Annotated in this window: 39 protein-coding genes (2 of these 39 cut by a window edge); 10 read left to right on the top strand and 29 right to left on the bottom strand. The window is 63.2% G+C overall.

Annotated features, from left to right (window positions below; all coding sequences use genetic code 11):
* Both GTP27_RS18155 and hmpA read left to right on the top strand, forming a co-directional pair.
* Positions 1–719 carry the 3' portion of a polysaccharide deacetylase family protein gene (locus GTP27_RS18155; protein ID WP_229634161.1) on the top strand. The gene continues 223 nt to the left of window position 1, outside the view, so the window shows 719 of its 942 coding nt (coding positions 224–942); its start codon lies off the left edge, out of view; the stop codon is at positions 717–719.
* 129 nt (positions 720–848) lie between these two features.
* The gene (gene hmpA / locus GTP27_RS18150) at positions 849–2,024 is read left to right on the top strand and encodes an NO-inducible flavohemoprotein (protein ID WP_161040566.1); all 1,176 of its coding nucleotides are present in this window, start codon (positions 849–851) and stop codon (positions 2,022–2,024) included.
* A gap of 110 nt (positions 2,025–2,134) precedes the next feature.
* On the opposite strand, the gene GTP27_RS18145 is transcribed toward hmpA, so the two are convergent.
* From GTP27_RS18145 to GTP27_RS18130, 4 genes are all read right to left on the bottom strand, one after another.
* Positions 2,135–3,736, bottom strand: a complete 1,602-nt coding sequence (locus GTP27_RS18145) for an outer membrane protein assembly factor BamB family protein (protein ID WP_161040565.1) — start codon at positions 3,734–3,736, stop codon at positions 2,135–2,137.
* Positions 3,737–3,896: 160 nt separating this feature from the next.
* Complete coding sequence (locus GTP27_RS18140; protein WP_161040564.1) at positions 3,897–5,222, bottom strand: MFS transporter; 1,326 nt, start codon at positions 5,220–5,222, stop codon at positions 3,897–3,899.
* 42 nt (positions 5,223–5,264) lie between these two features.
* The gene (locus tag GTP27_RS18135; protein ID WP_161040563.1) at positions 5,265–6,047 is read right to left on the bottom strand and encodes a substrate-binding domain-containing protein; all 783 of its coding nucleotides are present in this window, start codon (positions 6,045–6,047) and stop codon (positions 5,265–5,267) included.
* A gap of 26 nt (positions 6,048–6,073) precedes the next feature.
* Positions 6,074–7,171: a porin gene (locus tag GTP27_RS18130; RefSeq protein ID WP_161040562.1), complete on the bottom strand. Its 1,098-nt coding sequence runs from the start codon at positions 7,169–7,171 to the stop codon at positions 6,074–6,076.
* Between the two features lie 110 nt (positions 7,172–7,281).
* Here GTP27_RS18130 and GTP27_RS18125 point away from each other — a divergent pair, with 110 nt between their 5' ends.
* Positions 7,282–8,205: a LysR family transcriptional regulator gene (locus tag GTP27_RS18125; protein ID WP_161040561.1), complete on the top strand. Its 924-nt coding sequence runs from the start codon at positions 7,282–7,284 to the stop codon at positions 8,203–8,205.
* Positions 8,206–8,212: 7 nt separating this feature from the next.
* On the opposite strand, the gene GTP27_RS18120 is transcribed toward GTP27_RS18125, so the two are convergent.
* Complete coding sequence (locus tag GTP27_RS18120; protein WP_161040560.1) at positions 8,213–8,776, bottom strand: TMEM175 family protein; 564 nt, start codon at positions 8,774–8,776, stop codon at positions 8,213–8,215.
* A gap of 43 nt (positions 8,777–8,819) precedes the next feature.
* Positions 8,820–9,644 carry a helix-turn-helix transcriptional regulator gene (locus GTP27_RS18115; RefSeq protein WP_161040559.1) on the bottom strand — a complete coding sequence of 275 codons (825 nt, stop codon included), beginning with the start codon at positions 9,642–9,644 and terminating at the stop codon, positions 8,820–8,822.
* Positions 9,645–9,743: 99 nt separating this feature from the next.
* Here GTP27_RS18115 and GTP27_RS18110 point away from each other — a divergent pair, with 99 nt between their 5' ends.
* The gene (locus tag GTP27_RS18110) at positions 9,744–10,622 is read left to right on the top strand and encodes an SDR family oxidoreductase (RefSeq protein ID WP_161040558.1); all 879 of its coding nucleotides are present in this window, start codon (positions 9,744–9,746) and stop codon (positions 10,620–10,622) included.
* A 9-nt stretch (positions 10,623–10,631) separates the two neighbouring features.
* Here GTP27_RS18110 and GTP27_RS18105 read toward each other — a convergent pair whose 3' ends face one another.
* Positions 10,632–11,291 carry an O-methyltransferase gene (locus GTP27_RS18105; RefSeq protein WP_371865946.1) on the bottom strand — a complete coding sequence of 220 codons (660 nt, stop codon included), beginning with the start codon at positions 11,289–11,291 and terminating at the stop codon, positions 10,632–10,634.
* Between the two features lie 115 nt (positions 11,292–11,406).
* On the opposite strand from GTP27_RS18105, the gene GTP27_RS18100 reads away from it, so the two are divergent.
* Positions 11,407–12,063: a TetR/AcrR family transcriptional regulator gene (locus GTP27_RS18100; RefSeq protein WP_161040556.1), complete on the top strand. Its 657-nt coding sequence runs from the start codon at positions 11,407–11,409 to the stop codon at positions 12,061–12,063.
* Between the two features lie 45 nt (positions 12,064–12,108).
* On the opposite strand, the gene vioA is transcribed toward GTP27_RS18100, so the two are convergent.
* From vioA to GTP27_RS18045, 11 genes are all read right to left on the bottom strand, one after another.
* Positions 12,109–13,224 (bottom strand): dTDP-4-amino-4,6-dideoxy-D-glucose aminotransferase VioA, encoded by a 1,116-nt coding sequence (vioA, locus tag GTP27_RS18095; protein WP_161040576.1) that lies wholly within the window; start codon positions 13,222–13,224, stop codon positions 12,109–12,111.
* A gap of 190 nt (positions 13,225–13,414) precedes the next feature.
* Complete coding sequence (locus GTP27_RS18090) at positions 13,415–14,008, bottom strand: alpha/beta fold hydrolase (protein WP_161040555.1); 594 nt, start codon at positions 14,006–14,008, stop codon at positions 13,415–13,417.
* A gap of 7 nt (positions 14,009–14,015) precedes the next feature.
* Positions 14,016–15,383: a class I adenylate-forming enzyme family protein gene (locus GTP27_RS18085; protein WP_202416912.1), complete on the bottom strand. Its 1,368-nt coding sequence runs from the start codon at positions 15,381–15,383 to the stop codon at positions 14,016–14,018.
* Positions 15,380–16,081 carry an SDR family NAD(P)-dependent oxidoreductase gene (locus tag GTP27_RS18080; RefSeq protein WP_161040554.1) on the bottom strand — a complete coding sequence of 234 codons (702 nt, stop codon included), beginning with the start codon at positions 16,079–16,081 and terminating at the stop codon, positions 15,380–15,382. Before GTP27_RS18080 ends, GTP27_RS18085 begins: the two co-directional genes overlap by 4 nt.
* The gene (locus tag GTP27_RS18075) at positions 16,074–16,382 is read right to left on the bottom strand and encodes an acyl carrier protein (protein ID WP_161040553.1); all 309 of its coding nucleotides are present in this window, start codon (positions 16,380–16,382) and stop codon (positions 16,074–16,076) included. Before GTP27_RS18075 ends, GTP27_RS18080 begins: the two co-directional genes overlap by 8 nt.
* A 24-nt stretch (positions 16,383–16,406) precedes the next feature.
* Positions 16,407–17,465 carry a 3-oxoacyl-ACP synthase III family protein gene (locus GTP27_RS18070; protein WP_161040552.1) on the bottom strand — a complete coding sequence of 353 codons (1,059 nt, stop codon included), beginning with the start codon at positions 17,463–17,465 and terminating at the stop codon, positions 16,407–16,409.
* Positions 17,462–18,475: an aromatic ring-hydroxylating oxygenase subunit alpha gene (locus GTP27_RS18065; RefSeq protein WP_161040551.1), complete on the bottom strand. Its 1,014-nt coding sequence runs from the start codon at positions 18,473–18,475 to the stop codon at positions 17,462–17,464. The genes GTP27_RS18070 and GTP27_RS18065 overlap by 4 nt, the downstream gene beginning before the upstream one ends.
* Positions 18,472–19,113: an acetyltransferase gene (locus GTP27_RS18060; protein WP_161040550.1), complete on the bottom strand. Its 642-nt coding sequence runs from the start codon at positions 19,111–19,113 to the stop codon at positions 18,472–18,474. Before GTP27_RS18060 ends, GTP27_RS18065 begins: the two co-directional genes overlap by 4 nt.
* Positions 19,114–19,122: 9 nt before the next feature.
* Positions 19,123–19,881 carry an SDR family NAD(P)-dependent oxidoreductase gene (locus GTP27_RS18055; protein WP_161040549.1) on the bottom strand — a complete coding sequence of 253 codons (759 nt, stop codon included), beginning with the start codon at positions 19,879–19,881 and terminating at the stop codon, positions 19,123–19,125.
* 4 nt (positions 19,882–19,885) lie between these two features.
* Positions 19,886–20,944 carry a 3-oxoacyl-ACP synthase III family protein gene (locus GTP27_RS18050; protein WP_161040548.1) on the bottom strand — a complete coding sequence of 353 codons (1,059 nt, stop codon included), beginning with the start codon at positions 20,942–20,944 and terminating at the stop codon, positions 19,886–19,888.
* Between the two features lie 2 nt (positions 20,945–20,946).
* Positions 20,947–21,171: an acyl carrier protein gene (locus tag GTP27_RS18045; RefSeq protein ID WP_161040547.1), complete on the bottom strand. Its 225-nt coding sequence runs from the start codon at positions 21,169–21,171 to the stop codon at positions 20,947–20,949.
* An 884-nt stretch (positions 21,172–22,055) separates the two neighbouring features.
* On the opposite strand from GTP27_RS18045, the gene GTP27_RS18040 reads away from it, so the two are divergent.
* From GTP27_RS18040 to GTP27_RS18020, 5 genes are all read left to right on the top strand, one after another.
* Entirely contained in the window at positions 22,056–29,294 is a 7,239-nt protein-coding gene (locus tag GTP27_RS18040) for a beta strand repeat-containing protein (RefSeq protein WP_229634156.1), read from the top strand.
* Between the two features lie 307 nt (positions 29,295–29,601).
* Entirely contained in the window at positions 29,602–36,885 is a 7,284-nt protein-coding gene (locus GTP27_RS23665; protein ID WP_229634154.1) for an SPM autocatalytic domain-containing protein, read from the top strand.
* A 315-nt stretch (positions 36,886–37,200) separates the two neighbouring features.
* Positions 37,201–39,351 (top strand): peptidase domain-containing ABC transporter, encoded by a 2,151-nt coding sequence (locus GTP27_RS18030; protein ID WP_161040546.1) that lies wholly within the window; start codon positions 37,201–37,203, stop codon positions 39,349–39,351.
* Entirely contained in the window at positions 39,324–40,691 is a 1,368-nt protein-coding gene (locus tag GTP27_RS18025; protein WP_161040545.1) for an HlyD family type I secretion periplasmic adaptor subunit, read from the top strand. Before GTP27_RS18030 ends, GTP27_RS18025 begins: the two co-directional genes overlap by 28 nt.
* A 21-nt stretch (positions 40,692–40,712) precedes the next feature.
* On the top strand, positions 40,713–41,495 hold the full coding sequence (locus GTP27_RS18020) for a glycosyltransferase family 2 protein (RefSeq protein ID WP_161040544.1): 783 nt from the start codon (positions 40,713–40,715) through the stop codon (positions 41,493–41,495).
* 8 nt (positions 41,496–41,503) lie between these two features.
* On the opposite strand, the gene GTP27_RS18015 is transcribed toward GTP27_RS18020, so the two are convergent.
* From GTP27_RS18015 to GTP27_RS17965, 11 genes are all read right to left on the bottom strand, one after another.
* Positions 41,504–42,427 carry a WavQ gene (locus tag GTP27_RS18015; protein WP_161040543.1) on the bottom strand — a complete coding sequence of 308 codons (924 nt, stop codon included), beginning with the start codon at positions 42,425–42,427 and terminating at the stop codon, positions 41,504–41,506.
* A 36-nt stretch (positions 42,428–42,463) separates the two neighbouring features.
* Positions 42,464–43,570 carry a DegT/DnrJ/EryC1/StrS family aminotransferase gene (locus GTP27_RS18010; RefSeq protein ID WP_161040542.1) on the bottom strand — a complete coding sequence of 369 codons (1,107 nt, stop codon included), beginning with the start codon at positions 43,568–43,570 and terminating at the stop codon, positions 42,464–42,466.
* An 11-nt stretch (positions 43,571–43,581) separates the two neighbouring features.
* Complete coding sequence (locus GTP27_RS18005; RefSeq protein WP_202416918.1) at positions 43,582–43,998, bottom strand: sugar 3,4-ketoisomerase; 417 nt, start codon at positions 43,996–43,998, stop codon at positions 43,582–43,584.
* Positions 43,999–44,003: 5 nt separating this feature from the next.
* Entirely contained in the window at positions 44,004–44,444 is a 441-nt protein-coding gene (locus GTP27_RS18000) for a VOC family protein (RefSeq protein ID WP_161040540.1), read from the bottom strand.
* Positions 44,437–45,021: a GNAT family N-acetyltransferase gene (locus tag GTP27_RS17995; RefSeq protein WP_161040539.1), complete on the bottom strand. Its 585-nt coding sequence runs from the start codon at positions 45,019–45,021 to the stop codon at positions 44,437–44,439. The genes GTP27_RS18000 and GTP27_RS17995 overlap by 8 nt, the downstream gene beginning before the upstream one ends.
* On the bottom strand, positions 45,011–45,253 hold the full coding sequence (locus GTP27_RS17990) for an acyl carrier protein (protein ID WP_161040538.1): 243 nt from the start codon (positions 45,251–45,253) through the stop codon (positions 45,011–45,013). The genes GTP27_RS17995 and GTP27_RS17990 overlap by 11 nt, the downstream gene beginning before the upstream one ends.
* Positions 45,250–46,977: an HAD-IIIC family phosphatase gene (locus GTP27_RS17985; RefSeq protein ID WP_202416908.1), complete on the bottom strand. Its 1,728-nt coding sequence runs from the start codon at positions 46,975–46,977 to the stop codon at positions 45,250–45,252. Before GTP27_RS17985 ends, GTP27_RS17990 begins: the two co-directional genes overlap by 4 nt.
* A gap of 13 nt (positions 46,978–46,990) precedes the next feature.
* On the bottom strand, positions 46,991–47,416 hold the full coding sequence (locus tag GTP27_RS17980) for a sugar 3,4-ketoisomerase (protein WP_202416917.1): 426 nt from the start codon (positions 47,414–47,416) through the stop codon (positions 46,991–46,993).
* A 17-nt stretch (positions 47,417–47,433) separates the two neighbouring features.
* A complete protein-coding gene (locus GTP27_RS17975) occupies positions 47,434–48,321 on the bottom strand; it encodes a glycosyltransferase family 2 protein (RefSeq protein ID WP_161040536.1) in 888 nt (295 codons plus the stop codon).
* Positions 48,322–48,368: 47 nt separating this feature from the next.
* Entirely contained in the window at positions 48,369–51,563 is a 3,195-nt protein-coding gene (locus GTP27_RS17970) for an O-linked N-acetylglucosamine transferase family protein (RefSeq protein ID WP_161040535.1), read from the bottom strand.
* A 181-nt stretch (positions 51,564–51,744) separates the two neighbouring features.
* On the bottom strand, positions 51,745–57,671 hold the 3' portion of the coding sequence (locus tag GTP27_RS17965; RefSeq protein WP_161040534.1) for an SPM autocatalytic domain-containing protein. The gene runs 4,027 nt beyond the window's last position; 5,927 of the gene's 9,954 nt are visible here — the last part of the coding sequence; its start codon lies off the right edge, out of view — the gene reads right to left on this strand; the stop codon is at positions 51,745–51,747.

Here is a 57,671-nt window from a genome sequence, read left to right as displayed (position 1 = left end):
ATGGCGCCGACCGGCCCGAGGGCTATGCGCTGGCGCAGGCCTGGGGTGCGGCGGGCCATGCCGTGGGCAACCACACCATGACCCATCCGGATCTGCACAGCAGCAAGCTGACGCTGACGCAGTATCAGCAGGAAGTGCTGGACTGCGACCGCATTATCGCCACGCTGCCCGGCTACCAGAAGTGGTTCCGCTACACCTATCTACGCGAAGGCAATACGCCGGAAAAGCGTGATGGCATGCGCGTCTTCCTGCGCGATAAAGGCTACCGCAACGCTTACGTGAGTCTGGATACCAGCGACTGGCGTCTCGACGAAAAACTGGTCGAAGTGCTGCGTGCTGATCCGAATGCGGACCTCAGCGCCATCAAGCAGGCTTACCTTGCCCACTTGCGCCAGCGGGCGCTGGCCTATCGGGCACTGGCGCAGCAGTTGCAGGGACGCGATATTGCGCAGGTGATCCTGCTGCACCATAACCTGATCAACGCGCTCTGGCTTGACGATGCCATCGCCCAGTTCGAGAGCATGGGCTGGAGCATCACCACGCCTGCTGCCGCTTTTGCCGATCCGGTGTACCAGTTGATGCCTGACCGCCCGGCAGCGGGACAGAGCCTGCTGCTATCGATGGCGCGCTCGCTAGGCGTGGGCAAATTCGCGGGCTGGGAGCGGCTGGTGGATGATGGCGACTTCGAAATCGCCGCGCTCAAGGCGCAAGGGCTCTAAGGCGCCAGCCTGAATGGCCGGTACGCATGCGCTGGCGCACACGCCAGCGCGATGATCGCTGCGTCAGCAGATAAAAGATTCATCTGATATACTTGTTTACATCGTCACTTCAGAAAGTCTGTTATTCCTATGCTGAGCAAAGAACACAAAGCCATCATTAGCGCCACCGTACCGATCCTGGAACAGGGCGGCGAAACTCTCACGCGGCATTTTTATCTGTCCATGTTCCGCGACTACCCGCAGGTGCAGCCATTGTTTAACCAGTCCAATCAGATTGAAGGCAAGCAGCAGCGCGCGCTGGCTAACGCCGTGCTAATGTACGCAAAAAATATCGACCGGCTGGAAGCGCTGGGCCCGCTGGTGTCTACCATCATCAACAAGCATGTGGCGCTGCAGATCCTGCCCGAGCACTACCCCATCGTCGGCGCTTCGCTGCTCAAGGCTATCCGCGAAGTGCTGGGGGCCGATGTGGCAACGGATGAAGTGCTGGCCGCATGGGGCGCAGCCTATGGCCAGCTGGCCGATATCCTGATCGGTGCGGAAGAGCAGATCTACCAGAACAACGCAGCGGCCGAAGGCGGCTGGCGTGGCGCGCGCCGTTTCAAAGTGGCGCAGAAGGCGGTGGAAAGCGAAGAAATCATTTCCTTCACGCTGGCGCCTGTCGATGGCGGCAAGGTGGTGGCGCATCTGCCGGGCCAGTACATCGGTATCGAAGTGGAGGTGGCAGGCAGCCCCCTGCGCCGCCAGTATTCGCTCTCGGCCGAAGCCAATGGCAGCAACTACCGCATCAGCGTCAAGCGCGAAACCGGTGGCGTGGTATCGAACTATCTGCATGACCAGCTGGAAGTGGGCGCTAGCCTGAACGTGTTCCCGCCCGCTGGCGACTTTGTGCTGACGCAGAGCGACAAGCCGCTGGTGCTGATCAGCGGTGGCGTGGGCATCACGCCGACGCTGCCGATGCTGACTGCAGCGCTGCGTACCCAGCGTCCGGTGCACTTCATCCACGCGGCCCGCCACGCGGGTGTGCATGCGTTCCGCGCACAGGTCGACGCGCTGGCAGAACAGCATCCGCAATTGCAGCGCTTCTATTGCTACGAAACGGGCGATGCAGACAGCGCCCATGCCACCGGCTACCTCAATACCCAGCAACTGGCCAAGTGGCTGCCCGCAACGCGCGACGTCGATGCCTACTTCCTCGGTCCTCAGCCATTTATGAAAGCCATCAAGCGACAACTGGCCGAACTGGGCGTGCCGGATGCGCAGGCCCGTTACGAGTTCTTCGGCCCGGCCGAAGCACTGGCCTGAACTGCCGGCAAGTAGTGCTCAGGTGATACAGCATCACGCGGACGATGGCGAGCGCACGCAGCAGATCGATGCCTGCTGCGCGGCCCTTGCCGCTGTCCGCAAGCGCCATGCTATTTGAGGTTGACGGTCACTAGTGCATCCGGGCTCTGGATGTACAGCAGACCGCTGGCGCTGATGGCCAGATAGCCGGGCGCCGGATAGCTCCACACCACTTTACGGGTTTTCAGGTCCAGCGCGTAGGTGTTGACGTTGGTGCTGATGAACAGCAGGTTCTTGGTCACCACCGGCGAAGCGTGGAAGCTGATTTCACTGCCCTGCGGCGGCACCCACGACCACAGCAGCTTGCCATCGGTTTCCGCGCGCGCCTCCAGACGGTAGGGGTTGAAGTTCGGTGCATACAGCACACCGTCGGCATAGGCCGGCGTGACGCGGTACACGCCGGGCACGCGCCAGTCGAGGAAGCCTTTGGCCGTATCGAAGCGCACCAGCTGGTTGCCGATGCCGCCGTCATTCAGATAGCCGTTGGCATAGGCTGCTGCATACACGCCGCCGTTGGCGCCCACCACTGCCGCACCGCCCACCTGATACACGTAGTTGGAGAAGTTGCTGTCGCGGATAGTAGACAGTACCGTGCCGGTTTTAGGCTGCAAGATGGTCAGCGCATCGCCCGTGTAGGCAAAGATGCTGCGGCCATCGGATGCAGGCGACCACATCGAAGTCTGCGGCAGGCCCTGGAAGAACAGCCGGTCGCCAGTAGCGGCAAAGGCATACATGCCGCCATAGCTGCCTGCGTTGGTGTAGATGGCGCCGTCCTGCACAATGGGCGACAGGTAGTGTTCCCACTGCGAGCTCATGGCGGACTTCATGCGCGCGCTGCCATCGGTGGCGTCGAGCGCGATCATGTAGGTGGTGTTCTGCTGGCCGGCAGCAAAATACACCACGCCGTTATCGACGGCTGGCGGGTTGACGCCGGGGTTGCTCAGGCCCGCGGTGTCATAGGACCACAGTACCTTGCCGTCGCTTTCCTGATAGGCCGTGAGCTTTTTATCACTGCCGGCAAAAAAGCGGCCGCTGGCAGCCACCAGCGGAGAGATGCTGGCATTGTAGCCGCTGCTGCTGCTATTGACGGGGCCGCGCTTCCAGCGCAGCTGCATCTGATCCGGCCGGATTTCGACCGGCACATAGCCGGTATGCGCGTTATTGCCCTGGAAGGTGGCCCAGTCCGGCACGCCTGTCCATGGCGTTAGCGCCGTGAGCTGGTCGCCGGGCCATGCGCTGTTGGCGCTGTGCACGGTGATGTCGTAGGGGACGCTGATCGACGGTACGGCTTGCGCCGTGTTGCAGGCCTCGTCGCTGCACAGTTTGATGGTCAGCTTGCCGGTGTAGTGGCCGCTTTCCTTGGTCGCTTGCGTATCGAGCGCGAAGGTGTAATTGCCCTTGCTGTCGCTGCTCACGGCCACCGCTGCCCGCATCAGACCGTCGCCGTCGCTGGCGCTGGCGTATAGCGTGCCGCTGGGAGTGAAATTGGCCGCTTGCGCCACGACCTCGATGCGTACACTGGTATTTTGCGCCACTACGCGCGAGATGGCGCCCGAGGCGACTTTCAGGCTAGCGGGAGCAGGTGGCGGTGGTTCAGGTACTGGCGCGGGTGCTGTTGCGGTGGAAGAACCGGATCCGCCACCGCATCCGCCGAGCACTAAGGCTGTCAGCATCAGTCCCACCCAGTGATTGCGCGCCATATGATCTTTCAATGTTATTAAAAAAGCACATTGTAAGTATGACGACTGTTAATTGACAAGAAGTAAATGCGGGTGGTTTTCCGCAAGGCGGGGCTACCTGCTGGGATCAGATGGGCAGCCCCGCAGTGCTGGCCTATTCCGCCAGCGGGCGTTCGCGTACAACGCCGCGGTATACCAGCCAGGTAGCGCTCAGGCTGATAGCGCCGGCCAGTGCCATCCAGTAGCCGGGTGCGGCCTTATCGCCGGTGCTTTCGATCAGCCAGGTAGACAGCAGCGGGGTCATGCCGCCAAACAGTGCCGTGGCCAGACTGTAGGCTAGCGAGAAGCCGGTAGTGCGCACCTTGGCCGGAATGATTTCCGTCAGAGCCACGATGGTGGCGCCGTTGTAGCTGCCATACAGGAAGGACAGCCACAGTTCCACCATCACCATGTGGCCGAAGCTGGGATTAGCGATCAGCCACGACAGAGCGGGATAGGCCGTCAGCACCGTCAGGCCGGAGAACAATGCCATGATGGGCCAGCGGCCTATCCGGTCGGACAGCGCGCCCATCACCGGCAGCCAGATGAAATTGGACAGGCCCACGCACAGCGTCACCAGCAGGCTTTCCTCGGTGCTCAGCTTGAGGATGCTTTTGCCGAAGGTCGGGGTGTACACCGTGATCAGGTAGAACGCCACCGTGGTCAGCACGATCAGCATAGTGCCGGCCACCACCAGAGGCCAGTTGCGGCTGATGGTCTTCATCATCTGGCCGAAGGTCGGATGGCTTTTCTGCGCCAGATAGGCTTCGGTTTCCTGCAGCGAGCGGCGGATGTAGAACACTACGGGAATGATGGAGCAGCCGATAAAGAACGGAATGCGCCAGCCCCAGTCGGCAATGAAGGCTTTGCTCAGGGTCTCGTTGAGGAAGTAGCCGAGCGCCGCCGAGAAGATGATGGCCACCTGTTGGCTGGCCGACTGCCAGCTCACATAGTAGCCCTTGTTGCCGGGTGTGGCCATTTCCGACAGATAGACGGAAACGCCGCCCAGTTCCACGCCGGCCGAGAAGCCCTGCAGCAGCCGGCCGATCAGCACGAGGAACGGCGCCCACAGGCCGATGCTGGCATAGCCGGGGATAAAGGCGATCATGGCCGTGCCCGAGGCCATGATGCCCAGCGTCAGCACCAGCCCTTTGCGTCGGCCGATACGGTCGATATAGCTGCCCAGAATGATGGCGCCGAGCGGACGCATGAAGAAACCCGCGCCGAAGGTGGCGAACGTCATCATTAGCGCCGCGTATTCGCTGCTGGCGGGGAAGAAAGCTTTGGCGATATAGGTGGCGTAGAAACCGAACAGGAAGAAATCATACATTTCGATGAAGTTCCCGCTGGTCACACGGATCACCGTGGAAAAGCGCGAGCTACGGCGCTCGGCTGGCTGGTCTGCCGCAAGCGTGGCGGCAGTGGAAGCGTAACTGGACATGATGGATACCTTTTAAATCAGGAAATATGAGTGGGCGGTGCGCTAAGGCCGGGCTGCCACAGGTTCCAGCCCTGTGGCAGCAATCGCTGCCGCATTGGCCGGCGCGGACAGGAAGCGCAGCAGGGCGCGGCCCGCTTCCGGCGCGGCCGCATTGCGCACCAGCGCGGCCGAGAATTCGGTTTTGAGCTGGACTTCCTGCGGCAGCAGGCCGACGATCTCGATGCCCGCTACCGGCAGCAGCTCGCTCTTTTGCTGGCAGCCGAAATCGGCCTCGCCGTGGGCGATGATTTCGCCCACTGGTGTCGCCGGAATCTGTGCTGCCTTGCCCTGCATCTGTTCGGCGATGCCGAGCTTGCGCATCAGCTGGTGTTTGATGTATTCGCCGCTGGCGCTATCGGAATAGGCCACGTGGCGCGCTTGCAGCAAGGTCTGCCTGAGTCCTTCCAGCGTGCTGATATCGGGCTTGGCAGCGCCCTGCGGAACAGCGCAGGCAATCGGCGAATTGGCCAGCACGACTTTGCTGCCCGGCTCCAGTTTGCCCTCGGCCATCAGCTTGTCGAGTGCATCGCCGACCATGATCACGACATCGATGGTTTCGCCGCGGGCCAGCCGGGCCGGAATGGCATTGGCCGTATTGCCCATGGATGGTCCCCAGCCCGAGATCAGCTGGTCGCCGCTCTGCTGCTGGTAGGCGCCAGCCAGATTTTTGTAGGCCTGAGCGAAGCCGCCCGAGCTAACCACGCGCACTTCGGCGGCCGTGCTGGTGCCGAACACCAGCGCGGTAGCGAGCAGCAGGGCGCTACGCTTGAGAGGGATAGCTAACATGTGGTGTTCCTTTTAAAAAAGCGGGGTCAGAATTTCTGCATCAGACCAAGCGTGAGCGCGGTGGCGTGGCGGGCATTGGCCAGCGTGCCGGTCAGGCCGGCAGCATCCGCTTTCCAGCTGGTGCGGTCGGCTTCCAGATACGCCGTGGTGCGTGGCGACAGGGACTTCTCGAGGAAGGCAAAGGCACGGTCGTAGCCGTCATCCTTGTAGCCGCTGGCTTCGCGTCGGACCCGGTAGTAGGCCGTGGTCAGCAGCAGATCGGCGCCTAGCGGGTGGCTGACCCCGGCCGATGCTACGCGCTGGTGCACGCTGTGGTGGCTGCCGGTATCCGCCTTATTGCTGGCGAGATTGGCTTTGAACTGCCAGCTGTCGAGCTGGTAGGCAGTACCGATGGTGGCTGCATCGAGCGTCAGTGCGTCGCGGTTGTAGAAGCGCGTGACGGCGCCCGACAGCAGCAGACTGTTCTGCTGGTAGAGCAGGGCGGCGCCGCGGGTGGACAGTGCCGTCTGGTTGCCGGCCACTTCGCCGAACGAGTAGGCGGCGCTGGCTTGCAGCGGGCCATAGTTATTGCTGTATTTGACCAGATTGTCGAGCCGGTAGAAATTGTCGGCATAGCCACTGTTGCCGTACTGCTGGCCGAAAGCGTGGGTGCCGAAGGCGGTATTGCTCAGGGCCGCCACATTGACGTTGGGATTGAAGGCAGCAAAGCGGATACCGAGCGGATCGGCCGGAGTCATGGCATCGACCAGCAGGCTGGTCTGGCGTCCCAGCTTGACGGTGCCGTAGCCGGTCTTCAGGCCCAGCCACGACTGGCGGTCGAACAGGCGGTCGCTCTTGGCGGAGGTGCCGGTATCGAGGTTGATGCCGCCTTCGAGCTGGTAGATGGCCTGCCAGCCATCGGCCAGAGTTTCCTGGCCGCGCAGGCCCCAGCGGCTGGTGTTATTGACGCCGCTTGTGACGGCGCTGGTGCTGCCTGTCGGTACGGGGCCATTGCTGGCGTTCATGCCGTTACTGCTGCGCATGCCGAGGTCGGCAATACCATACAGTGTGTTGTTATTCTGGCTAAGGCAGCTACCGCTGGCAGCGAGTAGTACAGCGAGTGTGAGCAGGCGGGGTGGACGCATGTTGTCTCCGTTGAATTGTTGCGCCTTCTTGCCGAGGCGTGGATGGAAAAGAACCGATCATCCAACAAATGGCATAATTTGATAATCGCAATGTTTTGAGGAATTAATGCATGTCACGCATCAATTATGAATTGCAGGATCTACAGGCATTTCTTGCCGTGGCCGAGCGCAAGAGCTTCCGTCAGGCGGCGGGCGACCTATTTCTGTCGCAATCGGCCCTGAGCCGGCGCATCGAAAAACTGGAAGAGGTGCTCGGTGTGAAGTTGTTTGAACGCACCACACGGCGCGTGCAGCTGACCAATGTGGGACAGGCTTTTCTGGTCAATGTGCGTGGTGCACTCGATGGACTGGAGGACGCCGTACTGGGCGTAGCCGATCTGGCGGCGCACCGGACCGGCTCCGTCACGATCGCCTGCGTGCCATCGGCCGTGTGGCACTTCCTGCCAGCGGTGCTTAAGCAGTTTAGCGAGCGTTTTCCCCGCATCCGGGTGCGCATCCATGACGAAAGTGCGCAGGACGTGCTGAATCTGGTGCTGGCCGGCGAGGCCGATTTCGGTATCAATTTCACCGGCGCGGAAAACCCCGAGGTGGATTTCCAGCCGATTTATGTGGAGCGCTATGTGCTGGCCATGCGGCGTGATCACCGCCTAGCCAAGCGGCGCACGCTGAGCTGGAAGGATACCGTCAATGAGCGCTATATTTCGGTGGCCAAGTCGAGCGGCAACCGCAGTCTGCTCGATGCAGCGCTAGCCGGGGTGGAAAAGCATCCGCCCATCGTGTGCGAAATTAACCACGTATCGGGCATACTCGCGCTGGTGGAAGCGGGCATGGGTGTCGCCGCCGTGCCGGGGCTATCGGTGCTGCCTGAGCGGCCGGATGGTCTGGTTGGTGTGCCGCTGGTGCATCCTTCGATTACCCGTACGCTGGGGCTGATCAGCCGGCGTCACCACATCATGGCACCGGCAGCGCGCACCCTGTTCGACATGCTGTCGGCGGCCTTGCTCAAGCGTAGCGCCAAAGCCGTGCGTGCCTGAGTGCAGCCTAGTACTGTTGCCGTTCGAAGCGGCGGTCGGGGACAAACCACAATGCCGCTACCGCCACATAGACGGCAAATCCGGCCATGGGCTGGGAGAACGACAGCACGATGCCGGCCGCGTACAGCAGAGTCGAGAGCTTGCCTTTGCGGTCCTTGCCCAGTGCTCTTTTGAGATCGGCGTTATGGCTGGCGAGGCAGCTGGCAAGGATGAAATAGGCCACGCTGCACATGAACAGCACCAGTCCGTAGCAGGCCAGCGGCAGCGCGGCGAAGTGGTTTTCGCCTACCCATCCGGTGACAAACGGCAGCAGCGAGAGCCAGAACAGCAGATGCAGATTGCCCCACAGCGCACCACCGGTCACGTGGCTGACCGTGTGGATCAGATGGTGGTGATTGTTCCAGTAGATGCCCACGTAGATGAAGCTCAGCACATAACTGAAGAACACCGGCCAGAGCGGTTCCAGCGCGGCCAGATTCGTGCCATGCGGTACCTTCAGTTCCAGCACCATGATGGTAATGATGATGGCGATCACGCCATCGCTGAATGCTTCCAGTCGATTTTTACCCATATGTTGTCTGCCTTGGTTTGGAATATCGCTACAGCATACGGCACTATTGCTGGTCACGGATTAGCGCTTGTATGCGTTCGAGGCTGCATGCGTCTGCCGGCGTGTAGACCAGCAGCGACAGATCGGGCCGGCCATCGACGGCGAACGTCGAATATTCGAGCGCCAGAGTGCCAGCCAGCGCGTGGTTGAGCTGCTTCTGCCCTTCGCCGAATTCCAGCACGTCGCTGGTGTTCCAGAGGGCGGCAAATTCGCTGCTGTCGCGGCACAGTTCTGCCACCAGTGTACGGGTGGTTTCGGTGGCACCGGCGCGGGCTACGTCGGCACGGAAGACCGGCACCACGTAGCGGGCTACCGCCCACCAGTCGGGCTGCGCAGCCCGCACGGCCGGATTGAGGAAAAACAGCCGCAGCATATTGCGCTCGGCCGGTGCCAGCGTGGCATAGTCGACAAACACGGCGCTGGCTGCACGGTTCCATGCCAGTACATCCCACCTGGCGTTGCGGATCAGGGCCGGACTGGTGGTCAGCGCATCAAGCACTTTCTGCAGGCGCGGCGTAATACCGTCCTGTAGCGGATAGCGGATTTCCGGTGCGTGGCCGAAGGCCAGCAGAAACAGATGTTCGCGTTCCACATCTGTCAGCAGCAGGGCCGCCGCCAGCCGGTCCAGTACGGCGCGCGACGGTGCGCCGCCACGGCCCTGTTCCAGCCAGGTGTACCAGGTAGCGCTGATATGGGCGCGCTGGGCCACTTCCTCGCGCCGCAGTCCGGCCGTGCGGCGCCGGCTGCAGCCGTAACCTAGCGCCACGGCGTCGAGCCGCTGGCGGCGGTCTTTCAGATAGCTTGCGAGGGTGAGCTGATCGGTGGGCATGGTGATCCTGTTAGTTGCTATACCTGTATAAGGTAACTTATTTACCAGCATAAGCATGGCTGCGATAGTACACCCATCACGTTATTGAAGGGAACTATCATGCAGGTACTGGTAACAGGCGCAACGGGCTGGGTGGGTTCTGCCGTAGTGCGCGAATTGCTGCACGGCGGCCATCAGGTGACGGGGCTGGTGCGTAGCAGCAGCGGCGCGGCGGCGCTGGCCGCCATAGGCGCGGGCAGCGTGATCGGCACGCTCGATGATCTGGCCCTGTTGCAGCACAGTGCGGCGCAGGCCGATGCGGTGATCCACACGGCGTTCAATCACGATTTCAGCCGCTTTGCCGAGAACTGCGCGCAGGACCAGCGCGCCATTGCAGCGCTGGGCGCCGCTCTGGCCGGTAGCGATAAAGCGCTGCTGGTGACCTCGGGCGTGGCCATGCTGGCGCAGGGCCGGCCGGCCACCGAGGCCGATATCCCGGCCGATACGCCCAGCTATCCGCGCCGCTCCGAGTCGGCGGCGCGCACGCTGGCGCAGCAGGGCATACGCGCTGCCACCGTGCGGCTGGCGCCCAGTGTGCACGGTATCGGCGATCAGGGCTTTATGCGTATCCTGATCAATCTGGCGCGCCAGACCGGCGTGTCGGCCTATCTGGGCGATGGCCAGAATTGCTGGCCTGCCGTGCATCGCGAGGATGCGGCGCTGCTGTACCGGCTGGCGCTGGAAAGCGGGGTGCAGCAGCCGGCCTACCATGCCATCGACGAAGCAGGCATCCCGTTCCGCCAGATCGCCACCGCCATCGGTCAGGGGCTGGGCTTGCCCGTGGCCGAGCGCGGTCCCGAGCACTTCGGCTGGTTTGCCGGCTTTGCCGGCATGCACATGCCGACCAGCAGCGCCCGGACTAGCGCCCTGCTGGGCTGGACGCGGGCTGCGCCCGGCCTGCTGGCCGATCTGGCCAATCCGGCCTACTTCCTGCCCTGAGCGGCGGCGCTAGGCCAGCCGGCAGCTCAATTCGATGTCCTCGGCAAATGGCACCGACAGATAGCCGCTGCTGGCGCTGCGCACCCGTGCCACATATTCGGGGCAGTAGTTGACGTTGTCGGCCAGGATGAGTGCGCCGGGGCGCAGGCGCGGTTCCAGCAGCGTCAGCACGTCGTTGTACAGGGCTTTGGCGCCATCGAGCAGTACCAGATCGATCTGCTGCGGCAGGTCGCGGCTGAGGGTGTCGAGCGCGTCGCCGGCGCGTAGTTCGATCAGATCGCTCAGACCGGCGTCGGCGAAATGGCGGGCGGCGCCGGCCAGTTTGTCGGCCTCGAACTCGGTGGTGATCAGGCGTCCGCCACCGTTATCGCGCAGGGCCGCCGCCATGTGGATGGTGGAAATGCCGAACGAGGTGCCGAACTCGATGATGTGGCGGGCCTGAGCGCTACGCGCCAGCGCATACAGCAGCTTGCCCGTCTCGCGCGACACCGGCAGCCAGAGTTCCTTGATGGCGCTATACACCTGCAGATACTCGGTCTTGCTGCGCAACAGGCGGTCCTGTTCGGCCGGGCTGACCTGCGCCAGCGCCGGACTGGTGGCAGCATCGGCGCGGGCATACAGCTGTTCCAGCAGGCGGCTGATGGCGGGGGACGTAAGGGTAGTCATAATCGCTCCTGAAAAAAGTGGGGTTCAAGACGATGCGTCCGTTAAAATGTGACGAATCCGTCGCATTTAGTATGCGGCGTCAGCGCCAGTTTTTCTATTCGCATTCCGCCAGCCCGCCATGAACCGACCCGCCAGAGTGCAGATCTCCTCGAGAAAACAGCCTAAACAGGCGCGTTCCGCCAGTCTGGTGGCAGCTATACTGGAAGCAGCTATTCAGGTTTTGCAGCGTGATGGCGCGGCCCGTTTCACCACGGCGCGGGTGGCCGAGAAGGCTGGCGTCAGTGTGGGCTCGGTGTACCAGTACTTCCCTAACAAGGCGGCGATCCTGTTCCGCCTGCAGGCCGACGAATGGCAGCAGACCACCGCCATGCTGGTGGCTATCCTGAGCGATCGGGCCGTGCCGCCGCTACAGCGCCTGCGCCAGCTGGTGCTGGCTTTTCTGCGTTCCGAATGTGCCGAGGCGACCATGCGCACGGCGCTGGCTGACGCGGCGCCGCTGTACCGCGATGCGCCCGAAGCGCAGCAGATCAAGGCCAGCGCCGAGCAGACTATCCAGAGTTATATCGAAGAAGTGCTGCCTCATGCACGGCCGCAGCGGCGGGAGCTGGTGCGCGATCTGGTCAAGACCACGCTGGGCGCGGTGGGCAAGGAGTTTTCCTCGACGTCCCGCAGCGAGGAAGAAATCGTGCAGTTTGCCGATGCCATGGCCGACATGCTGTGCGCCCTGATATGCCAGCCGGAACAATGGTGGGGCAAGGCGCCGCCGCTGCCGTGACTGTGGTGTTCACGGCAGTACGCAGCGTTGTGCAGAGCGGTTGAGTCAGACCGGCTTGCGGCACAGCGCAATGATGCGCTGCACGTCGTCGTCCGACAGGTTGGGGTAGATCGGCAGGCACAGCACCTGCGCTGCGGCGATGGTGGCCATCGGCAGGTTGTCGGCATGGGCCGAAGGCAGGCTGCGGTACATGGGGAAGTCGGTGATCAGCGGGTAGAAGTAGCGCCGTGCGTAGATCTCCTGCTGCTTCAGCGCATCGTACAGGCCATCGCGGCTCAGCGCGTATTCGGGCCCGATCAGGATGGGGAAATACGAGTAATTGCAGTCGGTGGCCGCGGGCGCGCCCGGCACCTGCAGGCCCGGTATGCCGGCCAGACCTGCGCGGTAGGCGCGGTCTATGGCCTGACGGCGCTGCAGCGCTTGATCGATATGCTGCAGCTGGAGCAGGCCGAAAGCGGCGTTAATTTCGCTCATCTTGCCGTTGATGCCGGGTGCAACTACCGTGGTTTCGTTGACGAAGCCGAAGTTCTTCAGACGGTCGATACGGGTCTTGGTGGTGGCATCCTTGCAGATGATGGCGCCGCCTTCGAAGGTGTTGAAGACCTTGGTGGCGTGGAAGCTCAGCACCGACAGGTCGCCGAAGTTGAGCAGGCTGTTGCCGTCGACTTTGACGCCGAAGGCATGGGCGGCGTCATAGATCACTTTCAGGTTGTAGTTATCGGCGATTTTCTGGATCGCGTCCACATCGCAAGGGTAGCCATAGCAATGCACCGGCATGATGGCCGTGGTCTGCGGCGTGATTGCTGCTTCGATGCGGGCCGGATCAAGATTGAAGGTGGCGGGATCGATGTCGGTGAACACTGGCTTGATGCCGTTCCACAGCATGGAGTGGCTGGTGGCGACAAACGAATACGGCGTGGTGATCACTTCGCCCGTGATGCGCAGCGCCTGCAGCGCCGTCATCAGCGCCAGCGTGCCGTTGGAGAACAGCGCCAGATGCTCTACACCCAGATATTCGCACAGCGCCTGTTCCAGCTGCTGGTGGAACGGGCCGCCATTGGTGAGCACCTTGTTGTCCCAGATCTGCTCGAGATACGGCATGAATTCTGCCAGCGGCGGCAGGTAAGGCTGGGTGACATAGATCGGGGCAGCTTTTTTCATACGGTTCATACCTTTTCAAGCGGAGCTAGCTGGATGCTGGTCGCGGGCGCAAGAATTTTACGCCATCCATTCCGGCACAGTGGTAACAATTTCCGCCGTAGTGGCGAGCTGGCCCACTATAACCGCACAGGGCGGCAGGCCATGGCGCGAACACGGCGGGAAAAGGGCGGTAATTGCAGCCTTGACCAGTTTAGCCCAGCTCGGCGCAGATTGCTTGCAGCGCCGCGCTGATGTCGAAATGGTCGCCGTGGAAATGGCGCTGGGCCGGGTCGTCGCGGTAGCTGAAAAAGGCGTCGGCGTCGGGGATGTAGCGAATGGCGCCATGGTCGGCGGCGTTACCGTGCAGGGCCAGCGCGGCGCCGATGTCGGCCAGTCTGGCCTGCACATCGCCGGCGGCGGGCGTGGCGGGCAGGCGCTGGCCCAGTTCCGCCACAAAGGTGCTAATGGCGCGCGGGCGGGCCAGATACACGGGGCAGATCTCGTAGCTGTGGCGGCGCCGTTCGGGCGGCAGCTGGTGCGCCAGCAGGCAGCCCAGCGAGTGGGCAATCACCGTGTCCGCCTGCCCCTCGGCCAGCTGTTCGATCAGCTGTTCCAGCCGGGCGATATACGGCGGCAGGTCGCGGATGGCCTGATAGTCGATGGTGAGCAGGATCAGGCGGAAGCCGCTCAGCAGGGGCAGATACGGCAGCCAGTAGCCGGCACTCGTGTATAAACCGTGCAGCAGCACCATGCTGCGTGCTGCCTTGCGGTTCATCACCTGATAGCGGATCAGTGCATCGGCCATGCCGGACTTAGTTCATCGATTCCTTGGAGCGCAGTTTCTTGAATCGGCCGCCGTGCAGATCGGCGTCGGCCAGCGTCACTTTCTGCGGCACCTTGAAGCGTGGCAGCTGGGTGCTGCAGAACTGGATCACGCGCTTGCGCAGTTCCGGCAGGGTTTCCGTGCTGCCCGCTTCCAGACTGATTTTGGCCACCACCATCTGGCCGGTGATGGCGTTCGCTGCGCCGTAGACGAATACGTCGCGCACGCCCGGCATTTGCTGCAGCACGCTTTCCACTTCGGCCGGGAAGACTTTTTCGCCGCCCACGTTGATCAGTTCCGAATGCCGGCCCAGAATGCGGAAATAGCCGTCGCGCTGTTCCACCATGTCGCCCGTCATCAGCCAGCCATCGGCCGTGAACGGGCTAGGCGCGTTCAGGTAGCCCAGCATGGCCGAGCTGGATTTGATCTCGAGCAGGCCATCGACGATGCGGGTTTCATAGCCCTCGCCGCCGATACGCACCCACAGCGAATCCGAGGCTTCCGATTTGGAGCGCAGGATGCCTACTTCCGACAGGCCGTAGGTCTGCAGCAGTTTGATCTGCGGGAACGTGGCATGGAAGCGCGCCAGCGTACTTTCCGGCATGACTTCCGTACCGTAGGTGACGGTTTCCAGCGTGGACAGGTTGTAGTCCTGCGTCACGCCGCTAATCAGCATCAGGTTGAGGAAGGTGGGCGAAGCCGGCAGCACCTGCACGCCGTATTCCTGCACGGCGCGGCAGATGGCGGCCGGGCTGCGCTCCTGCACGGTCACCACGGTGCCGCTGTTGGACAGGGTGTGCAGCAGGGTATTCACGCCGCCGATATGGTCGAACAGCAGGAAGGTGATGGTGCACTTGGCGGCGCGCAGCACGCGGAATTTGTCCAGCAGGGCCTGGAAATCATGCAGGATGGCTTTGCTCTTGCCGCTGGAGCCGGACGAGAACAGCACCAGACCGGGACGCTCGCGCTGCCACAGTTGCTGATACAGCTCGTGCGATGCCGCCGGCGCCAGCCGCGTCACGGTCACGCTGTCATCGGCGGCCACGCCGATATCCACCGTCACTTCGGCGGCGGCCAGATATTCGGGCCGTTTCGGACGGATCGATTCCGTCAGCGGCACCACCACGCAGCCATGTTCGACCAGTGCCAGCAGCAGAGCCACGGCATTCGGCGAGAAGTCGGCGCTCAGGCCCACCACATCGCGCACGCCGATCTGCTCGGACTTCAGGGTGGCGCTCCAGCGGTCTATGGCCTGCAGCAGCCACGCATAGCTGTAGCGCTGGTCCTGCCAGATCATGGCAGTCTGTTCACCCGCAGCGAGGAAACGTTCCTTGAGGAAGCCGATGTCTGCGCTCACGATACACCTCCGAGATAGATTGCTTGTCCGGTCACGAACTGGCTTTCCGGACGTAGGAAAAAGTCCACCACATTGAGCACGTCTTCGAACGTGCCAAGGCGGTGTATGGCCTGACGTGCCAGCAGGTGCTCGATCTTCTCTTGCGGCACACTGCGGATCAGGTCTGTCATCACGGGCGTCGGCCCCAGCGCATTGACCGTCACGTTCATGGCGGCCAGTTCGCGCGCCAGTATCTGGGTCAGCGTCAGCACGGCCGATTTGGAGGCCGCATACACGGCCTCGCCTTCCAGTTGCAGCGGGCTGGCCACGGTGATGAAGTTGACGATGCGGCCTGCGCCGCTGCCCTGCATCAGTTTGGCCGCTTCGCGGCAGAACAGGAAAGTGCCGAGGAAGTTGGTATTGAAAATCTGCTGTACCGTCGATGCCGGCGTCATCATGGCGTGGTTCATCGACGCGATGCCGGCATTGTTGATCAGATGATCGAGCCGGCCAGCCTCCTTGCGGATCTGCGAAAACAGCCGGCGTACGGCTTTTTCGTCGGCCACATCGAGACAGACGTGATGGTAATCGTCAGCCGTGATGCTGCCCGCTTCGCGGCTGCAACCGTAGACGATGTGGCCCTGCGCCAGATAGTGCTGGGCCAGAAACTGGCCTATGCCCTTGCGCGTGCCGGTGATCAGCGTGACCGGTTTAGCCATTGCTGCCACGTTCCTCTTCGACGCGCTGCAGGGCATAGGCGCTCAGGCTGCCGACGCTGCGGAACGGGCTATTCTGCTGCGAAGCGGCGCGCGCATCGGCCAGCGTGATGATCACATCCAGCTCGTCTTCCACCGCCTGTTCCAGCGCCACCAGCAGGCTGACCAGACCGAGCGAATCGAGCACGCCTTTGGCACCGTACAGGGGCGCATCGAGGCCCAGGCTCAGATCGATCTTGTTGGCCGAGAGTTCATTCTGGTCGGCGCAGCAGGCCAGCACGATGGCGTCAATTTGTTGTTTCATGTCGGTTCCAAAAGGAGGAGAGATTTAATCCGGGAGTTCCAGCAAAGGCAGCATTTCGGTATCTGCCAGCGATAGCGCCGCCGCAGCGACGGACAGGCCGACGCCGAAGCCGCACAGCACGCTCTTTTCCAGACGTTGTTCGGCGTGCAGACGGGCGCCTTCGCGCGCCAGCAGCACAGGGATGGAGGCCGGGCCCGTATTGCCGATATCGGCGCAGGCAAACGGCACGGCCGGCGCGGCCAGCCGCATCTTGCGGCGCAGGTAGTTGACCATGAAGCCATTGGCCTGATGCAGGCCATAGAAGCCGGGATCGGCGCTGCTCCAGCCATGGGCCTGCAGCAGTTGGTTGATCACCTGCGGCACATCCTGCAGCGCAAAGTTCATCACTGCCATGCCGTCCATATAGATGTCCTGCGCCGAACGGAAGTTGCCTTCCTCGGCTTCCAGCACTTCGGCCGTGGCGGCACTGCGCGGCAGACGGGCACCGCCAGCCGGGACGATCAGGGCCTGCGCGCCGCTGCCATCGGTATGCACGGCAAAGCTGCTGTCAGCCGCATCGGCCACCACCAGGGTGGCACTGCCGGCGTCGCCGAACAGCATTTTCAGGGCACGGTCGCGCGGGTTGATCAGGCTGGTGCTGACATCGCCTGCACATACCAGCACCTGCTGGCACATGCCGGACTGGATCAGCAACTGCGCCTGCAGCAGGCCGTACACATAGCCGGAACAGCCATAGTTGATATCGAAAGCGGCCACGCCGGTTTTCAGGCCCAGCCGGTGCTGCAGCACGGCGCTGGTGGCGGGCAGCAGGTAGTCGGGCGTCTGCGAAACGAAGACGATGCCGTCGATGTCGGCGCGATTGGTGCCGCAATGGCTGAACAGCGCTTCGGCCGCACCGGCGCACAGATCGGCCGTGGTGACGCCGGGGCGCACTTCACGGATGCTGGAGATGCCGGTGGCGCTGATGATGCGCGTGACTTCGCTGGCACCCCACTGTTCGCTGTAGACGCTCAGGTCGCGCTGGTGCGCCGGCACCATGGCGGCGACGGCGGCTATGCGGCCGCGCTGGAAGCGGGCTTTCATAGGGTTTCCTCGACCCGCGCCAGACAGGCGCGGAAGTGGCCGATTTTTTCTTCGCCCGGCGCCAGCAGGCCGGCACCGCTGGAGCGGAAATCATGCGCGACGCGGCGGCAGATGGCGTGGTCTTCATCGAACACCTGACGGTTGACCTGCGCGCTCGATTCGAAGAAGGGCTTGAGTGCCTCGGCGGCAGCAGGGCTCTTGGTGGCGGCCGTGTACAGGCGGCTGCGGAAATAGGTACGGTGCGCTTCTGCCGTGGGGAAGAAATTCTGCAGCGAGTACGAATAGCCGAAGGTGGTCGACAGCATCGAGAACGGGAACATGAAGATGCTCTGGTAGCCTTCGTACTGCTCGTCGATGTTGAACAGGCGCTTGATGGAGCGCAGCTTCTTGAAGCGCGGTTCGTCGCTGATTTCTGCGCGCAGCACCGAGGTCCACTCGTGCAGGGTATTGTCGTCGTTGGCCAGACCCAGCAGGCCCAGCGTTTCCGGGTGGACGTAAGGCACGTGCAGCGGCTCGAGGGCATTTTCCACTGCCACCTGCCAGTCGCATTCGAAGTAGCCGACATTGAAATCGGCCCGTTCGACGATGTTGAACGAGATCGTGGCCAGCTGGTCGTAGGTCGGTCCCAGCTGCTCCTCCAGAGTCATGCGCGGCGCCGGCGAAACGAACAGGAAATCGGCACACCATTCGCTTTGCAGCTTGCCCAGCTTGACGCCTTCCAGCACGGCCGGATCGTAGTGCTCGCGGCAGGGTATGTGCAGCGCGCCATTGCGGTAGCCCCAGCCATGGTAGGGGCAGCTGATGGCGCCGTTGCCATGGTCTTCGCTGAAGAAGCGTACGCCGCGGTGCGGGCAGCGGTTATCGAACACGACGATGTCGCCGCTGTCATTGAACAGCACCACTTCCTGATCCAGCCAGTTTAGGCGGACGTAATCGCCGTTTTTCGGTAACTCGGCGCGGTGGCATAACAGATGCCAGAACTGGTCGCGAAGGACTTGCGCGGTGCTCATAATTTCCTTGAAAGGGGGGCATACATGGTGGTGCCTGCTTCTACCCGGCGCAGCACCACCGTGCCGGCGCCGATCACGGCAAAGGCGCCCACATCGACACCGGGCAGGATGGACGCGTTGGAGCCGACGAACACGCCTTCATCGAGCTGCACGCCACCCGTCAGATCGACGTGGGCGCAGATGGTCGAGCCTTCGCCGATCACCACATCGTGGCCCACGCCGCCGTAGGCATTGACGGTGACGTAGTTGGCCACCGTGGCGCTGGCCGAGACCAGCGAGAACGGGCACAGAATCACGCCTTGCCCCAGCATGGCGGTACGTGCCACCACGGCGGTCGGATGGATCACGTTGTAGAAGCGCGCGCCCTTTTCGGCCAGGCTGTAGGCGATGCGCAGTTTGGCGCGCGGGTCGCCGATAGCCACTACCACGCCTTCGCCCGGCTGCGGCTCGTAGGAACCGATAGAGCCCAGTACGGGATACGGATAGTCGGCGCTGAGTGCGGCGCAAGGTTCCTTGGTGTCATCGAGGAAGCCGGCTATGGTGACGCCGGCATCGGCCCCCAGATGCTCGATCCAGGAAGCGACTTCACGGCCAAAGCCGCCAGCGCCAACGATGATGATATTGCGAATTTTTGCCATAGTATTTGCCTACCTTGCCAAGTAACCGCCATCTACAGTCCAGGTGGCGCCGGTTACCCAGCGGCCTCCCTCCGATAACAGGAATGCCGCCGTCTGGGCCACATCCTTCGCTTCGCCAAATCCTAGCAAGTGCCGGTCGGCATAATCCTGCAACGCGGCTTCACTGAGTCCGGAAGCCAGGCGTTCATGCATTTCAGTCTGGATCGCTGCCGCCGCCAGCGAATTGACGCGGATACGGCGCGGTGCAAATTCCACCGCCAGCGAACGGGTCATGCCGTCGATAGCGGCTTTGGCAGCAGAGTAGATGCTCATGCCGGTCTGGCCACGCTGGCCGGCCACCGAGGACATGAACAGCAGCGCGCCGCCATCCTGCATCACATTGCGCAGCGATGCGCCGCGCGCCAGTGCCAGCGCGCTCTTCACGCTGGAGTTGAATACATCGTCGAACTGGCGCGCCTTGGCCAGTTTGATGGGGCGCACCAGATCGACTCCGGCCACGTGGAAGATCGCATCCAGCGGTGCCGGCGCGGCCAGTTCCTTGAGCCAGTCGGCTATGCCGTCTTCGCCATCGAGGGTGTAGGGGGCGGCCTGATGGCCGCTGCCGGCCAGACTATCGAGCGTGGCTTGCAGGCGTGCCGGATCGCGACCGCTAACGATGACCTGGGCACCGCATGCGGCGAACAGGCGGGCGCTGGCCCGGCCTATGCCGGACGAGGCGCCGGTAACGAGAATGCGGCGTTGCTGCAGTAAGTCGGGAGCGAACAGCATGGCGTCACACTTCGATCAGGCGGTTGACGGCCAGCACCGGCAGATCGAGCACGGCACCCGACCACGAGTAGCCCACGCCGAAGCCGAACATGGCCACGGTTTGCGGCGCACTCTGCACTTGCGGGCACTTGTCGACCAGCAGCAGGGGGATAGAGACGCACGAGGTATTGCCGTAGCGGTCCATATTGATCGGTGCGCGTTCCGGTGCCAGCTTGGCCTTCTTGATGATGTGCTTGAGCATGAAGGTATTGGCCTGATGGAACAGGAAAGCATCGACCTGCTCGCGTGTCTTGCCCGCTGTTTCCAGCGTATCGCTGACCAGCTGGGGAATATTGCTGAGCGTGAAATTGAAGATTTCGCCGCCATCCATAAAGAGGCAGGTGGGGTCGCGTCCTTCCAGCCGGGCGTCGTCGCCCAGATAAGGCTTGTAGCGGCCGGACGGTATCATCAGGTGGCGTTCGCCCGCACCGTCGCTGCCCAGCACGAAGTGGGCCGGCGCGGCGCCGGCATCGAATTCGATGGCGCTGGCCGAGCCGCCATCGCCGAACAGCATGGCGGTGGAACGGTCGGATGGATCGGTAATCTTGCTCGGAGTTTCACCGGCCAGCAGCAGCACCCGTTTGATGGCGCGGCCATCGAGCAGCTTGCCAGCCAGCCACAGGCCATAAACGTAGCCGGAACAGCCCAGATTCACATCGAAGGCGGCGCAGCTGCGCTTCAGGCCTAGCCGGGCCTGCAATGCGCAGGCGCTGGCCGGCAGCGTGTAGTCGGGCGTCTGGGTGACGAAGATCAGGGCGTCGACCGTGTCGCGCGCCCACCCCAGCTCGTCGAGCAGGCGATCGGCTGCAGCTTGACTTAGATCAGCAGCAGTCTGATGGGGCGGCGCCAGCCGGCGCTCGTGCACCCCTATCATCTTGATGACGTCGTTGACTTCTTTTTCGCCGAACTGGGCGGCCAGAGTCTGGTTCTTTACTACCTGGGTGGGCAGGGCGCACACCACACCGCGTAGCGCCATGCTGTCGACCTTGATGGCCAAGCCCGACTGCAAGTCGCTGGCAGTCATGATCAGACCTTTTTCTTGGTATTGATCAGGGCCACGATGTCGGCCACTGTGTCGCATTTATTCAGGGACTGGCCATCGACCATGACGTTGAAGACATCGTCGATCAGCGCGATGGTGGAGACGACAGCCAGAGAATCCCAGGCAAAATCGGCCAGCTTCAGCTCGGGGCTGACTTGCTCGACATCGATTTCAATGATTTCCGCGAGGCCGGCAAAGAATTCCTGCATGTTATTTCCAATCAGTTTAGGTGTCGTCGGTGACGACTTGGAGCGACCCGCAAACAGCACTTGCGGCGGCGCTTTGATGAGCATTCTTTTAAGCAATGTGCAAGGAAAGTATCGGGCTTTGGATATACCTTGTCAAGCCGCGATCAAGGCGGGTTTTCCCTCTTTGTTCAGGCGATAGCAGGGGCTTCCGGCAGCCCCGGAAACGCGCTCTCGGCGGCCTGTTCCGCTCCCCTTGCTTGGCCCTCCGCACCGGCCGGTCCGATATTGCCAAATTGATCATTTGAGGGGGATTTCCATGGCATCTCCGGCGATTGAATTTCATTGCACTGATGCAAAATCGCTTCGCGTCCATCCCGTTGGTAATGGGGCGGTCGGGTGGCTGGCTGGTCTGCCGTGCAGGAATGGCAAGACATGCTCTGCTGGAGTGTAATCGGGTAATGCTAAAGAGGATAGAGCAAAGAATAATCATTATATTTCAACAGCTTGCAATGAAAATTTCCATGTATAAATATTCCTTGAGGAAATTTTTAGGCCTATAATGACAAGTCCGATGTGCTTGTCCGCGGCGCTGTTGGCAAGGGGTAAAGTGGTTGGCAAGAAATTTTTGGCTTGAGCCCAAAAGTTTACTTAATGAAATTCAAAATGCCGCCGTTAACCCCTAGACGACAGGTGCTTTTGCCCGCCAGTGCTAGAGAATTACTCTGGGGCAAGGCAACAGTGCCGGAGAAAGGTGGTGGCAGGCATGCGCAACATCGAACGTGCCAGCTGCAGCCAGCAAGCAAGAATCGAAATATATGAAGCTATCAGGAGTGGCCACATCGCCTGTCCTGTAACCCGAACCGCTCATTGAGCAGAATACAGCTGCACCCATCAGGAGATTGAGAATGCCTAGCCCATTTATCGCTTTCAGCACCCAGCAGATAGCCAATCTGGATACCAGCCAGATCGCTACTATTGCCACGGCAGACCTGATCGCCCTGAGCACCGATCAGATTCGGGCATTTTCGACGGCCGCCATCACGGCCTTCAGCACTGCCCAACTGGCCTACGGCTTGAGCTCGCAGCAGGCGGGGGTGCTGACCACCGCGCAGGCGACCACGCTGTCCTCGCGTCAGCTGGCGGCACTAAGCACCCTGAACGTGTCCAGCCTGTCGACGGCCGATGTGGCGGTGCTGCAGACTAGCGCGCTGCAGGGGCTGAGTTCCAACCAGATCAAAGGGCTGACCACCAATCAGGTGGTGGCGCTGACCAGCACGCAGGCTGGTTCGCTGGGTTCGGCCCAGATCGTGGCCCTCAGCACCAGTGCCGTGGGTGCACTGGAAACGGTGGATATGAACCAGCTGGCGACTGCCGGCATTGCGGCCCTTAGCACCGCACAGATGGCAGCCATCACCACCAGCCAGATGACTTCGCTGGCCACCGCCTCGCTGGCGGCACTGAATACCGCTGCAATTGCCGCCCTGAGCACCAATCAGGTTGTGGCACTGACCTCGGCCCAGGTGGGCAGCCTGGGCACCGCGCAGATCGTTGCCATGACCAGCCGTGCTATCGGCGCCATTGAAACGGCGGATCTGGCCGGTCTGAGCACCAACCAAGTCGCCGCGATGCGCACCACGCAGGTACTGGGTCTGACCGCTGATCAGGTAGCGAATCTGTCGACTAATCAGGTACTGGCACTGAGCTCGGCGGGCATCAATGCCCTGAACTCGGCACAGGTACAGGCGCTGACCACGGCACAGGCCGCCAATCTGGGCACCACCCAGATCACGGCCCTGACGACGGCCAACGTGGGTTACATTGAGACGGCTGATCTGGCCGCCATGAGCACTACGGCCATCGCTGGCCTGAGCTCGGCACAGGTGAAAGCCCTGAGCACCAGCCAGGTCGTGGCGCTGACCAGCAACCAGGCCGGTGCACTGGGTTCGGCCCAAGTGGCTGCCATGACCACTAGCGCTGTGGGCGTGCTGGAAACGGTGGATATGAACCAGCTGGCGACCGCAGGCATCGCTGCCTTCGGCACGGCACAGGTTGCCGCGATCACCACCAGCCAGATGACTTCGCTGGCCACCGCCTCGCTGGCCGCACTGAATACCGCTGCAATTGCCGCCCTGAGCACCAATCAGGTCGTGGCCCTGACCTCGGCCCAGGTGGGCAGCCTCGGCACCGCACAGATCGTTGCCATGACCAGCCGTGCCATCGGCGCCATCGAAACGGCGGATCTGGCCGGTCTGAGCACCAATCAGGTCGCCGCGATGCGCACCACGCAGGTGCTGGGTCTGACGGCTGATCAGGTAGCCAATCTGTCGACCAATCAGGTACTGGCACTGAGCTCGGCGGGCATCAATGCCCTGAACTCGGCACAGGTACAGGCGCTGACCACGGCACAGGCCGCCAATCTGGGCACCACCCAGATCACGGCGCTGACCACCGCTAACGTGGGTTACATTGAGACGGCTGATCTGGCCGCCATGAGCACCACGGCCATCGCTGGCCTGAGCTCGGCACAGGTGAAAGCCCTGAGCACCAGCCAGGTCGTGGCGCTGACCAGCAATCAGGCCGGTGCACTGGGTTCGGCTCAAGTGGCTGCCCTGACCACCAACGCGGTAGGCGCACTGGAAACGGTCGATATGAACCAGCTGGCGACCGCAGGCATTGCTGCCTTCGGCACGGCACAGGTTGCCGCGATCACCACCAGCCAGATGACTTCGCTGGCCACCGCGTCGCTGGCCGCACTGAATACCGCTGCAATTGCCGCCCTGAGCACCAATCAGGTGGTCGCCCTGACCTCGGCCCAGGTGGGCAGCCTCGGCACCGCGCAGATCGTTGCCATGACCAGCCGTGCCATCGGCGCCATCGAAACGGCCGATCTGGCCGGTCTGAGCACCAATCAGGTTGCCGCGATGCGCACCACGCAGGTGCTGGGTCTGACCGCTGATCAGGTAGCGAATCTGTCGACCAATCAGGTACTGGCACTGAGTACTGCGGGCATCAATGCCCTGAACTCGGCACAGGTACAGGCGCTGACCACGGCACAGGCCGCCAATCTGGGCACCACCCAGATCACGGCCCTGACCACCGCTAACGTGGGTTATATCGAAACGGCTGATCTGGCCGCCATGAGCACCACGGCCATCGCTGGCCTGAGCTCGGCACAGGTGAAAGCCCTGAGCACCAGCCAGGTCGTGGCGCTGACCAGCAACCAAGCCGGTGCACTGGGTTCGGCTCAAGTGGCTGCCCTGACCACCAACGCCGTCGGTGCACTGGAAACGGTGGACATGAACCAGCTGGCGACCGCAGGCATTGCTGCCTTCGGCACGGCACAGGTTGCCGCGATCACCACCAGCCAGATGACCTCGCTGGCCACCGCTTCGCTGGCTGCACTGAATACCGCAGCGATTGCCGCCCTGAGCACCAATCAAGTGGTCGCCCTGACCTCGGCCCAGGTGGGCAGCCTCGGCACCGCGCAGATCGTTGCCATGACCAGCCGTGCCATCGGCGCCATCGAAACGGCCGATCTGGCCGGTCTGTCGACCAATCAGGTTGCCGCGATGCGCACCACGCAGGTACTGGGTCTGACCGCTGATCAGGTAGCGAATCTGTCGACCAATCAGGTACTGGCACTGAGCTCGGCGGGCATCAATGCCCTGAACTCGGCACAGGTACAGGCGCTGACCACGGCACAGGCCGCTAATCTGGGCACCACCCAGATCACGGCCCTGACCACCGCTAACGTGGGTTACATCGAAACGGCCGATCTGGCCGCCATGAGCACTACCGCTATTGCAGGCCTGAACTCGGCACAGGTGAAAGCCCTGAGCACCAGCCAGGTGGTGGCGCTGACCAGCAACCAAGCCGGTGCACTGGGTTCGGCTCAAGTGGCTGCCCTGACCACCAATGCGGTGGGCGCACTGGAAACGGTCGATATGAACCAGCTGGCAACCGCAGGCATCGCTGCCTTCGGCACGGCACAGGTTGCCGCGATCACCACCAGCCAGATGACTTCGCTGGCCACCGCTTCGCTGGCCGCACTGAATACCGCTGCAATTGCCGCCCTGAGCACCAATCAGGTTGTGGCGCTGACGTCGGCCCAGGTGGGCAGCCTCGGCACCGCGCAGATCGTTGCCATGACCAGCCGTGCTATCGGCGCCATCGAAACGGCCGATCTGGCCGGTCTGAGCACCAACCAGGTCGCCGCGATGCGCACCACGCAGGTACTGGGTCTGACGGCTGATCAGGTAGCCAATCTGTCGACCAATCAGGTACTGGCACTGAGCTCGGCCGCTATCAATGCCCTGAACTCGGCGCAGGTACAGGCGCTGACCACGGCACAGGCCGCGAATCTGGGCACCACCCAGATCACGGCCCTGACCACCGCTAACGTGGGTTACATCGAAACGGCTGATCTGGCCGCCATGAGCACCACGGCCATCGCTGGCCTGAGCTCGGCACAGGTGAAAGCCCTGAGCACCAGCCAGGTTGTGGCGCTGACCAGCAATCAGGCCGGTGCACTGGGTTCGGCTCAAGTGGCTGCCCTGACCACCAACGCGGTAGGTGCACTGGAAACCGTAGACATGAACCAGCTGGCGACCGCAGGCATCGCTGCCTTCGGCACGGCACAGGTTGCCGCGATCACCACCAGCCAGATGACTTCGCTGGCTACCGCTTCGCTGGCTGCACTGAATACCGCAGCGATTGCCGCCCTGAGCACCAATCAAGTGGTCGCCCTGACCTCGGCCCAGGTGGGCAGCTTGGGCACCGCACAGATCGTTGCCATGACCAGCCGTGCTATCGGCGCCATCGAAACGGCCGATCTGGCTGGTCTGTCGACCAACCAGGTCGCCGCGATGCGCACCACGCAGGTACTGGGTCTGACGGCTGATCAGGTAGCGAATCTGTCGACCAATCAGGTACTGGCACTGAGCTCGGCGGGCATCAATGCCCTGAACTCGGCACAGGTACAGGCGCTGACCACGGCACAGGCCGCCAATCTGGGCACCACCCAGATCACGGCGCTGACCACCGCTAACGTGGGTTATATCGAAACGGCTGATCTGGCCGCCATGAGCACCACGGCCATCGCTGGCCTGAGCTCGGCACAAGTCAAAGCCCTGAGCACCAGTCAGGTCGTGGCGCTGACCAGCAATCAGGCCGGTGCACTGGGTTCGGCCCAAGTAGCTGCCCTGACCACCAACGCCGTCGGTGCACTGGAAACGGTGGACATGAACCAGCTGGCAACCGCTGGTATCGCTGCCTTCGGCACGGCACAGGTTGCCGCGATCACCACCAGCCAGATGACTTCGCTGGCCACCGCGTCGCTGGCCGCACTGAATACCGCTGCAATTGCCGCCCTGAGCACCAATCAGGTGGTCGCCCTGACCTCGGCCCAGGTGGGCAGCCTCGGCACCGCGCAGATCGTTGCCATGACCAGCCGTGCCATCGGCGCCATCGAAACGGCCGATCTGGCTGGTCTCTCGACCAACCAGGTCGCCGCGATGCGCACCACGCAGGTACTGGGTCTGACCGCTGATCAGGTAGCGAATCTGTCGACCAATCAGGTACTGGCACTGAGCTCGGCGGGCATCAATGCCCTGAACTCGGCACAGGTACAGGCGCTGACCACGGCACAGGCCGCGAATCTGGGCACCACCCAGATCACGGCCCTGACCACCGCTAACGTGGGTTACATTGAGACGGCTGATCTGGCCGCCATGAGCACCACGGCCATCGCTGGCCTGAGCTCGGCACAGGTGAAAGCCCTGAGCACCAGCCAGGTCGTGGCACTGACCAGCAATCAGGCCGGTGCACTGGGTTCGGCTCAAGTGGCTGCCCTGACCACCAACGCGGTAGGCGCACTGGAAACGGTCGATATGAACCAGCTGGCGACCGCAGGCATTGCTGCCTTCGGCACGGCACAGGTTGCCGCGATCACCACCAGCCAGATGACTTCGCTGGCCACCGCGTCGCTGGCCGCACTGAATACCGCTGCAATTGCCGCCCTGAGCACCAATCAGGTGGTCGCCCTGACCTCGGCCCAGGTGGGCAGCCTCGGCACCGCGCAGATCGTTGCCATGACCAGCCGTGCCATCGGCGCCATCGAAACGGCCGATCTGGCTGGTCTCTCGACCAATCAGGTTGCCGCGATGCGCACCACGCAGGTGCTGGGTCTGACCGCTGATCAGGTAGCGAATCTGTCGACCAATCAGGTACTGGCACTGAGTACTGCGGGCATCAATGCCCTGAACTCGGCACAGGTACAGGCGCTGACCACGGCACAGGCCGCCAATCTGGGCACCACCCAGATCACGGCGCTGACCACCGCTAACGTGGGTTATATCGAAACGGCTGATCTGGCCGCCATGAGCACCACCGCTATTGCTGGCCTGAACACGGCACAAGTGAAGGCCCTGAGCACCAATGAAGTGGTGGCGCTGACCAGCAATCAGGCCGGCGCACTGGGTTCGGCCCAAGTGGCCGCCCTGACCGCGAATGCCGTCGGCGCACTGGAAACGGTGGACATGAACCAGCTGGCGACCGCCGGTATCGCTGCCTTCGGCACGGCACAGGTTGCTGCGCTGACTACCAGCCAGATGACTTCGCTGGCCACCGCCTCGCTGGCCGCTCTGAACACTGCGGCAGTGGCTGCCCTGAGCACCAATCAGGCAGTGGCGCTGACCTCGGCACAAGTGGGTAGCCTTGGTACGGCACAGATCGCCGCACTCAGCACCAATGCCGTGGCGGCGATTGAAACGGCCGATCTGGCTGGCCTGAGCACCAACGATATGGTCGCGCTGCGCACGGTACAGCTGGTGGCACTGGGTACTTCGCAGATCGCCAACCTGTCCACCGGCCAGATCACTGCGCTGAGCACCAATATCAGCGTGCTCTCGACCGACCAGATCGTTGCACTGACCACCGCGCAAACCGCGTCGCTGGCTACTGCACAGCTGGCTGCTCTGAGCACCCGCAGCATCGCCGCGCTGGAAACGGCTGATCTGGCAGCGATCTCGAGCGTCAACATCAGCGCTCTGTCCAGCAACCAGCTGAGTGCCATTACCAACACCCAGGCTGCCGCCATGACGACGGCGCAGTTTGCCGCCTTCGGCAGCCGCCAGTTCATCGGCCTGAGCACGGGCGCCGTGGCAGCCATGAACACCAGCGACGTGGCTGCACTGGGTACCGGTGTGATTGCCGGCCTGAGCACCCGTCAGCTGCAGGCGCTGACCACCAACGATATCGTGGCACTGAGCACGAATCAGGTGCATGCGCTGAGCACCAACCAGCTGATCTCGCTGCGTACCGATCAGGTACAGGCGATGAGTACCGACCAGATCAATGCCTGGATCAGCCTCACGCCTATCGTGCTGGATCTGAATGGCGACGGCATCCAGACCCTGAATATCAATCAGGGCGTGCAGTTCGATCTGGCTGCGACCGGCAACAAGCTCAATACGGGCTGGGTAGGCGGTGGCGACGGTCTGCTGGTCATGGATCGCAACGGTGACGGTACCATCAACGACGGTAGCGAACTGTTCGGTTCGGGCACCACCCTGGCCAATGGTCAGAAAGCCCGCACCGGCTACGAAGCGCTGGTCGAACTCGATACCAACCACGATGGCGTGATCGATGCCAAGGACAGCAGCTTCAGCAAGCTGGAAGTCTGGGTCGATGGCAACGCTGACGGTGTCAGCCAGGCTAGCGAGCTGAAAACGCTCGATCAGCTGGGCATCACCAAACTGAATCTCGATGTGACGCGCAACGTTTCGCTCAACAACGGCAACGTGGTGGGTCTGACCTCGAGCTTCGAAACCAGTGACGGTGCTACGCATACGGCTGGCGACGTGTGGTTCGCTACCACGCCTGCCGCTAGCCTGAGCAGCAACGTCAGTGGCCTGACCCAGGCACTGTCCAACTTCAACGCCGCAGCCGAAGTTGGCGCGCACCCAGCCCAGCTGGATCTGCGCGGTGGTGCTCTGGCCGCCAGCGCCGCCCAGCTGGCCGATGTCATGAAGCACTTCGGTGCCGCAGACAAAGGCGCTGCAGGGCTGGCCGCCAGCGACGAGACCTTGCGTCTGAAAGCACTGCAGACCGGTGCTCAAGGATTCCTGGCCGCGCCGCATAAATAAGCCGCTGCCGGACTGGCCGGAACACTGGCCAGTCTTGCAACGAAAGCTACAGCAAGGTCCGCTTCGCGCCACGTTTATGTGGCGCGGTGGAGGCCTCACTGTCGCTAACGATAAGAGACTTCCTAAAGTTGTGAAGTCAGTTGTCGTTAAGAACTAGACCGGATGGTTGGTGCGCAGAAATGTGCCCAGCCATTAATGCACTACCGAAGCACTACTAAACCGTTAAAAATTTGAGCGCCGGCGCTAAAACCACCCCGGCACTCGTTCCCGCCCGTAACGATACGGCAGGACCCCAAGGAGAATGGCAATGTCTATCGTAACCAGCATGTCCACGGACCAGATTGCAGCACTGTCGACGGATGCAATCAGCCTTCTGGCCACGGCCGACGTTGCCGCGCTTAGTTCCGCCCAGTTTGCGGCCTTTACGACCGATCAGATCGGGGCGTTCGGCACCGCGCACATGCAGGTGCTCACCACGCGCGAACTGGGGCAGGGCCTGACCACCAATCAGGTGGTAGCGTTCTCCACCACGCAGGTAGCGATACTGAGCTCCTCGCAAGTGGCGGCCATGTCCACCGATTCGCTGGTGGCGCTGGAAACCGATGATTTTGCAGCCCTCAAGACCTCCACCGTTGCAGGCCTGACCACGCTGCAGATGGGCGCGCTGACCACCAATCAGGTGGTAGCACTGACCACGGGTCAGGCGGCAGCACTGTCGAGCCGGCAGATTGTTGCGCTGTCGACCGACGGCATTGCCGCAATCGAAACGACCGATCTGGTGGCCCTGAAAACGGCCGTCATCAATGCCCTGAGCACGCAGCAGATGGCTGCGCTGACCACTGATCAGGCTTCCAATCTGACCACCGGTCAGGTGGCCGCGCTGAGCACCAAAATGCTGGCTTCGGGCCTGACCACGGAGCAGGTGGTCGCCATGACCTCGACCCAGCTGGCTACGCTGAGCTCCAGCCAGTTTGCTGTCCTGAGCACGGATAATATTGCGGCCATCGAAACGGTGGACGTCGCTGCCCTGAAAACGGGCATCATCGCTGCGCTGAAAACTGCGCAGGTGGCAGCACTGACCACCAACCAGCTCTCCAACATGGGCACGGCCCAGATCGCCGCGCTCAGCACGGCCAGCATGGGCGCCCTGACCAGCGATCAGGCCGTGGCACTGACTACGGCGCAGGCTTCGGTGCTGACCTCGACCCAGCTGGTAGCGCTGAGCACGGATAATCTGGCGGCCATGGAAACCGACGATATCGCCGCGCTGAAGACGGCCACCATTGCCGGCATGTCGACCAAACAGGCGCAGGCGCTGACCACCAATCAGGTGGTGGCCCTGAGCAGCGGTCAGGTAGCCGCGCTGTCGAGCGCGCAGGTCATCGCCATGGGCAGCGATTCGATCGTCGCCATGGAAACCGATGATATCGGCGCACTGAAGACCAATGCCTTCAGCGCCATGACCTCGGCCGAAGTCACGGCCATCACCACCAACCAGATTACCGCACTGAAAACCGGCCAGATTGCTGCGCTGAGCACGGCCAATATTTCGCAGGCGCTGACCACCAATCAGGTAGTGGCCCTGAGCTCGAACCAGTTCGGCGCCCTGAGCACGCTGCAGTTCGGCGCGCTGTCGACCGACAACGTCGCCGCCATCGAGACGGACGATCTGGTCAGCCTGCGCACCAGCATCATCGCTGCGCTGAAGACTGCCCAACTGGCCGCCCTGACGACCAACCAGTTCTCCAACCTGAGCAACAACCAGATTCTGGCGATCACCACCGCCAATATGGGCCAGCTCACCAGCGATCAGGTGGTAGCACTGACCACCGCGCAAGCGTCGGTACTGACCTCGAGCCAGATCGTGGCCCTGAGCACGGACAACACGGCGGCGCTGGAAACCGATGATATCGCCGCGCTGAAAACCTCCACCATTGCCGGTTTGTCGACCAAGCAGGCAGTTGCGCTGACCACCAAACAGATCGTCGCGCTGGGCAGCAACCAGGTTGCTGCGCTGAACAGTGCTCAGGTAGTGGCCATGGGCAGCGATTCGGTTGTAGCGATCGAAACCGACGATATCGGTTCGCTGAAAACCAGCGCCTTCAATGCCATGACCTCGGCCGAAGTGACGGCCCTGACCACTGACCAGATTAGTGCCCTGAAAACGGCCCAGATCGCCGCCCTGAGCACCGCCAACATCGCCCAGGCGCTGACCACCAACCAGATCGTGGCGATGAGTTCGAACCAGTTCGGCGCCCTGAGCACGCTGCAGTTCGGCGCGCTGTCGACCGACAATATCGCCGCCATCGAGACGGCCGATGTCGTGGGTCTGCGCACTGCCATCATCGCTGCGCTGAAAACCGCCCAGCTGGCCGCCCTGACCACTAACCAGCTGTCCAACCTGACCACCGGCCAGGTGCTGGCAATTACCACGGCCAACATGGCCCAGCTGACTACCGATCAGGTGGTGGCGCTGTCGACCGATCAGGCCAGCGTGCTGACCTCCTCGCAGTTCGTGGCATTCAGCACCGACAGCATCGTGGCACTGGAAACCGATGACATCGCCGTCCTGAAAACTTCGGCCATCGCCGGTATGTCCACCAAGCAGGCCGCTGCGCTGACCACCAAGCAGGTGGTGGCACTGGGCAGCAACCAGATTGCTGCGCTGACCAGCGGACAAGTGATTGCCATGGGTAGCGATTCCGTGGTGGCGATCGAAACTGACGACATCGGCGCACTGAAAACCAGCGCCGTGGCTGCCATGACTTCGGCCGAAGTCAATGCCCTGACCACCGACCAGATCACTGCCCTGAAAACGGGCCAGATCGCTGCGCTGAGCACCTCCAACCTCGCCAATGCGCTGACCACCCACCAGATCGTAGCGATGAGCTCGAACCAGTTCGGCGCCCTGAGCACGCTGCAGTTCGGTGCGCTCTCGACCGACTCCATCGCCGCCATCGAAACGGCCGATGTGGTGGGTCTGCGTACGGCCATCATTGCCTCGCTGAAAACGGCCCAGCTGGCTGCACTGACCACCAACCAGCTGTCCAACCTGACCACCGGCCAGGTGCTGGCAATTACCACCGCCAACATGGCCCAGCTGACTACCGATCAGGTGGTGGCCCTGTCGACCGATCAGGCCAGCGTGCTGACTTCTTCGCAGTTCGTGGCCCTGAGCACGGATGGCATCGTGGCACTGGAAACCGATGACATCGCCGTGCTGAAGACTTCGGCCATCGCCGGCATGTCCACCAAGCAGGCTGCTGCGCTGACCACCAAGCAGGTGGTGGCACTGGGCAGCAACCAGATTGCAGCGCTGACCAGCGCGCAAGTGATCGCCATGGGCAGCGATTCCGTCGTCGCCATCGAAACCGATGATATCGGCGCACTGAAAACCAATGCCTTCGGCGCCATGACCTCGGCGGAAGTCAATGCCCTGACCACCGACCAGATCACTGCGTTGAAAACCGGCCAGATCGCTGCACTGAGCACGGCCAACATCGCCAATGCGCTGAGCACCAACCAGATCGTGGCAATGAGCTCGAACCAGTTCGGCGCCCTGAGCACGCTGCAGTTCGGCGCGCTGTCGACCGATAACATCGCCGCCATCGAGACGGCGGATGTGGTGGGCCTGCGCACGGCCATCATCGCTGCGCTGAAAACCGCCCAGCTGGCCGCGCTGACCACCAACCAGCTGTCCAACCTGACTACCGGTCAGGTACTGGCGATTACTACCGCCAATATCGCCCAGCTGACCACCGATCAGGTGGTGGCCCTGTCGACCGATCAGGCCAGCGTGCTGACTTCCTCGCAGTTCGTGGCTCTGAGCACGGATGGTGTGGTGGCGCTGGAAACCGACGATATCGCCGTGCTGAAAACTTCGGCCATCGCCGGCATGTCGACCAAGCAGGCTGCGGCGCTGACCACCAAGCAGGTGGTGGCACTGGGCAGCAACCAGATCGGCGCGCTGACCAGCGCCCAGGTCATCGCCATGGGCAGCGATTCCGTCGTGGCGATCGAAACCGACGACATCGGCGCACTGAAAACCAGCGCTGTGGCCGCCATGACCTCGGCTGAAGTGACGGCCCTGACGACCGACCAGATCACTGCGCTGAAAACTTCGCAAGTGGCTGCGCTGAGCACGGCCAATATTGCCAACGCCCTGACCACCAAGCAGATCGTGGCGATGAGCTCGAACCAGTTCGGCGCCTTCAACACCCAGCAGTTCGCTGCGCTGGCGACCGATTCCATCGCCGCCATCGAAACGGAAGATGTGGTGGGTCTGCGGACTTCCATCATCGCTTCGCTGAAAACGGCCCAGCTGGCCGCACTGACCACCAATCAGCTGTCCAACCTGACCACCGGCCAGGTACTGGCGATCACCACGCTGAACATGTCCGCGCTGACCAGCGATCAGGTGGTGGCGCTGTCCACCACCCAGGCTGGCGTGCTGACCTCGAGCCAGATCGTGGCCCTGAGCACGGACAACGTCGCTGCGATGGAAACCGACGATATCGCGGCGCTGAAGACCTCGACCATTGCCGGTCTGTCGACCAAACAGGCAGCCGCGTTGACCACCAAGCAGGTGGTGGCACTGAGCAGCGGCCAGATTGCTGCGCTCAATAGCGCACAAGTAGTGGCCATGGGCAGCGATTCTGTCGTCGCCATCGAAACCGATGATATCGGCGCACTGAAAACCAATGCCTTCGGCGCCATGACCTCGGCCGAAGTGACGGCTCTGACCACTGATCAGATCACGGCCCTGAAAACCGGCCAGGTTGCAGCACTGAGCACGGCTAACATCGCCAACGCCCTGACCACCAACCAGATCGTGGCGATGAGCTCGAACCAGTTCGGTGCGCTGAGCACGCTGCAGTTCGGCGCGCTGTCGACCGACAATATCGCCGCCATCGAAACGGCTGACGTGGTGGGTCTGCGTACCGGCATCATCGCTGCGCTGAAAACTGCCCAGCTGGCCGCGCTGACCACCAACCAGCTGTCCAACCTGACCACCGGCCAGGTGCTGGCGATTACCACCGCCAACATGGCCCAGCTGACCACCGATCAAGTGGTGGCCCTGTCGACCGATCAGGCTTCTGTGCTGACGTCGTCGCAAGCGATTGCGCTGACCACCGATAGCATCGTGGCGCTGGAAACCGATGACATCGCCGCAATGAAGACTTCGACCATCGCTGGTCTGTCCACCAAGCAGGCGGTTGCGCTGACCACCAAGCAGGTAGTGGCATTGAGCAGCAACCAGATCGGTGCGCTGAGCAGCGCGCAAGTGGTGGCCATGGGCAGTGACTCCGTCGTCGCCATCGAAACCGATGACATCGGCGCGCTGAAAACCAGTGCCTTCGGTGCCATGACCTCGGCCGAAGTGACGGCCCTGACCACCGACCAGATCACGGCACTGAAAACCAGCCATGTTGCTGCCCTGAGCACGGCCAATATCGCCAATGCGCTGACCACCAACCAGATCGTGGCCATGAGTTCGGCACAACTGGGCGTCCTGAGCACGCTGCAGTTCGCTGCACTGGGCACGGATAACGTAGCCGCCATCGAAACGGCTGATTTGTCCAGTCTGAAAACCAGCGTGATCGCTGCGCTGAAAACGGTGCAGTTGGCCGCGCTGACCACCAACCAGTTGTCGAATCTGGGTACCGGTCAGGTAACGGCGCTGAGCACCGCCAGCATGGCCTCCCTGACCAGCGACCAGACGGTGGCGCTGACCACGGCCCAGGCTGCCGTGCTGAGCTCGACGCAGGCGGTAGCCCTGAGCACCGATAACCTCGCTGCGCTGGTGACCGACGATGTGGTGGCGCTGAAAACGTCGGTGATCGCCGCCCTGCAGACCAAGCATGTGGCAGCCCTGACCACCAACCAGATCGTGGCCCTGAGCACCATCCAGGCTGCGTCCCTGACCAGCAGCCAGATCAATGCTCTGGGTACCGACTCGGTGGTCGCGCTGGAAACGGCCGATCTGGCAGCACTGAAAACGTCGGCCCTGAACGGCCTGCGTTCGGCCCAGCTGAATGCCTTCAGCACGGATCAGATCACGGCCATGACCACGGCACAGGTAGCGGCCCTGAGCACGGCTAATCTGTCCGATGGCCTGACCACCAAGCAGATCGTGGCGCTGTCCTCGGCCCAGCTGTACGTGCTGAGCACTGCCCAGTTCGGCGTGCTGTCGACCGATAACGTCGCAGCAATCGAAACGGATGATCTGGCCGCACTGAAAACCAGCACCATCGCTGCGCTCAAATCGAGCCAGCTGGCCGCGCTGACCACTGGCCAGCTGAGCAGTCTGGGCACCAGCCAGATCGTGGCCCTGAGCACGGCCAACCTGGCCAATGCCCTGAGCACCAGCCAGTCGGCAGCCATCACCACCACTCAGGCAGCCGCGCTGACCTCGGGCCAGGTGGCGGCACTGTCGACCGATGCGCTGGCCGCACTGGGTACCGATCAGTTCGCTGTACTGAAAACGGCGGCGGTGGCTTCGCTGAAAACCCTGCAGATCGGCGCTCTGACCACCAACCAGATCGTCAGCCTGTCCAGCGGTCAGGTAGCGGCACTGAGCAGCGCACAGGTAAAAGCCCTGACGACGGACCAGCTGGTCGCTCTGGAAACCCAGGATCTGGTGGCCCTGCGCACCGGCGCCATGGCGGGCCTGAGCACCGACCAGATCAGCAAGCTGAGCACCGACCAGGTCCACGCGCTGACCAGCGCCCAGGTGTGCGCGATCAACAGCTCGCAGGTACCGGGCCTGACCACGGCACAGATTGCTGCACTGTCCTCGCCGCTGGGTACGCCTATCGTGCTGGACCTGAACGGCAACGGCATCAACACCCTGAACCTGGCTGCCGGCGTACAGTTCGACCTGCTGGCTACCGGTAACAAGGCAGCCACGGGCTGGGTAGGCGGCGGTGACGGCCTGCTGGCTCTGGATCGCAACGGCGACGGTGTGATCAACGACGGTAGCGAACTGTTCGGTTCGGGCACCACGCTGGCCAATGGTCAGAAAGCCCAGACCGGCTACGAAGCACTGGCCGAACTCGACACCAACCACGACGGTGTGGTCGATGCCAAGGACAGCGCCTTCGCCCAGCTCAAAGTCTGGGTCGATGGCAACGCCGACGGTGTCAGCCAGGCCGACGAACTGAAGTCGCTCGACCAGCTGGGCATCACCAAGCTGGACCTGAACGCCAAACAGGATGTGTCCTACAACAACGGCAACATCGTCGGTCTGACCTCGACCTTCGAAACCAGCGACGGCAGCAGCCATGCGGCAGCCGACGTGTGGTTCCAGATGAGCGCGGTCGCTCCGGCAGCCAGCCTGAGTGCAGCGGTCAGCAACCTGAGTCAGGCATTGTCCAGCTTCGACAATGCGGCCACGGCGGCTGGCAGCACGGCCAAGCTGGAAGTGCCGGGTTCCGGTGTCGCTTCCGGTGCAGCGGCTCTGGCCGGTGCCCTGAAGGACTACTCGGCAGCCCAGCTGACGGCCAGCACCGCCGCCAGCACCAGCGACGAGACGCTGCGCCTGAAAGCGCTGCAGAGCACGGCCAGCCACGGCATACTGGTGGCCAAGTAAGACCACGGACTAGTCCGGCTGCGGCCGGACTGGCTGAGAACGGCAAGACTGCGGTCTTGCCGTTTTTTTTCGCCGGCAATTGGCCGCCGCTGCCCTGCAAGCCGCATGGCAGCGTGTCCGGATGCCACTGGCAAGTGTCGAATAGGGCCGCCTTTCACCCTCTGTTCCAGTGCTGTAAAGCATGATTTAACGCGCCCGCCGAGGTCTGGCTGGGTTAGAATCCCTGAGCCAGCTTGCGTCTCGGGTTGATGCTGGCTAACCGACTCAGGATCATCAACAGGGATGGGCACGCACCAGCGGCCCGCTCGCAAGAATATGCACGATAAATATCCACATACCGCGATCCAGTGCCTGACGGCGATAGCCCAGCACCACGGCTTGCAGATCAATCCGGAACGGCTGATCGACGACTACGCGCTGCGGGCCGAAGAGCCCGGCGACGGCGTGCTGCTGCGCATCGCTTCCGAGATCGGCCTGAAAGCCAAGACCGACACCCTGACATGGTCGCGCCTGATGGCGCAGACCGGCGTGTTCCCCCTGATGGCGCGCCTGCGCAACGGCCACATGGTGATCGTAGTGGGCGCCAAACCAGCGGAGAACGGCGGGGAAGATCAGGTTGCCGTGCTCAATCCGGTGGCGCCGAATGCCGCCGTGGAGCTGATCAGCCGCAGCGATTTCAGCGCCCAGTGGGATGGCGCCGTGCTGTTCGTCAAACGCCACCACAAGCTGAGCGACCCTAACCAGCCGTTCGGCCTGCGCTGGTTCATCCCCGAGATTCTCCAGCAGCGCTCGGCCTTCCGCGACATTTTCATCGCTGCCGTGGCCATGCAGTTTCTGGCCATGGCGTCGCCCATCTTCTTCCAGCTGGTGATCGACAAGGTGCTGACGCACCAGAGCATTACCACGCTGACGGTGCTGGCCGTGGGCATCGTGATGGCGCTGCTGTTCGATGCCTCGTTCGGTTTCCTGCGCCAGACCCTGACGCTGGCCGCCAGTAACAAGATCGACATGCGGCTGACCCGGCGTACCTTCAGCCACCTGCTGTCGCTGCCGATCGACTTCTTCGAGACTACCAGCGCCGGCGTGGTGACGCGTCATATGCAGCAGCTGGAAAAAATCCGCAGCTTCCTCACGGGCCGGTTGTTCTTCACCGCGCTCGATCTGATCTCGCTGCTGGTGTTCATCCCCATCCTGTTTGCCTATTCCTTCAAGCTGGCGCTGATCGTGCTGGCCTTTGCCCTGCTGATCGGCGGGGTGGTGATGGCCATGGTGCCGACCTTCCAGCGCCGCCTCAACGCGCTGTATGCGGCCGAAGGCCAGCGTCAGGCCATGCTGGTGGAAACCATCCACGGCATGCGCACGGTGAAAGCGCTGGCGATCGAACCGGGCCAGCGCCGCATCTGGGACCAGCGTTCGGCAGAAGCCATCAATATGCATTTCCGCGTCGGCCGTATCTCGATTGCCGGCAATGCCGTCACCGATTTCCTCGGCAAGCTGATGCCCGTCACCCTGATCGTGCTGGGCGCACAGGACGTATTCGACCAGACCCTGTCGGTGGGCGCCCTGATCGCCTTCCAGATGCTGTCCGGCCGCGTTACGGGCCCTTTGATTTCCATCGTCGGTCTGGTCAACGAATATCAGGAAACCGCACTGTCGGTACGCATGCTGGGCGAAGTGATGAACCGTGCACCGGAAGGTCGCGCCGGCGCCAACGGCCTGCGCCCCGTGCTGCAGGGCGATATCCGCTTCGACGATGTCACCTTCCGCTATCCCGGTGCACAGGCGATGGCGCTCAATAAAGCCAGCTTCAGCATCGAAAAAGGCACGGTGGTGGGCATCGTGGGCCGTTCCGGCTCCGGTAAAACCACGCTGACCAAGCTGATACAGGGCCTGTACAACGTGCAGGAAGGCATAGTCCGTTTCGACGGCATCGATGCCCGTGAAATCGAACTGTCGCACCTGCGCCGCCAGATCGGCGTGGTATTGCAGGAGAACTTCCTGTTCCGCGGCACGGTGCGCGAGAACCTTTCCGCCGCCAAGCCCGACGCCAGCTTCGAGGAACTGGTGGCCGCTGCCGAAGCAGCCGGTGCCAGCGAATTCATCGAGCGCATGCCCATGGGTTATGACACCCTGCTGGAGGAAAATGCCTCCAATCTGTCAGGTGGCCAGAAGCAGCGTCTGTCGATTGCCCGTACCCTGGTGGCCAAGCCGCGTATCCTGATTCTGGACGAAGCGGCCAGCGCGCTCGATCCGGAAAGCGAAGCTATCTTCATCCATAACCTGAGCCGGATCGCGGTGGGCCGTACCGTGATCATGATTTCCCACCGTCTGTCGACGCTGGTGAATGCCGACAAGATCATGGTCATGCATCAGGGCCGCCTGATGGACAGTGGCCGCCATGCCGAACTGCTTACACGTAGCGAAACTTACCAGCACCTATGGAACCAGCAAACCAGTCACCTGTAAAAGGCTCGCGCCGTCACAAGGACGAAACCGAGATCGAATTCCTGCCCGATGCCGATGCCATCGAGCGGGGACCGCTGCCCCGTTCCGTGCGCATTACGCTGCACGTGCTGCTGGCGGCATTCGGCTGCTTCATCCTGTGGGCCTGCCTGTCGCATGTACCGAAAGTGGTGACGGCCAAGGGCAAGCTGGTCAACCCCCTGCCGAACATCGTGGTGCAGCCGCTTGATACTTCCATCATCCAGCGCATCGATGTGCGCGTGGGGCAGGTGGTGCACAAGGGCGAAGTGCTGGCCATGCTGGACCCGACTTTTACCCAGGCCGACGAAGCGCAGCTGCGCAGCCGTCTGCAGAGCCTCGATACCCAGGCCGACAGCCTGCGCGCCGAACTGGCCGGCAAGGCCGGGCCCAGCACCGGTGCCGGCAGCAGTGCCGACAGCCTGCTGCAAGCCCAGCTGGCCAATGAGCGCAAGGCCAACTTCGCTGCGCAGAAGAGCAAAATGGAGCAGAACATCGCGCGTCTGCAGGCCGGTCTGGAGACCAATCAGCGCGATCAGCAGATTCTGGCACAGCGGGTGAAATCGCTGCGCGAAGTGGAAGCCATGCAGGAGCAGCTGGTGTCGGAACAGTTCGGCGCCAAGATGCACCTGCTGGAAGCGCGTGACCGCCGCCTCGAAGTCGAGCGCGACATGATGCTGCAGAAGAACCGTTCGCTGGAAATGCAGCGCGAGCTGGCTGCCGCCCAGTCCGAGCTGGCTGCCTTCGACAAGAGCTGGCGCCAGAAAGCCATGGAAGACCTGCTTAGCGCCAGCCGCGACCGCGATGGCATCAACGAACAGCTGACCAAGGCCGACAAGCGCCGCCGCATGGTGCAGATCGTGGCGCCGGCGGATGGCATCGTGCTGGAAATCGCCAAGCTGTCGGTCGGTTCCATCGTCCGCGAAGCGGAGCCGCTGTTCACGCTGGTGCCGCTGGGCGCCGAAATGGAAGCGGAAGTGCAGATCGATTCGCTCGATATCGGCTACATCAAGCCGGGCGACAAGGTACAGCTGAAAGTCGATGCATTCAACTTCCAGGAACACGGCATGCTCGATGGCACGGTACGCACCATCAGTTCGGATTCGTTCAAGCGCGATCAGGCGGCGTCCGGACAGGGCCTCGATGCCTACTATCTGGCCCGCATCCCGTATGGCAAATCGGCGCTGCGCAAGATGACGCCCGGTTCGCGCCTGCTGCCCGGCATGACGCTGACAGCGGAGATACTGGTGGGCCAGCGCACGGTGATGTCCTATCTGCTGTGGCCACTGACCAAGGCGCTCGACGAATCGATGCGCGAACCCTGACCCGACGACGGAGTAATCAAGGTGCTATTTACCATCATCATCGCTACCCATGACCGGCCACTGCTGCTCAAGCGCACGCTGCAATCGCTGATCGACCAGACCTGTCAGGACTTCCGCGTGGTGGTGGTATCGGATTCTGCATCCTATCTGCCGCCGTATCCGGAACTGGCGGCGCTCGATGGCCGTTTCGTGTTCATGATACGCAGCGGCCAGCCCGGCCCCGCCATCAGCCGCGATATGGGCATGGCGGTAGCCGATGGCGACTACTGCATCTTCCTCGACGATGACGATACCTTCCGCCCCGGCCATCTGGCGGCGCTCAGGCAGCGTTTGCAGCAGGATAGGCCGGAACTGCTGTTCTGCGATTTTCAGGTGCAGCAGGAAGACCGTACCGTGTCGCCGCCGCAGCAGCTGGACTGCCAGTCGCTGTCCATCGCCGACGTGACGTTTGACAGCGTGTATGTGCGCAATCGCATACCGAATAGTTGCGTGGCCTACCGGCGCGATGTGCTGGCCGGCCTGCACAACGACACCGAGCTGATTATCTACGAAGACTGGGATTTCCTGCTCGCTGCCATGGCCGGACGCAGTCTGGTGCATGTGGCCACCGACACGGTGGTGATCCACAAGAGCGCCGCCACGGCGCCGGAGAATATGCGGCGCGGGAATTCGCGCAACGAGAATGTGGTGCCGGTGATGCTGCAGCTGTACCGCCGCCATCCGGCGCCGAATATGCCGACCCGGCTAGCGCGCCAGGCCTTGCTGGCTTCGGCCGGCGTGGTGCTCGACCTTAGCCATTTCTAGGGCGCAGTTCAGGGGAAGAAGGCGTCGGTTTCTTCCAGCATGTGCTGTACTGCCACTTTGGATTTATCCTGTTTGGCAATCAGGAAGTCGCGCAGAAGATGGGCGGTGGCGCGCGCCTGTGGCAGTTTATCGAAACCATAGGCTATCCCGCTGCGGCTTTCCGGTTCCGGACGCCACTGATCTTCACTCACTCCCTCCTCGGGCACCACCACCGATTCGCAGCCGCATAGCACGGCAAGATCCGAGAACATGGTGCGGGGGTCATAACAGATAAAGGTCTTGACGCGTTTGAATATCTCGGCGATTTGCGCGTGGGAGTAATCGCGATTCAGGCAGATGGAGTTTTCCAGATCATGGACTATCGGCCGGTTGCGCCCTTCGCGGAACAGATAGGCGGTTCCGCTGCGCTCGGTCGCCGCGTTGTCCAGATTATAGATCTCGGTCGGGCAATACAGCACCTCCAGCATGTGCTCGGACATGCGCGAGCCGGTCATATGGAATTCCTTGGAGATCAGCGAGTGGCGGAAATACAGCTCGCCGGGCGAATAGGCTACATGGCCGGTGTGATAGCCGGGATTGTGCAGGAACCAGCGCACCACATTCTTGGCGCGCAGGGGATTGCCGGAAATGATCTCCGGGTAGATCACGATGTAATCATCATTGCCCGCTAGCGCCTGCAGATTGTCGCGATACACCTTGGTGTTGAAGTGGGGATTGAGCGGGAAGGTGGAGTGCAGCAGGTTATGGGTTTCCATCTGGATGCGCGCGGCCACTTCGCCGATGTTCAGGATAGTGGCTTCGTGGCTGTAGAACAGCGGCAGCAGATAGGCGTCGCGCCCCGCCTCGTTGAGCAGATGGCACAGGCGGTGGCTGACGATGGCGCCGCCCGATTTTTCGTTGTAGGCGGCGGCAAAGATGATGAATTTTTTCATGGCGGCTCAGTAGAGTAAAACGGCTCAGGTGCAGCTTCAGGCAGCCAGTATCTGGCGGATGGCGGCAGCTACTTCGGCCGCCTGTTCCAGCGTCATGGTCGGGCCTATCGGCAGGCTCAGGACTTCGCGGTGGATGGCTTCGGCCAGCGGGAAGTCGCCTTCCTTGTAGCCCAGTTCCGCATAGGCCGGCTGCAGATGGGGCGCCACGGGATAGTGCACGATGGTGCCTATGCCACGCTCGGCCAGCGCCTTGGCCAGCCTATCGCGCTGCGCGTGGCGCACCACGTACAGGTGCCAGACCGGCTCGGCCCAGTCAGGCACTTGCGGCAGCGTCAGGCCGGGTATGCCGGCCAGTTCGCGCGCGTACACGGCGGCGATGGCGCGGCGCTGGGCATTGCCGGCGTCGAGATGGGGCAGCTTGACGGCCAGCAGGGCCGATTGCAGTTCGTCCAGGCGCGAGTTATAGCCCGGCACGTCGTTGTAGTACTTGACCTTGGAGCCGTAGTTGCGGAAAGTGCGGATGCGTTCGGCCAGTGCCGCGTCGCTGGTGGTGACGGCGCCGCCGTCGCCGAGTGCGCCGAGGTTTTTACCGGGGTAGAAACTGAAGGCGGCAGCGTGGCCCAGCTGGCCCGTGCGGCGGCCATGGTAGCGCGCGCCGTGCGCCTGCGCGGCGTCTTCCACGACGAACAGCTTGTGCTGGGCCGCCAGCGCCATGATAGGGGCCATATCGGCCGGCTGGCCATACAGGTGCACCGGCACGATGGCCCTGGTGCGCGGCGTAATGGCGGCGGCGATGCGGGCCGGATCGAGGTTGTAGGTGGCTTCCACCGGTTCCACCGGCACCGGCGTGGCGCCGCAGTGGCTGACCGCCAGCCAGGTAGCGATAAAGGTATTCGACGGTACGATCACTTCGTCACCGGGGCCGATGCCGGCCGCTTTCAGGGCGAGGAAGATGGCATCGAGGCCGTTGGCCACGCCGATCGCCTGATCCGCGCCGCAGTAGCTGGCGAAAGCTGCTTCGAACTGCGACGTTTCGTTGCCGAGGATGTACCAGCCGGAATCGAGCACGCGCTTGAAGGCGGCTTCCAGTTCGGCCGCGTGGGCCTGATTGACGGCTTTCAGATCGAGGAAGGGAATGCTCATGGCAATGGCTTTCAGGTTGCGGACTGGTGACGTTGGGCTGCGGCCTTGAACTCGTCGTAGTCGTGGAAATAATCCTGTTTGTCGTACAGGGTGGAGGCCAGTACCACGCACACGGCGCCGGAAGAGAAGTTCTCCACTTCGCGCCACATCATGCGTGGGACATACAGGCCATAGTAGGAGCGGTTGAGCTGGAATTTCTTGCGCTCGTAGCCGTCATCGACGATCACGTCGAAGCTGCCCGACATGGCGACGAACAGCTGCTGCAGTTCGATGTGGCCGTGACCGGCGCGGGCCGAACCGCCAGGTACGTCGTACAGGTAATACACCCGTTTGATATCGAACGGGATGTGGATGCCCCCTTCGATGACGGACAGGTTACCGCGCACGTCGTGGTGCGGCGGCAGGTCGATCAAGCGGCATTGCTCCATCTGGCTCATGGCTGCTGGCACTCCCGTTCGATAAACTCCAGCATCATCCCGTTGCGGAACATGACAAAAGCGATGCGGCGGCCGCCGAAGGCGCTGGCCGGCACCGGCTGTACCATCACTTTGCCGCGCGCTCCACGGGCCCATGCCAGCGCCGCGTCGATATCGTCCACCCAGTAGGCGAAGTGGTACATCCTGATGCCGGCATTCAGCCACGGCGTCAGGGTATCCGAGCCGGGCAGGTTTTCCAGCAGTTCCAGGCGCGGGCCGGCACCGCTAAGGAAATAGCCGGCGATACCCTGGGTGGTGTCGCTGAAACGCTGGCCTTCAACCTGATAGCCGAGCGCAGCGAACTGCAGCCGCTCGCGCTCGATATCGGCACAGGCGTAGCCGATGTGATGGAACTCGTAGCCCTGCGGCAGCGCGGGCAGTGCTGGCGGATTATCCATGCTTGCGCCGTCTCTGCATCATCTGGCTCAATTTGCTCAGACGCTGGTTCAGCTCCGGCCATTCGGCTGCGCTGACGCGGTGTTCCACCGCATCGTAGGCCTTGCCGCCCAGCGTGAAGTGGGCCGCCAGGGTGCGCCGCGTGCTGATGCCGCAGGAATCATGGAAGGACACCACCTTGGCATTGTCGGCCACGGTGCGGCAGTACACAGCCTGCATGTGCAGATGTTCGAAGGCGCACTGGTAGATCAGGCGCGCACTTTCCACCGCTGCCATCGAGCCGGGCTGCAATATCCAGCGGCCCCATTCGCCGCTGGCGCTGGCCGCGTCGATGTCGTACACGGCGATCACGCCTTCGGCCTGGCCGTTATCCGTACGCTCCAGTACGAAGTAGTAGTCGCCGGCGCGCTGGTAGTACTGCGCCAGCCATGCCAGCTGGTCGTCGATGCTGGCCGAGCTGGCGTGCAGAAAGCGGTTCAGTTCCGGATTGCTGCGCAGGGCCACCACCAGTGCGGCGTCCTGATCACCGACCGGACGCAGGCGGTAGCCGTAGCCCTCGATGACGAGATCATGCCGCATGGCGGCCCGCCACGACGGCAACGATGCTGGCCACGCTGTCGAGCTGGGCCAGCTCGTCTTCGCTGAATTCGGTGGCCAGTTCGTCTTCCAGCGCAAACATGATTTCCACGTGCTTGAGCGAATCCCATTCCACCGTGTTGTGGCGGTCGGTCGCAGCGCCATGCGGCAGCGGACGTTTCAGCACGGTGGCGATGACGGCCAGTACGGTCGCTTCGATTTGGGTCTGATTCATTGCGGTGTCCTGTGATAGGTAAGGGTCAGATGTGGGTCAGGCTGGAAGGCGCGGATACGCGCGGCGCTGATGCGCTGCTCGCCTTCGGGCGGCGTGCTGCTGCCCAGCAGGGCGGCCAGCCATTCCAGCGCCGGGCCATTGCGCGGGCCATGGCGCACCACGAAGGCTACTTCGCTGCAGCCCTCGAATACGGGCATGGCGGCCAGTGCGCCCATCACCACGGTGTCTTCCAGACCGCGCCCCATGGCGCGGCAGCTGATGCATAGTTCTTCCACGCGCAGCACATCGGCGCTGCGTTCGGCCACGATGATGGCGATATTGCCGCTATCGGCCAGCCGGTCGCGCATGCTGACCATGGCCACGCAGGCGTTGCTGGCGCTGAAATACTGCGCCAGTTCGGCTTCGCCGAAGCGCCGCAGCGCCAGATTGAACTGATTGGTTTTCTGGCACAGCGCGGCAGCGCGCGCCAGCTGTTCGCTCGGGTCCAGCGCGTAGCCGAGTTCCACCTGCAGGCTGCTGAAATAGCTGCCGCTGTCGGCCGCGCTGGCCTGCAGGGCGGCGCGTTCGGCATTGGCCTGCAGATCCTGCACGCGCTTGGCGTCGTCGCTGTCGATGCGCCAGCGCCACAGGCCCGGATAGAACTCGATGGCGCGTTCGGTCAGTTCGGCCGCCGTGTCGGCATGCAGCACGTGCAGCTGCGGCAGGGCGCTGCGCACGCTGCTCAGCTCACCGGCGTTATCGTCGACGAACAGCATGGCATCAGGACTGATGCGCAGGCTGTGGGCGATCTGCGCGATGGTCTGGGCTTTCGGCTGCCACGATACTTCGGTGGCGGAGAAATCGCTCCAGCGCAGCGGATAGTCGCTGCGCTGGGCAAACAGGGCTTCCACATCATGGCGCTCGTTGCGCGAGGCCAGCGCCAGAAAGATGCCGCGCTGGCGCAGGCCGGACAGCATGCGCTGCAATTGCGCGTGACCGGCGCTGATGCTGACGCCATCGACCCCGTCTTCGCCCAGCACGCCCGCATGCAGGGTGTGGTCGAGATCGAGCACCACGGCCTTGATAGGCGGCAGCGCAGCGCCGGCCAGCCAGTGGCAGGCCAGCTTGCGCGCGATCAGCGGCTGGGCGGCGTTGGCCAGCGGGGTGCCGGCAACAGCCGCCGTGCGGCGGTCGGTCAGGGCTACGCCGGCCTGCGCGCACAGGGCGCCCAGATCGGCAAAATAGGTGGCAGGGCAGGCATCGGCTACCTGTTGCAGCACGCTGGCGTCGGCCTCGGCGATCCAGCTGGCCAGCACGATGGGCGCGGCGCTGCGCGCGCGCAGGGCCTGCACCCGTTGCAGCAGCCAGCCGGCCCACGCGCCGGTGCTTTGCTGGCCCAGATAGCGCTCGCTGTCGAGCCACAGCAGCTCGACATCGGCGCTCTGGTGCTGGGCGAACTGCAGGCTGTCGTCGTAATGGCCAAGGCGGAAATCGGTGGCGATGCCGGCAAAGGCGAAATACGGCGCCGCCAGACTGAGCAGGTTTTCGATGGCGTGATTGCGCCAGACGTTGACGCGCAGCGTGCAGCGCACCGGCGGCGCCAGTTCCAGCCCCTGCAGCGCCAGCCGGGTAGGGCGGGCGGCAAACAGTACCGGCTGGGCGACTACCTGCGCGAGCAGGGTATCGAGTGCGGTGGGCGTAGTGGGCGTATCCATGGTGCGCGGTGTCGTGCTGGCGTCAGTCATTGCGGTGTCGCGATTATGCCACAGGGGGCGCAGCGTTCTGGCGGCGCGCCGCGGCGGCAAACTCGTCGTAGTCGTGGAAGTAATCGTGCGGATCGTAGCGGGTCGAGGCCAGCACCACGCAGACGGCGCCGGAAGAGAAATTCTCCACTTCGCGCCACATCATGCGCGGCACATACAGGCCATAGTAGGAGCGGTTGAGCTGGAATTTTTTGCGCTCGTAGCCGTCGTCGACGATCACGTCGAAACTGCCCGACATGGCGACGAACAGCTGCTGCAGTTCGATATGGCCATGGCCGGCGCGGGCCGAACCACCGGGCACGTCATACAGGTAATACACCCGCTGGATATCGAACGGAATGTGGATGCCGCCTTCGATCACGGACAGATTGCCGCGCACGTCGTGGTGCGGCGGCAGATCGATCAAACGGCATTGCTCCATCTGGCTCATGGCAGCTTTCAGGCGGCATCGGCCGGCAGGGCGGCGCAGTAATCGAGGTAGCGCTGGCGTGCCTGCCCCATCTGCGGGAACACATTGCCCAGCTGGACGGTGATGACGGCCACCTGCTGGTCCATGGCCAGCAGTTCGGCGCGGCTGATGATGTCGTCCTGATGCGATACCACCAGCAGATCGATATAGTCGGAAAAACAGTTACCGAAATGGGGGTTGGAGGCCGGATTGGAATTCGACTGCAGGCGCTGGTCGTGGCGGAAGTAGCTGAGCTCTTCGTCGATGTAGAAGGCATTGCCGCCCTTGGCCAGATTGATGTAGGACACCAGATCGGACAGGCCTCGCGTGAAGTCATGGGTACCGAGGCGGAACAGGTCTTTCCAGCCGATGTTCCACAGCGTCTCGCGGCGGAACATGATGCTGGTGAATTCGCCGACGAAGTTGCGCATGCCCAGCGCCATCGAGCGCTGCATGTCGCGCGCACTGATGTTGCCGCTGGCTTCATACGGACGGCGGGTTTCGGTGCGCTGGTTGTCCGAGTTGATCACCTGCGTGGCCGAGAACACCAGCCGGGTATTGCTATCCATCTGCATGGCCGCCACCATGCGCTCGATGCAGAACGGGTGCAGGATGTCGTCATCGAACAGGGGCTTGATGTACACCCCTTTGCCCGAGTACAGCGAGGACAGCACATTGTCTTCGCGGGTGACGGAATTGCGCTGGTAGATCACGCCGGGGAAGCGCGCGCAGATGTCGCGGATTTCTTCCGTCGGGCAGTTGTCGCTGACCAGAATTTCGGTGTTCAGATAGCTCTGGCCGATAGCCGAACGCAGGCAGGCTTCGAAGTGGATCGCCTTGTAGGACGGAATGACGATGCTGACTTTAGGGTAGGTCATAATGATCGTAGGGCTACATTAAAAAGCGCCGGACTGCGCGCTTCAACTTAAACGGCAACCGCCGTCACGATGTACATCAGCGGCAGCGCGTCCTCCACCGCAGCCGTCGGATCGATGCCGCTGGCTTCGGCCATCAGGCGGATCGCCGGCAGGTATTTTTCGCGTGCCGGTTCGTCCGGTATGCGCGCGCTGCCGCCGCTGACCTGGAAGCCCGTCTCCTGCAGCAGGGCCAGGGTCGAGCCGCGCGAGAACCAGTGCAGCTGCGAGCGCGGCAGCTGGCCGGTTTTCTCGTAGCGCACGTCGCCGGCGTTAAGGCGGGCCTGCAGGCTCCAGTGCTGGCTGTTGCGCACGGCGATCACCAGCGTGCCGCCGGGGGCGATGCAGGCGCGGATTTTGGCCAACACGCTCCATGGATCGCGCAGCTCTTCCAGCGCTTCGCCCAGTATCCAGCAATCGGCGCCCGCCACATGCGACCACAATTGCGGCGTGGCCAGCTCGATATCCTGATCGAACACGAAGTCGCAATGGGGGCGGGCGGCGCGCGCCGGTGCCAGCGCTTTTTCTATGCCCGTGTAGTTGCAGATCGGGTTGCGCTGGCGGTAGGCCTTGGCAAAGCCGCCGTCGTGGCAGCCCAGTTCCACCAGCTTCTGCGCCGTCTGCGGTACGAAGGCCAGCAGATCGTTGTTGATGCCCTGGCTGGCGCTAGGCAGATCGTAGTGGTAGCCGCCGGTGCGGATGACCGTGCCCTGCCAGTCGTGCTTGATGTAGATGCGCTGCGGGGTCTTGCTGAAGTCATTGCGCACCCAGTCGATATTGCCGATCAGGTGGGCCGCAGCATCGCCTGCGCGGTGCAGGGCCAGCATGGTCTGGATCAGCGGCGCGCCGTGCTTGATCGGCAGCGGCCACTGGCGCACCACTTCGATATTGGTCAGCATGCAGGCCGGATGCAGGTAGCGGATCGGGCCGTCGTCCGGACGGTCGTAGCCCTGTTCGTTGACCAGCTGGATGCCGCCCACGCCGAACATGCCCGGCTTGAGGTAGCTCTGCATCGATTCGAGGAAGCCGGCGTTGATGATTTCCACATCCGAATCGAGGAACAGCACCTGGCCGTGCAGGTCCAGATTGTTGATGGCCCACGACAGGCCGGGACCGTGGTGGATGTTGTAGCCGAACGGGATGAATTCCACGTTCGCATGGCTGTCCGTGATGGCGCGGATTTTTTCCGCCACATCGGGATTCGAGCCGTCGATCACGTAGACGCGGTTCTGGTAATGGTTGCGCAGGGTGCGCAGCAGCGCTTCGATCAGGTCGGGCGAGTTGTAGGACACCGTCACGATAGGCACGGTTTCCACCGGCTGCGCTGCGCTGGCCGTCACTTTGACGGCCGGCGCGGCCAGCCGCGGGGCGGCCGGTTTGGCCACTTTCTGCAGCGCCGCTTCCAGATTGCGCACGAAGCGCGGGCTGTCGAACAGGGCGCAGGTCAGGCGGTTGGTGATCAGCTGCTGCTTCATGGCGGCGATGCCGGCGCGGTCGGCCGCCAGCTGCACGGCGCGTTCCTCGTATTCGGCGAAGCTGTGGGTAATCAGCTGGGGCAGATCGACCGCGCGCAGCAGGCTGCCGGCCATGCGCGAGGAGAAGGTCTGGCCGGCGCAGGTGAGCAGCGGCAGGCCGGCCCACAGGGCGTCGCTGGCGGTGGTGCCGGCGTTGAACGGGAAGGTGTCGAGGAACAGGTCGGCCAGCTGGTAGCGCGCCAGATATTCGGCCGGTACGGCGCGGCTGGCGAAAATGATGCGTTCGCGTGCAATGCCGGCCTGCTCGGCGTAGTTCCACAGGTTCTCGCGCACTTCGGGATAGTCGGCCACCAGCCACAGCACACTGTCCGGCACGCGGCGCAGGATGTTCATCCAGACGGCGAACAGCTCCGGCGTGAATTTGAAGTTGTTGTTGAACGAGCAGAATACAAACGCGTCTTCCGGCAGGCTGACGCTGGCGCGGCTGGGCTTGTTGCCGATCAGGCGCTGGCGGTCATTGATCTGGAAGGTATCCGGCAGATACAGCGGTTTCTCGGTGAAGTATTCGGTCATTTCCGGCGTGATCAGGAATTCGTCGGCGATCACGTAATCGACGCCGGGCAGGCCGGTGCTGCCGGGGAAGCCCAGATAGGTCAGCTGCACCGGGGCCGGACGGTAGGCCAGAATATTCGGGCGGGCGCCCAGCGTCAGACCGTGCAGGTCCACCAGCAGATCGATTTCATGGGCGCGGATGGTGCGCGCCGCCTGTTCGTCGCTCATGCCGTCGATGCGGATGTAGTGGTCCATGGCCTTCACCACGCGGGCGCGGATAGGCGAACCGTCTTCGCGGCTCCAGCTGAAGGCATACACTTCGAATTTGCTGCGGTCATGCAGCTCGTACAGTTCGGCCGTGAGGATGGAGACGGCGTGCGAGCAGAAGTCCGAGGACAGATAGCCGATGCGCAGGCGGCTGTGGCCATAACCATGGGCGCCCGTCAGCGGGGCCACGGCGGCATTGACTTTCTCGTGCACGAAACGGCGCGCGGCCGCAAGCTGCTGGGCCGGATCGGCCGAAGCACTGAGCATGGCCAGCGCCGAGGTGCCGTCCATCATGGTGGCTTGCGAGATGTGTTCGAGGCCGCTGTAGACGGGCCATTTGCACTGCTTCTGGCGCAGATGCACCCAGTGCGTCATGACATTGCTCTGCTGGGCGTCAACGCGCAGGCTCTGCGCCAGCATGGCTTCTGCTTCCGGATAGCGTTTGCGGATTTCCAGCAATCGGCCCAGATTGTTCAGGGTCTGCACGTACAGCGCAGGGTTGGTCTTGATGTCGGGCTTGACCTCGGTCAGGATGCTGTTCCACATGGCCAGCGCATCATCGGGACGGTTGATGCGCTCGAGCAGGGTGCCGAGATTGAGCCGGCCTTCGACGAAATCGGGATTCTGCGCGATGGCCTGACGCAGTTCCGATTCGGCATCCGCATCGTTGCCGCTGTTGGACAGCACCACCGCCAGATTGAAGCGCGCGGCGTAGGTCAGCGGCGAAGGCGTGTGGGCGATCCAGGCGCGGTACAGGGCGATGGCGGCGGGTACCTGTCCGCTATCGGCGAGCACGGCGGTGGCGCCGAACAGGTCGCTGATGGTCAGCGCGCCCTGAACTGCCAGAGCCATAACAGTGCCCAGCGGGCTGGTATCGGTAGGAGCGGGTGCGGCGGAAACAGGAGCGTTCATAGCAGTTAGGATGAGCCAGAATGGAGTGGGTCTATGATACCGCCTTGTTGCATGGTGATGGGCAACTTTTGGCCTCCGAGCAAGCGTGGAAAAACAGCTCTGCTCGTTAGATGAGCAGCGGCCTGCAGGCCGCTGCAGTACTGGCTGCCACCCTTGTGCGCGGGGCGGCAGCCAGTCCGGACTAGCGCTGGGGCACGCTGAACCAGTTACTGTTGTTGCTATGCAGCACATCCTCGTGCTGGCTGCCCGGCTGGGCGGTGCTGGCCGACAGGCTTTGGCTGCGCTGGTAGTCCTGCAGCGCGCTGGCCAGTGCGCCAGCGGCGGTCTGGACCGGCTGGGTGCTAGCGAGCTGGCCGGCAGACGGGGCAGGCGCAATGCTGCCGGCCTGCTGGACATACTCGCTCATGGCTGCGCCCAGCGCGCCTACCTGCTGGGCCAGCGGGCTGGCCGTGCGGAACCACACGTCGGCACTGGCGTGGCTGCTGCCGTCCGTGCTGGTGTAGCTGGAACTGAGGCCGATCACATTGCCGTTCTGTTCGCTGCGTACGGCCTGGGCCTGCGTGCTGATGGCGGCAATGCCCAGTTGCTGCAGGCTGTGCAGCTCGTCGCTCTGGCTGACGCCGTCACCGTTGGCATCGACCCAGACGCGCAGTGCGCCGTAGATCTGGTCCTTGGCGTCGATCTGGCCATCGCCATTGCTGTCGTAGCGGGCCAGCGCGGCGTAACCATCGGCGGCGCGGCTGCCATCGGCCAGCAGGCTGGCACTGCCGAACAGTTCGCTACCGTCGTTGATCAGGCCGTCGCCGTTGCGGTCCAGTGCCAGCAGGCCGTCGTGGCGATCGACCCAGCCGGTGGACTGCGCCTGTCCCTGCGCGCGCAGGTCGAACTGCACGCCGGCGTTCAGGCCCACGGTCTGCACACCATTGCCGTCCAGATCGAGCAGCAGCGGGGTGGCGTAGTTGCTCGATGCAGCGTTGAGTGACATGGTCTGGGCTACCGTCATGGCGCTGGTCTGGCTGACGCTGAAGGCGTTGGCTTGCGTCAGGCTCAGGGCCGCCAGACTGGCGTTGGTCAGCAGCGGAATCTGGCTCAGCGTGAAAGCGCCTATCTGGTCGGTGCTGAGTACCGTTACCTGAGTCGCTTTCAGGGCGGCCACTTGCGGACCCGACAGGGCAGCGATCTGGCCCGTGCTGAAGGCGGCCAGCTGGGTGTTTTTCAGACCGGCGATCAGGGTAGTGCTGAGGCCGCTGATCTGGGTGGTGCTCAGATAGCTGATCTGCAGCGTGCTGAGGGCACCGAACTGGGTGGTGCTCCAGGCATTGAGCTGGCTGGCATCGAAACCGTTGAACTGGTCCTGGGTCAGCGCAGCGATCTGGGCGTTCTTGAAGGCGGCCAGCTGGCTCACCGTCAGGGCGGCCGCCTGTTCGCTGCCCAGTACGGCCAGCTGGGTGGTGGTCACAGCCTGTATCTGCTGGGTGCCCAGCGCCTGCAGCTGGTCGGTGCCCAGCACGGCGAACTGGTCGATGGTGAAGGACGGCACCTGACTCAGTTTCAGGCTGGCGATCTGCGCCGTGGTGAGCGCCTGCACCTGCGTGTTGGACAGATTGGCCAGCTGGGTGGTGCTCAGATAGCCGATCTGGGTGGTGCGCAGGGCCTGTATCTGGCCGGTGCCCAGATACAGCAGCTGGTCGCTGGTGATGGCGCCCAGCTGGGCGCTGGTCAGGGCCTGCACCTGATCGGTGTTCAGATTGGTCAGCTGCGGCGTGTCGAGGTTGGCGATCTGCAGCGTGCCCAGCGCGGCAAAGGCCGCCGTGCTGAGGGCGTTGAGCTGGGCGGTGGAGAAGGCGACGATGGCCGTCACGCTCAGTGCCACCGACTGGCTGGCGCTGATGGCGCCCAGCTGGTCGGTGCTCAGCGCGGCCAGCTGGGGCAGGTCGAGCGCGGCAATCTGGCTGGTTTTCAGGCCGCGGATCTGGCTGGTGGTGAGGGCCAGGGTCTGCGCCGTGCTCAGGCCGGTGAACTGGCCCACGCTCAGTGCCGCCACGTCCTGGGTGTCGAGCGCCATCACCTGTGCGGTGCTGAAAGCGGCCAGCTGTTCGGCGCTCAGCACCGGCATCTGGCTGGTGCTGAAGCCGCTGACCTGATCGCTGCTGAGGGCGCTGATCTGGCGCGTACCGAGGTTGCTGACCTGATCGGTGGAGAGGGCGGCCAGCTGGGCCGTGCGCAGCGCCCGTATCTGGTCGCTGCTCAGACTCTGCAGGTTGGCCACGCTCACGCCCAGTGCCAGCTGGGCTGTGCTGAGGGCGCTGATATGGTCGGTGTCGAGCGCGGCCATCTGTTCCGATTGCAGGCTGTCGGCCAGCACGCGGGTGGCAAAGGCGGCAAACTGGCTGGTGGACAGAGCATTGAGCTGGTCGCTGGCCAGTGCGCCGAACTGGGCCGAGGTAATCGCAGCGATCTGGCGCGTGCTCAGCACCACCAGATCGGCGGTGGACAGCACGGCCAGCTGGTCGCTGGCGAAGGCAACCAGCTGGGCGGTGCTGAGGGCGGCCGTCTGCTGGGTGCTGAGGGTACGGATCTGGTCGCTGGTGAGAGCCAGTATCTGTGCGCTGTTCAGCACGCTGGTCTGGGCTGTGCGCAGGGCAGCAAACTGGCCGACCGTGAGAGCGGCGATGGCGTCGCTGCTCAGGCCGTAGGCGATCTGGGCTGTGCCCAGTGCGCTGATATGGCTGGTGTCCAGTGTGGCCAGCTGGTCGGTATTCAGGCCCAGGCTGATCTGGCTGGTGCCGAGGGCGGCCAGTGCGGCCGTGGAGAGGGCATTGAGCTGGTCGCTGGCCAGTGCACCGAGCTGGTCGCTGTTCAGGGCTTGCGCCTGACGCGAGCTCAGCACGGCCACATCGGCCGTTTCCAGTGCGGTGATCTGGTCGGTATCGAGCGCGGCAATCTGGCGCGTGGCCAGCGTGGCGGCCTGGGCCGTGGTGAGGGCGGCGATCTGGGCGGTATTCAGGCCGCTGGCGATCTGGCTGGTGCTCAGCGTGCTGACCTGCTGGGTCGAGAGCGAGGCGAACTGGTCAGTCTGCAGCGCTTGCAGCTGGTCGCTGCCCAGCGTGGCCAGCTGGGCCGTGGTCAGTACCGACAGGTCGATCGTTTCCAGTGCGGCGACCTGATCGCTTTCCAGAGCGGCCAGCTGCATGCTGTTGAGTGCGCGCATCTGGGCCGTGCTCAGGGCGACGATCTGGTCGCTGTCCAGAGCGCTGAACTGGGCTGACTGCAGTCGGCTGATGCTGGCGGTGGCCAGTACGGCGAACTGGTCGGTATTCAGTGCAAGCAGCTGGCTGGTGCTCAGCGCCGGCAGCTGGGCCGAAGTCAGGGCGGCGATCTGTCCCGTGCCCAGCATGGCGACCTGACGGCTGGTCAGCGCGCCCAGCATCTGCGTGGTCAGGCCGCTGATGGCGCTGGTGGACAGGGCATTGAGCTGGTCGCTGGTGAGGGCGGCAAACTGCAGCGAGCTGAGCGCTGCCAGCTGGTTGCTGCGCAGTGCGACGAAATCCATGGTGCTGAGGGCCGCCAGCTGGGCCGTGCCCAGCGCGCTGATCTGCAGCGTGCTCAGGGCGCCCACCTGTGCCGTGCCCAGCGCGGCGATCTGGGCGGTGCCGAAAGCGCCCACCTGATCGCTGGACAGGCCCGGTATCTGCGCCGTGCCCATCACCTGTACCAGCGTGGTGCTGAGCGCGGCGATATTGGCCGTGGTGATGGCGGCGATCTGCTGCGATTTCAGGGTGGCGAAATCGATGGTTTCCAAAGCATCGAGCTGGTCGCTGCTGAGTGCCGCCACCTGTGCCGTGCCCAGTCCCGTGATCTGCAGGGTGCTGAAGGCCACCATCTGGTCGGTGCTGATGGCGCCGAACTGGCTGGCATTGAGGGCGGCAATCTGGCTGCTGTTGAGCGTGGCGAAGGCATCGGTGCCGATGGCGACGATCTGGCTGCTGCTCAGGGCATTGAGCTGGCGGGTGGACAGATTATCCATCTGCAGCGTGGTCAGCGCGGCTATCTGGCTGGTGGCCAGCGCGGCAGCCTGCGCCGAAGTAAGCGCATCGATCTGGTCGGTGGTGAGGTTCTGCCACTGGTCCAGCGTCAGCGCGTTGAGCTGGTCGCTGCGCAAGGCCTGGATCTGCAGCGTGTTGAGGGCTTGCAGATCGGCCGTGCCGAAGGCCTGCCACTGGTCGGTGCTGAAAGCGCGCAGCTGGTTGCTGGACAGGGCCGCCATTTGCAGCGTCGCGAGCGAAGCGACCTGATCGGTGCTCAGGCTTTGCAGCTGGGCCGTGCCCAGCGCCGCTACCTGCTGGCTTTGCAGGGCGGCCAGGTCTTCCGTTTCCAGCACGGCCAGCTGGTCGCTGCTGAGCACGGCCACTTGCTGGGTGCCCAGCTGGCTGGCCTGACGGGTGCTGAGGGCAATGATCTGGTCGCTATTCAGGGCGCGGAACTGGCTGGTGCTCAGTGCACCGAGCTGGGCGCTGCCCAGACTCTGCCACTGGTCCAGCAGCAGGCTGTTGAGCTGGTTGCTGCTCAGTACGCTGAACTGGGCCGTACGCAGGGCATTCAGGTCATTGCTGCTGAAGGACTGGATCTGGCTGGTGCTGAAGGCCAGCAGCTGGTCGCTGCCCAGCGCCTGTACCTGCGCCGTGCCCAGTGCGGCGATGCGGTCGGCATCGAGCGCCTGCAACTGCTGGGTGCCGATGGCGGCGATCTGGGCGGTTTTGAGGGCGGCCAGATCGTCGGTTTCCAGCACACTCACCTGCAAGCTGCTGAGTGCTGCAATCTGGGCTGTGCGCAGTTGCTGGAACTGGCGCGTGGTCAGGGCAATGATCTGGTCGCTGCCCAGTGCCAGCATCTGCGCCGTGCCGAAGGCGTTGAGCTGGGCCGTGCTCAGGCTCTGGATCTGGTCGTCGCTGAGGGCGGCAATCTGGTCGCTGCCCAGCAGCGGAATCTGGCCGGCCTTGAGGGCGGCAATCTCGTCGCTGCTGAGAACGCGGATCTGGTCGCTGGTGAGCGCGCCTAGCTGCGCGCTGCTCAGGCCGCCAATCTGCAGCGTGCTCAGATAGGGAATCTGGTCGGTGCTCAGTTGCTGGATCTGGGCCGTGCCGAGCGCGTTGAACTGGGCCGTTTTGAGCGCAGCCAGATCTTCCGTTTCCAGTGCGCGCAGCTGGTTGCTGGTCAGCACGCTGATGGCCAGCGTGCCCAGACCACCCATCTGGCGGGTGGTGAGCGCGATGATCTGGTCAGTGCTGAGGGCGATGATCTGATCGCTGCTCAGGCCGCCAATCTGGGCTGGCGTCAGGGCGCGCAGCTGGTCCGTGGTCAGGTGGCTGAGCATGCCGAGCGCCGTCAGCTGGGCAGCGCTGAGCAGGGCGAAGTCGGCGGTGGCCAGTGCCGCGATCTGGTCGGACGAGAACGCAGCCAGTTGGGCCGTGTTCATGGCCGATACCTGGGCGCTGTTGAGTGCAGCGACCTGATCGGTGCTGAGCAGGGCCACCTGGGCGCTGCGCAGCGCCGTCACCTGGGTGATTTTCAGGGCGCCGATTTCATCGGAATTGAGCGCGGCCAGATGGCTGGACGACAGGCTGGCGATCTGCGCCGTCACCAGCGCGCCGATCTGGTTGGTGGTCAGGGTAGTGATCTGGTCCGTCAGCAGGCCTTGCAGCTGGGTCGTGCTGAGCGAAGCGAGCTGGGCGGGCGTCATGGCGCGCAGCAGGTCGGTGCCCAGTGCGTTGAGCTGGTCGGTGTTCAGGTATTGCAGCTGGGCCGTGCGCAGGGCCGCCAGATCCTGGGTTTCCATGGCGCCCAGCTGACGCGTGGTCAGCGCCTGCAGGTGCTGGCTGCTCAGGCCGGCAACCTGCGTGACGCTGAGGCCGGCAATCTGGTCGCTATTGAGCAGCACGAACTGATCAGTGCTGAACGCGGCCAGCTGCTGGGTTTTGAAGCTGGCCAGATCGACGGTTTCCAGCGCGGCGATCTGGTTCGAGCCCATGGCGCGGATCTGCGCCGTGGTCAGGTTGGTGGCCTGCAGGGTGCTCAGGGCCACGATCTGCTGGCTGGTGAGGAACTGGA

The sequence above is a fragment of the Duganella qianjiadongensis genome (genome assembly GCF_009857915.1).
In the GTDB taxonomy this organism is placed as follows: Bacteria; Pseudomonadota; Gammaproteobacteria; order Burkholderiales; family Burkholderiaceae_D; genus Rugamonas; species Rugamonas qianjiadongensis.
This window is presented reverse-complemented; position numbering and strand designations above follow the sequence as displayed.

Bases quoted from the DNA above. Each gene is read 5' to 3' on its own strand.
- hmpA (WP_161040566.1), top strand. From the start codon at position 849: ATGCTGAGCAAAGAACACAAAGCCATCATTAGCGCCACCGTACCGATC.
- GTP27_RS18145 (WP_161040565.1), bottom strand. From the start codon at position 3,736: ATGCTGACAGCCTTAGTGCTCGGCGGATGCGGTGGCGGATCCGGTTCT.
- GTP27_RS18140 (WP_161040564.1), bottom strand. From the start codon at position 5,222: ATGTCCAGTTACGCTTCCACTGCCGCCACGCTTGCGGCAGACCAGCCA.
- GTP27_RS18135 (WP_161040563.1), bottom strand. From the start codon at position 6,047: ATGTTAGCTATCCCTCTCAAGCGTAGCGCCCTGCTGCTCGCTACCGCG.
- GTP27_RS18130 (WP_161040562.1), bottom strand. From the start codon at position 7,171: ATGCGTCCACCCCGCCTGCTCACACTCGCTGTACTACTCGCTGCCAGC.
- GTP27_RS18125 (WP_161040561.1), top strand. From the start codon at position 7,282: ATGTCACGCATCAATTATGAATTGCAGGATCTACAGGCATTTCTTGCC.
- GTP27_RS18120 (WP_161040560.1), bottom strand. From the start codon at position 8,776: ATGGGTAAAAATCGACTGGAAGCATTCAGCGATGGCGTGATCGCCATC.
- GTP27_RS18115 (WP_161040559.1), bottom strand. From the start codon at position 9,644: ATGCCCACCGATCAGCTCACCCTCGCAAGCTATCTGAAAGACCGCCGC.
- GTP27_RS18110 (WP_161040558.1), top strand. From the start codon at position 9,744: ATGCAGGTACTGGTAACAGGCGCAACGGGCTGGGTGGGTTCTGCCGTA.
- GTP27_RS18100 (WP_161040556.1), top strand. From the start codon at position 11,407: ATGAACCGACCCGCCAGAGTGCAGATCTCCTCGAGAAAACAGCCTAAA.
- vioA (WP_161040576.1), bottom strand. From the start codon at position 13,224: ATGAAAAAAGCTGCCCCGATCTATGTCACCCAGCCTTACCTGCCGCCG.
- GTP27_RS18090 (WP_161040555.1), bottom strand. From the start codon at position 14,008: ATGGCCGATGCACTGATCCGCTATCAGGTGATGAACCGCAAGGCAGCA.
- GTP27_RS18080 (WP_161040554.1), bottom strand. From the start codon at position 16,081: ATGGCTAAACCGGTCACGCTGATCACCGGCACGCGCAAGGGCATAGGC.
- GTP27_RS18075 (WP_161040553.1), bottom strand. From the start codon at position 16,382: ATGAAACAACAAATTGACGCCATCGTGCTGGCCTGCTGCGCCGACCAG.
- GTP27_RS18070 (WP_161040552.1), bottom strand. From the start codon at position 17,465: ATGAAAGCCCGCTTCCAGCGCGGCCGCATAGCCGCCGTCGCCGCCATG.
- GTP27_RS18065 (WP_161040551.1), bottom strand. From the start codon at position 18,475: ATGAGCACCGCGCAAGTCCTTCGCGACCAGTTCTGGCATCTGTTATGC.
- GTP27_RS18060 (WP_161040550.1), bottom strand. From the start codon at position 19,113: ATGGCAAAAATTCGCAATATCATCATCGTTGGCGCTGGCGGCTTTGGC.
- GTP27_RS18055 (WP_161040549.1), bottom strand. From the start codon at position 19,881: ATGCTGTTCGCTCCCGACTTACTGCAGCAACGCCGCATTCTCGTTACC.
- GTP27_RS18050 (WP_161040548.1), bottom strand. From the start codon at position 20,944: ATGACTGCCAGCGACTTGCAGTCGGGCTTGGCCATCAAGGTCGACAGC.
- GTP27_RS18045 (WP_161040547.1), bottom strand. From the start codon at position 21,171: ATGCAGGAATTCTTTGCCGGCCTCGCGGAAATCATTGAAATCGATGTC.
- GTP27_RS18040 (WP_229634156.1), top strand. From the start codon at position 22,056: ATGCCTAGCCCATTTATCGCTTTCAGCACCCAGCAGATAGCCAATCTG.
- GTP27_RS23665 (WP_229634154.1), top strand. From the start codon at position 29,602: ATGTCTATCGTAACCAGCATGTCCACGGACCAGATTGCAGCACTGTCG.
- GTP27_RS18030 (WP_161040546.1), top strand. From the start codon at position 37,201: ATGCACGATAAATATCCACATACCGCGATCCAGTGCCTGACGGCGATA.
- GTP27_RS18025 (WP_161040545.1), top strand. From the start codon at position 39,324: ATGGAACCAGCAAACCAGTCACCTGTAAAAGGCTCGCGCCGTCACAAG.
- GTP27_RS18015 (WP_161040543.1), bottom strand. From the start codon at position 42,427: ATGAAAAAATTCATCATCTTTGCCGCCGCCTACAACGAAAAATCGGGC.
- GTP27_RS18010 (WP_161040542.1), bottom strand. From the start codon at position 43,570: ATGAGCATTCCCTTCCTCGATCTGAAAGCCGTCAATCAGGCCCACGCG.
- GTP27_RS18005 (WP_202416918.1), bottom strand. From the start codon at position 43,998: ATGGAGCAATGCCGCTTGATCGACCTGCCGCCGCACCACGACGTGCGC.
- GTP27_RS18000 (WP_161040540.1), bottom strand. From the start codon at position 44,444: ATGGATAATCCGCCAGCACTGCCCGCGCTGCCGCAGGGCTACGAGTTC.
- GTP27_RS17995 (WP_161040539.1), bottom strand. From the start codon at position 45,021: ATGCGGCATGATCTCGTCATCGAGGGCTACGGCTACCGCCTGCGTCCG.
- GTP27_RS17990 (WP_161040538.1), bottom strand. From the start codon at position 45,253: ATGAATCAGACCCAAATCGAAGCGACCGTACTGGCCGTCATCGCCACC.
- GTP27_RS17985 (WP_202416908.1), bottom strand. From the start codon at position 46,977: ATGACTGACGCCAGCACGACACCGCGCACCATGGATACGCCCACTACG.
- GTP27_RS17980 (WP_202416917.1), bottom strand. From the start codon at position 47,416: ATGGAGCAATGCCGTTTGATCGATCTGCCGCCGCACCACGACGTGCGC.
- GTP27_RS17975 (WP_161040536.1), bottom strand. From the start codon at position 48,321: ATGACCTACCCTAAAGTCAGCATCGTCATTCCGTCCTACAAGGCGATC.
- GTP27_RS17970 (WP_161040535.1), bottom strand. From the start codon at position 51,563: ATGAACGCTCCTGTTTCCGCCGCACCCGCTCCTACCGATACCAGCCCG.